This is a genomic window from Psychrobacter glaciei, assembly GCF_014652895.1.
Lineage (GTDB): Bacteria > Pseudomonadota > Gammaproteobacteria > Pseudomonadales > Moraxellaceae > Psychrobacter > Psychrobacter glaciei.
This window is the reverse complement of sequence record NZ_BMZR01000005.1, coordinates 115343-159732: the sequence shown is the minus strand read 5'-3', so window position 1 is coordinate 159732 and position 44390 is coordinate 115343. Positions and strand designations below refer to the sequence as shown.

36 protein-coding genes (1 of these 36 cut by a window edge) are annotated in these 44390 nt (G+C 44.0%); 18 read left to right on the top strand and 18 right to left on the bottom strand.

The features are described from left to right. Positions 1 to 272: 272 nt before the first annotated feature. Positions 273 to 938: a DNA glycosylase gene (locus IE130_RS11695; protein ID WP_189586175.1), complete on the bottom strand. Its 666-nt coding sequence runs from the start codon at positions 936 to 938 to the stop codon at positions 273 to 275. Between the two features lie 303 nt (positions 939 to 1241). On the opposite strand from IE130_RS11695, the gene upp reads away from it, so the two are divergent. Both upp and IE130_RS11685 read left to right on the top strand, forming a co-directional pair. Next, positions 1242 to 1901: a uracil phosphoribosyltransferase gene (upp, locus tag IE130_RS11690; protein ID WP_189586156.1), complete on the top strand. Its 660-nt coding sequence runs from the start codon at positions 1242 to 1244 to the stop codon at positions 1899 to 1901. Positions 1902 to 2070: 169 nt separating this feature from the next. Then, positions 2071 to 2823, top strand: a complete 753-nt coding sequence (locus IE130_RS11685) for an SDR family NAD(P)-dependent oxidoreductase (protein WP_189586153.1) — start codon at positions 2071 to 2073, stop codon at positions 2821 to 2823. A gap of 24 nt (positions 2824 to 2847) precedes the next feature. Here the strand turns inward: IE130_RS11685 and IE130_RS11680 are convergent, their stop codons facing one another. Continuing rightward, positions 2848 to 3516: a hypothetical protein gene (locus tag IE130_RS11680; RefSeq protein WP_189586150.1), complete on the bottom strand. Its 669-nt coding sequence runs from the start codon at positions 3514 to 3516 to the stop codon at positions 2848 to 2850. Positions 3517 to 3752: 236 nt separating this feature from the next. On the opposite strand from IE130_RS11680, the gene IE130_RS11675 reads away from it, so the two are divergent. Both IE130_RS11675 and IE130_RS11670 read left to right on the top strand, forming a co-directional pair. Then, positions 3753 to 4736, top strand: coding sequence for an alpha/beta fold hydrolase (locus tag IE130_RS11675; RefSeq protein ID WP_189586148.1), 984 nt, complete (start codon positions 3753 to 3755; stop codon positions 4734 to 4736). 176 nt (positions 4737 to 4912) lie between these two features. After that, positions 4913 to 5749, top strand: coding sequence for an alpha/beta fold hydrolase (locus IE130_RS11670; protein ID WP_189586145.1), 837 nt, complete (start codon positions 4913 to 4915; stop codon positions 5747 to 5749). Between the two features lie 81 nt (positions 5750 to 5830). Here IE130_RS11670 and IE130_RS11665 read toward each other — a convergent pair whose 3' ends face one another. From IE130_RS11665 to tyrS, 3 genes are read right to left on the bottom strand one after another with little or no spacing between them, the layout of a single operon-like run. After that, entirely contained in the window at positions 5831 to 6070 is a 240-nt protein-coding gene (locus IE130_RS11665; protein ID WP_189586142.1) for a DUF1653 domain-containing protein, read from the bottom strand. Positions 6071 to 6101: 31 nt separating this feature from the next. Next, positions 6102 to 6680, bottom strand: a complete 579-nt coding sequence (locus IE130_RS11660) for a GNAT family N-acetyltransferase (protein ID WP_189586139.1) — start codon at positions 6678 to 6680, stop codon at positions 6102 to 6104. A gap of 56 nt (positions 6681 to 6736) precedes the next feature. After that, on the bottom strand, positions 6737 to 7948 hold the full coding sequence (tyrS, locus tag IE130_RS11655; protein ID WP_189586136.1) for a tyrosine--tRNA ligase: 1212 nt from the start codon (positions 7946 to 7948) through the stop codon (positions 6737 to 6739). A 117-nt stretch (positions 7949 to 8065) separates the two neighbouring features. Between tyrS and IE130_RS11650 the strand changes: the two genes are divergently transcribed. From IE130_RS11650 to IE130_RS11640, 3 genes are all read left to right on the top strand, one after another. Next, a complete protein-coding gene (locus IE130_RS11650; protein WP_189586133.1) occupies positions 8066 to 9454 on the top strand; it encodes an anhydro-N-acetylmuramic acid kinase in 1389 nt (462 codons plus the stop codon). A 94-nt stretch (positions 9455 to 9548) separates the two neighbouring features. Further along, positions 9549 to 10925, top strand: coding sequence for a beta-ketoacyl-ACP synthase II (gene fabF, locus IE130_RS11645; protein ID WP_201574538.1), 1377 nt, complete (start codon positions 9549 to 9551; stop codon positions 10923 to 10925). Positions 10926 to 11041: 116 nt separating this feature from the next. After that, complete coding sequence (locus IE130_RS11640) at positions 11042 to 11902, top strand: cell envelope integrity TolA family protein (RefSeq protein ID WP_189586130.1); 861 nt, start codon at positions 11042 to 11044, stop codon at positions 11900 to 11902. An 88-nt stretch (positions 11903 to 11990) separates the two neighbouring features. Here the strand turns inward: IE130_RS11640 and IE130_RS11635 are convergent, their stop codons facing one another. From IE130_RS11635 to IE130_RS11615, 5 genes are all read right to left on the bottom strand, one after another. Then, positions 11991 to 13808 carry an aminopeptidase P family protein gene (locus IE130_RS11635; RefSeq protein WP_189586127.1) on the bottom strand — a complete coding sequence of 606 codons (1818 nt, stop codon included), beginning with the start codon at positions 13806 to 13808 and terminating at the stop codon, positions 11991 to 11993. Between the two features lie 241 nt (positions 13809 to 14049). Continuing rightward, on the bottom strand, positions 14050 to 15618 hold the full coding sequence (locus IE130_RS11630) for a peptide MFS transporter (RefSeq protein WP_189586124.1): 1569 nt from the start codon (positions 15616 to 15618) through the stop codon (positions 14050 to 14052). Positions 15619 to 15915: 297 nt separating this feature from the next. Next, positions 15916 to 16353 (bottom strand): hypothetical protein, encoded by a 438-nt coding sequence (locus IE130_RS11625; RefSeq protein ID WP_189586121.1) that lies wholly within the window; start codon positions 16351 to 16353, stop codon positions 15916 to 15918. 138 nt (positions 16354 to 16491) lie between these two features. Next, positions 16492 to 18066 carry an apolipoprotein N-acyltransferase gene (gene lnt, locus IE130_RS11620; protein ID WP_189586118.1) on the bottom strand — a complete coding sequence of 525 codons (1575 nt, stop codon included), beginning with the start codon at positions 18064 to 18066 and terminating at the stop codon, positions 16492 to 16494. Between the two features lie 514 nt (positions 18067 to 18580). Further along, positions 18581 to 19480: a CBS domain-containing protein gene (locus IE130_RS11615; protein WP_189586115.1), complete on the bottom strand. Its 900-nt coding sequence runs from the start codon at positions 19478 to 19480 to the stop codon at positions 18581 to 18583. A gap of 254 nt (positions 19481 to 19734) precedes the next feature. Between IE130_RS11615 and IE130_RS11610 the strand changes: the two genes are divergently transcribed. After that, entirely contained in the window at positions 19735 to 21069 is a 1335-nt protein-coding gene (locus IE130_RS11610; RefSeq protein ID WP_189586112.1) for an Lnb N-terminal periplasmic domain-containing protein, read from the top strand. A 7-nt stretch (positions 21070 to 21076) separates the two neighbouring features. Here the strand turns inward: IE130_RS11610 and IE130_RS11605 are convergent, their stop codons facing one another. Continuing rightward, on the bottom strand, positions 21077 to 21673 hold the full coding sequence (locus IE130_RS11605) for a YcgN family cysteine cluster protein (RefSeq protein ID WP_189586109.1): 597 nt from the start codon (positions 21671 to 21673) through the stop codon (positions 21077 to 21079). 161 nt (positions 21674 to 21834) lie between these two features. Between IE130_RS11605 and IE130_RS11600 the strand changes: the two genes are divergently transcribed. The 5 genes from IE130_RS11600 (at position 21835) to mutY (ending at position 29907) form a co-directional block, all read left to right on the top strand. Next, the gene (locus tag IE130_RS11600; protein ID WP_189586106.1) at positions 21835 to 22572 is read left to right on the top strand and encodes a dienelactone hydrolase family protein; all 738 of its coding nucleotides are present in this window, start codon (positions 21835 to 21837) and stop codon (positions 22570 to 22572) included. A gap of 172 nt (positions 22573 to 22744) precedes the next feature. Continuing rightward, positions 22745 to 25900 (top strand): DUF2339 domain-containing protein, encoded by a 3156-nt coding sequence (locus IE130_RS11595; protein WP_189586102.1) that lies wholly within the window; start codon positions 22745 to 22747, stop codon positions 25898 to 25900. A gap of 131 nt (positions 25901 to 26031) precedes the next feature. Next, entirely contained in the window at positions 26032 to 26988 is a 957-nt protein-coding gene (ylqF, locus tag IE130_RS11590; RefSeq protein ID WP_189586099.1) for a ribosome biogenesis GTPase YlqF, read from the top strand. Positions 26989 to 27117: 129 nt separating this feature from the next. After that, positions 27118 to 28539, top strand: coding sequence for a KAP family P-loop NTPase fold protein (locus IE130_RS11585; RefSeq protein WP_189586095.1), 1422 nt, complete (start codon positions 27118 to 27120; stop codon positions 28537 to 28539). 105 nt (positions 28540 to 28644) lie between these two features. Further along, positions 28645 to 29907 carry an A/G-specific adenine glycosylase gene (mutY, locus tag IE130_RS11580; protein WP_189586091.1) on the top strand — a complete coding sequence of 421 codons (1263 nt, stop codon included), beginning with the start codon at positions 28645 to 28647 and terminating at the stop codon, positions 29905 to 29907. Between the two features lie 134 nt (positions 29908 to 30041). Here mutY and IE130_RS11575 read toward each other — a convergent pair whose 3' ends face one another. Together IE130_RS11575 and rapA are read right to left on the bottom strand one after the other, a co-directional pair. After that, the gene (locus IE130_RS11575; RefSeq protein WP_010197837.1) at positions 30042 to 30944 is read right to left on the bottom strand and encodes an acyl-CoA thioesterase; all 903 of its coding nucleotides are present in this window, start codon (positions 30942 to 30944) and stop codon (positions 30042 to 30044) included. Positions 30945 to 31609: 665 nt separating this feature from the next. After that, positions 31610 to 34498, bottom strand: a complete 2889-nt coding sequence (gene rapA, locus IE130_RS11570; protein ID WP_189586088.1) for an RNA polymerase-associated protein RapA — start codon at positions 34496 to 34498, stop codon at positions 31610 to 31612. A 360-nt stretch (positions 34499 to 34858) separates the two neighbouring features. Between rapA and IE130_RS11565 the strand changes: the two genes are divergently transcribed. Continuing rightward, positions 34859 to 35815: a D-2-hydroxyacid dehydrogenase gene (locus IE130_RS11565; RefSeq protein ID WP_189586085.1), complete on the top strand. Its 957-nt coding sequence runs from the start codon at positions 34859 to 34861 to the stop codon at positions 35813 to 35815. Here IE130_RS11565 and IE130_RS11560 read toward each other — a convergent pair. Then, the gene (locus IE130_RS11560; RefSeq protein ID WP_189586082.1) at positions 35805 to 37388 is read right to left on the bottom strand and encodes a flavin-containing monooxygenase; all 1584 of its coding nucleotides are present in this window, start codon (positions 37386 to 37388) and stop codon (positions 35805 to 35807) included. The two genes, IE130_RS11565 and IE130_RS11560, sit on opposite strands and share 11 nt — an antisense overlap. A 93-nt stretch (positions 37389 to 37481) precedes the next feature. Next, positions 37482 to 38195, bottom strand: a complete 714-nt coding sequence (locus IE130_RS11555) for an RluA family pseudouridine synthase (RefSeq protein WP_189586079.1) — start codon at positions 38193 to 38195, stop codon at positions 37482 to 37484. 409 nt (positions 38196 to 38604) lie between these two features. Between IE130_RS11555 and trxA the strand changes: the two genes are divergently transcribed. From trxA to IE130_RS11540, 3 genes are all read left to right on the top strand, one after another. Next, positions 38605 to 38931 carry a thioredoxin gene (gene trxA, locus IE130_RS11550; protein WP_010197853.1) on the top strand — a complete coding sequence of 109 codons (327 nt, stop codon included), beginning with the start codon at positions 38605 to 38607 and terminating at the stop codon, positions 38929 to 38931. A 535-nt stretch (positions 38932 to 39466) separates the two neighbouring features. Then, positions 39467 to 40735, top strand: coding sequence for a transcription termination factor Rho (gene rho / locus IE130_RS11545; RefSeq protein WP_010197854.1), 1269 nt, complete (start codon positions 39467 to 39469; stop codon positions 40733 to 40735). A gap of 482 nt (positions 40736 to 41217) precedes the next feature. Then, on the top strand, positions 41218 to 41457 hold the full coding sequence (locus tag IE130_RS11540; RefSeq protein WP_010197855.1) for a YMGG-like glycine zipper-containing protein: 240 nt from the start codon (positions 41218 to 41220) through the stop codon (positions 41455 to 41457). A 136-nt stretch (positions 41458 to 41593) separates the two neighbouring features. Here the strand turns inward: IE130_RS11540 and ypfJ are convergent, their stop codons facing one another. After that, positions 41594 to 42481: a KPN_02809 family neutral zinc metallopeptidase gene (gene ypfJ, locus IE130_RS11535; protein WP_189586076.1), complete on the bottom strand. Its 888-nt coding sequence runs from the start codon at positions 42479 to 42481 to the stop codon at positions 41594 to 41596. 511 nt (positions 42482 to 42992) lie between these two features. On the opposite strand from ypfJ, the gene IE130_RS11530 reads away from it, so the two are divergent. Beyond that, positions 42993 to 43349 (top strand): hypothetical protein, encoded by a 357-nt coding sequence (locus tag IE130_RS11530; protein WP_189586073.1) that lies wholly within the window; start codon positions 42993 to 42995, stop codon positions 43347 to 43349. A gap of 223 nt (positions 43350 to 43572) precedes the next feature. Here IE130_RS11530 and IE130_RS11525 read toward each other — a convergent pair whose 3' ends face one another. Beyond that, complete coding sequence (locus IE130_RS11525; RefSeq protein WP_010197859.1) at positions 43573 to 43872, bottom strand: integration host factor subunit alpha; 300 nt, start codon at positions 43870 to 43872, stop codon at positions 43573 to 43575. 245 nt (positions 43873 to 44117) lie between these two features. Then, positions 44118 to 44390: the 3' end of a phenylalanine--tRNA ligase subunit beta gene (gene pheT, locus IE130_RS11520; RefSeq protein WP_189586070.1), read on the bottom strand. It continues 2142 nt past the right edge of the window; 273 of the gene's 2415 nt are visible here — the last part of the coding sequence; its start codon lies beyond the right edge, outside the window; it ends in the stop codon at positions 44118 to 44120.

Sequence of the window (44390 nt, the reverse complement as noted above, 5' to 3'; positions counted from 1 at the left end):
CTCGTGTCAAGAGGTAATTTCTATTTAGTTTGAAGTAAATGTCTCATCACTCATTCTAAACGCCTTCCCTTTCAACTAGGGCGCATTATACGGGGTTTTAAGACTGGGTCAAGCGGTTTGTCTGCTATTTCGAGGACTATTTAATTTTATAATTAATACCATCTATTTATCAGTTGGTTAGGGCTAAGAATAACTTTTCCTTTATCAAGACTAACTCTTTTCCTTAAATTTAGTCGGAGCATCATATATAGATCTCTTCTATATAGAAGCTTTTATAGCTTACCTATCTTTTTAAAAAAGTCTTTATAGGCCACTACTTTTTTATCTAAGGCTAAAGGATAGGCACGTGAGGTTGAAGGCAACCTATATAAGGTAAGATTAGTTACATCCACTTTTTGATTGTTATCGTTTTGCCATTGATAAGGATAATCCATATTTTGATTGGTCTTAGGATATTTGGACTTAGCTGGTGGTTCGGCCAATAAGTTGAGCAATACCTCAGTCGCCTTACCGCCTGTGGTAAATAACGTATGAACCTTTGGAACTTGCGGCAAGATACTATCCAAGTCAACTGGGGTGACGACCGTTAAATTTTTATCTGAGGCATTACCGGTTTCACGAATCGCTTGTTTTACTGTGGGGCAAGAAGCTATGCCACGCTCAAACATAAAGTCGTGGATACGCTCAGGATCAAAGCGCTTCTCATCCCCTACTCTAAAATAATCTGCATCATCAAAAAATACGCGACCATAGATACGCCACATATCATTATAAAAATTCGGATAGTGAAAGCTCATTGCCCATTTATCGGCAGTCGGAGGAAAGGTGCCCATCATCATCACGGTGGCATCTGGCGGTAACACAGGAGCGAACGGATGGGTTTCTACTTCTACAGCCTTCGTTTTGGATAAGGCGCTAGCACTATTGGCGTTATTCATTACATCTTCAGTGTTCGCTGGTTGATTGTTCATAAGATTCTTCATCAGAAAAGCAGTTTTTTTGGTATCATAGCAGGCCTAAACACTACTTCGTATTTAACCATGGCATATAGTCGGCTTAGATAGGCAAATGATAATTTAATTGGCTTAAATCATCTTTGCTTTGATTGCGATTATGGAAACGCTAAGCTTATGATTACTGTGTTACCTATAGGGTTGAAGTGTAGTAAGTGTTTGTATCTTTTATACTAATAGCAAACGCAGTGACTGCGCAAGCATCAGACCAAAACCAAGAGAGTATTTATGAGCGACTTAAATAGCGGTTTAGAAATTACGGTAATCGATCATCCATTAGTCCGTCATAAACTCAGTTTAATGCGCGAAAAAGACTGTAGTACTTATAAGTTTCGTACATTGACCAAAGAGCTTGCACGCTTGATGGCGTATGAAGCGAGCCGCGATTTTGAAATTGAAACGTTCCCAATGGAAGGCTGGTGTGGTGAAATCACTGGTGAGCAAATTATCGGTAAAACAGCAACGATTGTACCGATTTTACGTGCGGGTATTGGCATGTTGGACGGTGTGCTCGATTTGATTCCTACTGCTAAGATTTCTGTCGTCGGTTTACAGCGTGATGAAGAAACCTTACAGCCAGTACCTTTCTTTGAAAAATTCGTCAGCCACATGGACAAACGCCCTGCCCTGATCATTGATCCAATGCTAGCCACTGGTGGCTCAATGGTTGCGACCATCGAGATGCTAAAGAAAAATGGCTGTACCAATATCAAAGCGTTGGTATTGGTTGCCGCACCTGAAGGCGTGCGTGTGGTCAATGAAGCACATCCTGATGTAACCATTTATACCGCTGCATTAGACAGTCATTTGGATGAGCACGGTTATATTATTCCAGGTCTTGGCGATGCGGGTGATAAGATATTTGGTAAACAGTTAGCTAATAAGTAACTATCTAAATAGTAACTGCCTAAATAGTAATTACCTAACAAGTAAGTAACTATCTAACCGTAGTTGCGACAATTGTGGTTAATGTAAACAAATCAAAACATATACGCTAAGACAAAAAGTCGTCTTAAAAATCAGGATACAAACACAGCATCAACGATAAGGATAGATAATGAACGTATTGATTACAGGAGCAAGCGCCGGTTTTGGTAAAGCGCTGGCAGAGCGTCTGATCGCTAATGGTCATCGTGTGATTGGTTGTGCTAGACGCCTTGATAAGCTGAACGCTCTAGCAGAGACATTGGGCGAATCATTCTTACCTGTGGTGATGGATGTGAGCGATACAGCTTCTATTCCACAAATCATTGCTGACTTGCCGGATGGTTTTAAGCAAATCGATGTGCTCGTAAATAATGCGGGATTGGCACTCGGTACTGAGCCTGCACAAAGTAGTAGCCTTGATGACTGGATGCGTATGACTGATACCAATATAAAAGGTCTCATGGCGCTGACTCACGCGGTCTTGCCAGCGATGGTCGCGCGCGATAGCGGTTATATTATCAATGTCGGCTCGATTGCTGGCAGTTGGCCGTACTTTGGTGGGAATGTCTATGGCGCGACCAAAGCATTCGTCAAGCAATTCAGTCTAAATCTGCGCGCGGATTTAATCGGTACCCAGGTGCGCGTGACCAATCTTGAACCCGGTAATGTCGCAGGCACTGAGTTTTCAAACGTCCGCTATCATGGCAATGATGATAAAGCCGCCAAGGTTTATGATGGCTTTAAAACCATGACCGGCGATGATATCGGAGATATTTTATTATGGCTAATCGAATCACCGGCTCATATTAATGTCAATCGCTTGGAAGTGATGCCAGTTGCGCAAACTTATAACGGGCTGACGATTGCTAAGAAAGATTCTTAAACGTTTAGCCGAGCCTTTGGCTCATTAACGTAATTCGTAATATCGAAGCAACATAGTCTCATCTATGTTGCTTTTTTTTATGTCTTCAATAGTTAGCTCATTGACCAAGCGCAACTCCTGAAAATCTAAAATCAATACTTCATTGCGCGTGCGCTCACTAGTACGCCTATTATGACGTATGGGAAATCCCATCACTTGCCTGCCGACGACGGTTATCTGATTAATAACTGCTACTGAACGATTCATAGCAGATTTTTTATGTGCTTGCTGTGCGTTAAGGACTGCTGTGGCAGGATTCACAGTCGTGGTTAATAGCTTATCGAAACGAGCGATTTTGGGCATATCTCCTGCCAAAAACAACGTTTGCGTAAGCGGTAAATACTGAGCATGACGTATGAACTCTCGGCGAAACAACGCTGGCATATCTGTATTAAAGCTGTCTTCTGTCTGCCGATAAAAAGCCATAAATTGACGCTGCAAATAACCGCCAAATACCGTAAAGTTAATCCACTGTTGATAAGTATCATTGGCCAGTAATTGCCTAGTGAAAGCATCGGAAAAAGCCTTGGCATCTGTCTTAATGTTACCCGTTAACATCGCTATCAATAAGCTGTGCGCATCAGTAAATGTCTGCTGCTCCCAAACTTGCGGGTAGAGGCTACGATCCAGTGACGCTAGTGTCGGTGTGCTCATAAGCATCGCCCCTTTATTCTTTTATTTCAAGTTTAGGATAATGGCTGTTAATCACAAGCGTCACTTACTGTCTATACATTTTATGCTATGGTCAGCTTAGCTGTGTTTGATTAATACAAGTTTTATTAGCACAGATTTTACTATAACAAGCTCTCATCGATAAGATAAAAATATTTTATGATGAATGTTCAACATGCCCTAATTAATTACAATGTCTATCACGGAAATACGACGCTATGATGACCAATTTAATGACGTTGCCCAGTCGCTACCAGTCGCGTTATCAGTTGCAAACGCTGACGGTTACTGCTGCTGACGGTACGTCGCTGCCAGTTTCAGTCATTGGTCAAGGTCCGCCAGTGCTAATGCTGCATGCTTATGGGATGGATGCACGCGAGTTCTTGCCTTTTATTTTGGCATTGACAGGTAAATATACGTTTTATTTGCCGCATCTGCGTGGTTTTGGCGCTGCAAAAGCTCTCACGATGGAACAGTTTGATTTTGTCCGTCAATATGCGGATGATACCAACGCTGTGATTGAGAAAATTTGTGAATGGCGTCAAGTAGAGGCTTTGCCAGTGGCGGCTATCTCGATGGGCGCGCAAGTCATGTGGTCTTATTTTGAGCGTTTTGGCGCATCAAGGGTCAGTCGCTATCTTAATATTGATCAAAATCCAGCTATTCATAATCAAGGCGACTGGCAAGGGGGGCTATTTGGCACGCGGCAGCAAGAAGTGTTCGATATATTTCAAGAAGTAATCGATCTGACCTTACCTTATGCGAATTCTAATGCTAATGCTAATAGCTTTGCCCATCTGCCCTTTGCGCTCAAGCGCCGTGCAACCGATGTCGAAAGGCTGTTTTCTTTGTTATCCGTCAATCGCACGCGTTCAAAAGCTTTTATACAAGCGATGACTCATAAAAACGACCACACACTCGCGCTTTACGACCACGGCATTTGGCATCAAAAAATGCGCTGCTTGCAAGCCTATTTGGTCTTACCTTACGATTTTCGGGGTGCCATAGATAAAGTGACTATTCCTGTGGTTAATCTTATCGGTGGTCGCTCTAAACTTTATGACGCCAAATGGCAGCAGAAAGTGACCCAAATGCTGCCTAACGCCACTGAAGTTATTTTGCTACGTGCAGGTCATGCGATACCTTTGGACGAGCCGATTGGATTTTATAAAGTGTTAAAAGAGTTTTTGCAGGGTCGCTAGCTCAGTGCAACTTACTGTGATGTCACAGAACCACTCTATAATCGACACTGTTACTGTACAACCCATCATAGTAATCACTCTATCCACCTTTTATACTAAAACCTGACGTTAGCTGCGTAAGCGCATTAACGTTAAAATAAAATACTTTTTAATAATAATTCTAAAAGGAAAAACTTATGCCTTACGTTAACGTTGCACAGCAAGATGAACAATCTGTCGACCTATATTACGAAGTCCAAGGTACTGGCAAACCTGTGGTATTAATCCATGGCTGGCCGCTGAGTGGACGCGCTTGGGAGGCACAACTTCCTGCACTGGTCGAAGCAGGCTATCAAGTGATTACCTATGATAGACGTGGCTTTGGTCAATCTTCTAAACCATGGAGTGGCTATGATTATGATACCTTGGCACAAGATCTAAAAGGCTTGATGGATGAGCTGGATTTAACAGATGCTACTATCGTTGGCTTCTCTATGGGTGGCGGAGAAGTCGCTCGCTATCTGGGCAACTTTGGTTCAGAGCGTATTAGCAAAGCGGTACTCGCCTCTGCCGTTCCGCCTTATTTGTTCAAAGCTGATGACAATCCTGATGGTGCGTTAGCAGAAGCAGATATCCAAGAATTCTTAGACGGCGTAAGCGGAGATCGTATCGCCTTCTTGAACGACTTTACCAAGAATTTCTTTACGCCAGCAGATGGCAAGCTGTTGGTCAGCAAACCAATGCGTTTATACAATCGCGATATCGCCTCGTTTGCTTCAGCGAAAGCGACTTATGATTGCGTTAAATCCTTTGCTTATACCGACTTCCGTGATGACCTAAAAAAATTCGATGTGCCAACCTTAGTCATTCATGGCAATGCTGATCAAATCGTCCCGATTGAGGCCAGTGGTCAGCGCTCGCACGATATGATTGCCGACAGTCAGTTGCATATTGTCGAAGGTGGTCCACACGGTATCAATGTGACCCATGCTAAAGAATTTAATGACACATTGATTGCGTTTTTGAATAGCTAGTTATTATTTAACAGACATAAAAAAGGCGACCTTAACGGGTCGCCTTTTATTTGGGCAATGGATTTTAACGAAGTTGATTCATTAATCCGCTAATGATTTAATAAGCTCAAAGCGTAGTATTACTTTGCCATCGACTTCAACGGTCTCTGTAAACATTGCTAAAGGTCTTACCCATACGCCATATTCACCGTATAAACAGCGATAAACGACTAACGATTCTTCGGTTTCTGAATGTTGTGCGGTGTGCAAAACTTGGTAAAGGCTGCCTTTATAATGGCGGTAAATGCCTTGGGTGACAATGGATTGATTTTGTTGAGACATAAACAGCTCATTCATATTGATAATTAAAGGACTAATAAACGCTTTGTGATTTTTCTACTAGCTTGGACTTTATCTGTGGCCATTCAGAACTGACAACGCTATACATGACTGTATCTGAAATGATGCCATCACGGCGTACACGATTGCCTCGAATCACCCCATCTTTTTTAGCACCTAAGCGCTCAATGGCTTGCTGTGAGCGATAATTGTCAATATCTGTACGCCAGCCTACGGTTTGATACTTCAAGGTTTCAAATATATAGCTTAGCAGCATAAGCTTACAAGTCGTATTAACATGCGTTCGCCAATACGATTTAGCATACCAAGTATAGCCAATTTCTAAGCGTTTGCTGGTTGGTAAAATATCATGAAAACTCGTTGTACCAATCGCTTTACCATTTGATTCATCAATAACGACAAATGCTTGTCTATCAGGCATTGAATCTGCGGTATTGATATAGTCGATGACCTTGTCTGGCTCAGGTACCGACGTCTCGTTTATTTTCCATAGCTCACCATCTTGGCAAGCCTCCATTAAGTCAGTTGCATGACTGAGCATCAATGGCTTAAGGGTAATACCGTTACTTGATAATGTCGGTAAATCTAGCATTTATTTTTCCTTAAGCCACTATGAGTTTAGGTGGCAGTCTCTTAAGCAACAGTCTCTTAGGCAACCGTCACTTTCGCATAAGCCTTTTTGCCTGCTTGGATAACGACTGTCTGACCAGACGTTAAGCTAAAGCCACCGTCTACTACTTCGCCATCTACTTTTACCGCGCCACGTTTTACCATGTCTTTGGCAGATGAGCTATTTTTCGCAAGCCCAGATTGGTTCAGTACTTGAGTGATAAATAGTGCATCCTGACCTTCTAGATCTAACGTTACTTCAGGCAAATCGATTGGCAATTCGCCATCAGCCAACACATTACCTGCTGATTTGTGCGCATTGGCAGCGGCATCAGCATCATGGAAACGCTCGATTAACTCTTCGGCTAGAATACGTTTGATTTCTTGTGGATTGCGACCGTTTTCCATTTCTGCCAATAAACCTTCGACTTCATCCATCGGTTTAAAGCTTAAAAATTCAAAATAGCGGCGGATTAACGTATCTGGCATAGATAAGATTTTTTGGTACATCGTGCCCGGTGCATCATAAATGGCCACGTAGTTGTTTAAAGACTTAGACATTTTATTAACGCCATCTAACCCTTCCAAAATTGGTACGGTGATACATACTTGCTGCTCTTGACCATAGCGGCCTTGCAACGTACGACCCATTAATAGGTTAAAGGTTTGATCGGTACCGCCAAGCTCAACATCAGCTTTTAGCGCGATAGAATCATAGCCTTGCACGAGCGGGTATAAAAACTCATGGATAGAGATTGGGGTTTGCGAGGCATAGCGCTTAGAGAAGTCATCACGCTCAAGCATACGTGAAACCGTTTGCTGACTGGCAAGCTGAATCATATCAGCGGCGCTCATGTCATTGAACCATTCTGAGTTAAAGACCACACGGGTTTTTTCTTTGTCCAAAATTTTAAATACTTGTTCTGCATAGGTCGTGGCATTGGCTTTGATTTGCTCATCAGTCAATGGTGGACGCGTGCTATTTTTACCAGAAGGATCGCCAATCTTGGCCGTATAATCACCGATTAAGAAATAAATCTCATGACCCAAATCTTGAAAATGCTTAAGCTTATTAATCAGCACAGTATGACCTAAATGCAGGTCAGGTGCGGTAGGATCAAAGCCCGCCTTGATTCGCAATGGACGGTTTAGCTTAAGCTTCGCCACTAAATCCTCTTCAGATAGGATTTCTTGCGTACCGCGTTGGATAAGGGCAAGTTGTTCTTCTAGGGTGTAAGTTTGCGTGGTCATGATGATCTCTTTATTGTCTTTATTAAGGGTTAAACGTTTGAGCGATTTAGAATCTCGTCGCTGTCAAAAGATGTTAGAATTTGACGGATATACTAGCGTTTTTTAAGGTAAATTGCCATGACCAACCCCGCATCGATTGCTGATACTCATCACAATACTCATCCAGATTTAGAGATGGACAGTGATTTAGATAATAGCTTGGAAAATACTGACGATTTAAATTATGCCACACTTACTGAGGCACTTGAGCAGACTGTTTTTGAAAACTTCGATGATGGCTTATATATCGGCATGATGTCGGGCACCAGTTTGGACGGTATGGATGCCGTTCTTTGTCAATTCGGTACAGATACTGGCAGTGAAGAAGAAACGCAGCAGCCCATGCGTTTGTTAGCTTCTTATAGCCAAGACTTCCCACCGCGACTGCGTGAAGTGCTTTTGGCATTATGTCAGCCTAATGGTGTCCAAGTATTGACACCCACGGCTGACGAACCAAACAGCGAGCTGGACTGGTTCGGCTGGGCGAGCCGCGAGTATGGTGAGTTTGCAAGTGAGGTGATCAATACGTTATTAACACAAGCCGATACCGATGTAGAGTTGGTGCTGGCCATTGGCTGTCATGGACAGACGGTGCGCCATCGTCCGCAGATGGGGTTTAGCTTGCAGTTGCTCGATGCCAATATCATCGCTGAGCATACAGGTATCAGTGTCGTTAGCGATTTTCGACGCCGTGATATGGCAGTCGGTGGTCAAGGTGCACCGCTGGTTCCAGCCTTTCATCAAGCGTTGTTTGCCACGCCTGATAGCACGCGCGTGTTATTAAACTTGGGCGGTATTGCTAATGTCACCGTCTTGCCAGCGACTGCTAATAACTCATCAAATCAACCAGACAATACCATAGGTAACGTTGTAGATAATGGCGTTGTGGGTTACGACACTGGCCCTGCCAATTTATTATTGGACGCGTGGACCGCATTGCATACAGATAAAGGCTATGATGCTGGTGGTGCATGGGCACAGTCTGGTCAAGTCATTGAGCCGCTGCTCAACCAACTGTTAGAACATCCGTTTTTTGCAAAATCTTATCCCAAAAGTACGGGCCGTGAAGACTTTAACTTAGCATGGCTACAAGACGAGCTACAAAAATTCGATCAGGCCTCTGCGGTCATTCGTTATTCGTCAGCAGATGTACAGGCCACACTCACCGAGCTAACCGCCATCAGTGCGAGCGCGCAAATCAATCAATTTATCGACGCTAATAAAAACACTTCGGTGTACGTCTGCGGTGGCGGTGCATTGAATAGCTATTTAATGACGCGTTTGCAGGCAAACCTTCCTCATTGCACAGTAGAAACGACTGCGAGCTTAGGGCTGGATCCAACATGGGTAGAAGCCGTTGCTTTTGCATGGCTAGCGAGACAGACATTGATGGGTGAAACAGGTAACTTACCAGCAGTGACAGGTGCAAGTAAAAACGTGGTGCTGGGTCAAGTGTGCTTTGCCTAGTCCATTAATTTTAGTTTACATACGTGCACCTATGTGTTTTATAATGACTTCCGAAATAACATCCTCTTAGGACCGTAAGTACAGGATATATCGCATGAGCCAACACAGCAATTCAACCACCTCACAAGCCGATCAGGTTAGCGCAACCTCGGCGCACAAACCGCGCCATAAACCACCTCACTACGAGCGCTCTGATGAGTTGCGCGTGGTGATCACTGGCATGGGTGCCATTACACCACTGGGTCTAGACGTTGATAGCTCGTGGAAGAAACTGCTCAATGGCGAGAGTGGTATCGCACCGATTACCCATTTTGATGCTACCGAATATCGTGCGAAAATCGCGGGTGTGGTCAAAGACTTTGATGCCAAGCAATATATGAATGCCAAAGACGCACGTCGCTATGATGAATTTATTCATTATGGTATCGCCGCCTCTAGCATGGCACTACAGAACGCGGGCTTTATCGACCAAATAAGCGCGGCTGATGCGCCTGTACAAGGTGTTGACCAAGAGCGTTTTGGTATTATTTTAGGCTCAGGGATTGGCGGTATTCAAACCATTGAAAACAGCCGCGATACCCTGCGTGAAAAAGGCGCGCTGAAAGTCTCACCCTTTATTATTCCAGGCTCTATTATAAATATGGCGGCTGGATTGGTGGCGATTAAGCACACCTTAAAAGGCCCCAACCTCGCAACATCGACTGCCTGTACAACAGCCACTCACGCGATCGGACTTGCAGCACGCCTGATTGCTTATGGTGATGCCGATGTAATGCTGGCCGGTGGTAGTGAAAAAGGCTCAAGCCCACTGGGTATATCAGGGTTTGGTGCCATGCATGCACTCTCGACCCGCAATGATGAACCAACCAAAGCCTCGCGTCCATTTGATAAAGCCCGCGATGGTTTTGTACTCGGTGATGGCTCTGGTATGGTCGTGCTCGAAAGCTTGGCTCATGCCAAAGCACGCGGCGCGACCATACTGGCTGAATTGGTCGGTTTCGGTATGAGTGATGATGCAGGTCACATTACTGCACCACCAGAAGATGGCAATGGTGCTGCACGCGCAATGAGAAATGCCTTGCACGATGCTGGTATTGAGCCATCGAGTGTTGGTTATGTTAATGCTCATGGTACCAGCACGCCTGCTGGTGATGTCGCTGAATCAATCGCCATTGAAACCGTATTTGCTCCAGTGAAAGACAGTATTCTAGTCAGCTCGACCAAGTCAATGACTGGTCACTTGCTAGGTGCAGCAGGCGGTGTTGAAGCCATATTTACAGTGCTTTCCCTACAGCATCAACATGTACCACCAACCATCAACTTGGATAATGTGGAAGACAACTGTAACCTCGACTATGTCGCCAATCAATCTCGCAAAGTCGAAAATCTACAGTACGCTGTCTCAAATAGCTTTGGCTTTGGTGGCACCAATGGCTCGTTAGTCTTTGCACGTTGGCCTAGCAATGACTAGAGCATAAAAGCATACAACACGCGTTGTTGTAACCTTGGTGTCAGATTTGCTACGTTTGTCCACTTGCAGCCCCTTATCGTACTTGCGTATGATAAGGGGTAATTTTTGGAACATTTATGGAAGATACCATGTCAAGCTACTCATTTTCCCATCAGTTTTATCAACGCTGGACGTGTGCGCCTGAGCCTATACGCGCAGCAATCACCCAAGAACTAAAAGATATCACCACTTTACTGCAAAGCGATACACCCTTTGAGAGCTTTGAATTTCAAACCCATGATTTAGATGCTCATATCGATGAGCTCTATGAAAACCACGAAGCTGAGCAAGCCATTGCCAAAGCGATCACGGAAAAACAAGAACAAGCACGCGCCACTGCTGAAAAAGAACGTCTCGAAGAAGAACAAAAAATAAAAGCAGCAGCGGATGCCAAACTCCAAGAAGAAGCTAAATTAAAAGAAGAGGCTAAACTGCGCGAAGAAGCAGAAGCCGCGCAAAAAGAACAAGAAAAGAATGCAATACTAGCTGCTGATAAGCGCAATGATGACAAGTCAGTAGCAGCGATCGAGACAAATATTGCGGACAAAGCAAACGTTAATAGTAGTGCCACTGATAACTCTGAAAAAAATAATACCCAAAGTGTGGCTACTGAAAATCCTACGGCGAACCATAAAACCATCAACGAGCATGCAAACACTGCTGAAGATAATACAGTCAATAATAATAGCAGCGTTAAAAATGATAACGCTATTAAAGCCATTAATGATACAGCCAGTACTGCCATCAAGCTGGCATTAAAAGATGCAAAATTGAGTGCAACGCATCAAGAGTTAATCCGCGAGTTGGAAATGCAGATTGATGACTACCTAAGCGATCAGATGATGCTCATGTCTGAAAACCTAAAATCTTGGCTACGTGCAGAGGTCACTCAGCATTTAAGTGAGCAGGATAAATTAGAGATTAGTAAAAAGTCATAAGAAAACTAAATGCTGCTGTTTAGAAAAAAATCCCCGTAAAATTTACTGGGATTTTTTTATTTTAAATGCGCAGATATAGGCTTTTACTTTAGATAGCCTGAGTACGCTCAGTTAGCCACTCAAGTGCTGCGCCGTCGACACGGTCTTTTAGCTCCGCATAAACTTGGCTGTGATAGTCGTTCAACCAATCAATCTCTACTTGATTCAACAATGAAGACTCAATCAAACGGGTATCAATCGGGCAGTAAGTAACAGTCTCAAAGTTTAAGAATTTACCAAACTCTGTCTCGGTAGGGCTTGCCACACGTGTATTAACCATTAGGTTTTCTATGCGAATGCCCCATTTACCTTCACGGTATAGACCTGGCTCATTACTTGAGATCATACCTTCTTTCATCGCACGCTCTTTTGGCGTACTCGCACTATAGGCAATGACTTGTGGGCCTTCATGGACGTTTAAGAAGTAACCAACCCCATGACCGGTACCATGACCATAGTCCATCTGTGCTTGCCATAATGGCGCACGGCAAATGGCATCAATTAATGGTGAGGCAATACCGTCAGGAAAATGCGCTTTTGCCAATGCAATATGGGCTTTGAGCACGGTGGTAAAGTCACTTTTATGCTCAGAGCTTACTTGTCCGATACCGACCACACGAGTGATATCAGTCGTGCCATTCTGATATTGCGCGCCTGAGTCAATCAGTAGTAGCCCACCCTCGCCCTCGGCCACATCAAGGTAGCTGAACTTCTCAGGAGTTGCACGGTAATGTGGCAACGCACCGTTTTCATTAAAACCTGCAATCGTTGGAAAGCTTGGTGATACATAGTGTGGCTGCTGACTACGTACATCGATTAGCATGCTATCAACATCTAACTCACTTAAACGCTCACCGTTTGCTAGGCGCTGCTCAAATGTCGCAAAAAACTCAGCTAAGGCAGCACCATCTTGACGCATGGCTTCACGCACATGATCGATATCAGCATCAGCTTTAACAGATTTGAGTAATGTACTTGGCGCCATTTGCTCAATAAAGCCAACATCGTCTGCCATCTTCGATAGCGTGCCGACTGCAACCTTACTTGGATCTAATAACAATAAATCTTCTGGCGTAAGCGTACTCAATGCCTCTTGTACCGCATCATAATCAGCAATTGTAATGCTGCTGTCCTTTAGAGCTGTTGCGATATCAGCGCTGACTTTATTGTTATCGACAAACAATGTCGCGTCGTTTTCACTAATAAGCATATGTGACAAAAACACAGGGTTATAGTCAACATCCGCACCACGTAAGTTGGTCAACCAAGCGATGTCATCTAAACTTGAGAGCAAATGATGCGTCGCTCCTGCCTCTGTCATACCTGCACGCACGGCAGCAAGTTTTGAGGTGGCAGACTGAGCAAGAAACTGTTCATCGTGAGCATATAGCTTGGCAGCGGGTAGCGCTGGACGATCTGACCAGATTTCTGTCAACACGTCACGCTCAGTGATCAAAGTAATGTCATTGACATCAAATGCATTTAGCAGTCGATCTTGCTCCGCGATAGACAGCACATTGCCATCGACGGCGACACTATCGCCTTCTTGTAAATGATCTGCTAGCCAATCGATATGATTTGGCTGACCTGGAGCAAGCTTTTCTAAAGTAATACCCGTGCCTTCTAACTGATCGGCGGCGTGTACCCAATAGCGACTATCCGTCCATAATCCGGCGAAATCAGCAGTCACAACGAGCGTACCGACCGAACCGGTAAATCCTGATAGCCATAAACGTGATTGCCAGTATTCTGGTAAATATTCAGATAAATGCGGGTCAGCAGAGGGGACGATAATCGCAGTGAGATCCTGCGTCGCTAGGCTTTTACGTAAGCTGTCAATACGGTCATGAATGGTTTGTTTATTCATTGGATGTGTCCTTATTAGAGGTAGAGCAATTGATTTTGGAGAAATTAGAGTTAAAAAAAACACTACTGTGAGGCGACTATGGATAGCCGTCTTATTGGGTGGTTAAAATAGTTTCATATGTCAGTTAAATATAGAAACAACTGGTTTAATAGAATAATAAAAACGTGCTACCGATAATGGTAACACGTCTTGTCATACGTCACTTGTGCTGTTGTTATTCACAAATGTACATCAGCTTATTTTATGATTTGGCCAGTTGTTTTTCACGCTCGCTATCTTTAAGCATTTTATTGATAGGTTTTGCTAATACCAATAATAATACAGCGGTAGCCACCAAAAAGATGGTCATGGTGGTAAACAAACCCGGTAACCCTTCAATTTTATCAGCAGATACATGACCACCAAAGAAAGCGGCAACCAAGTTACCCATGGCGATAGAGGCAAAGAAAAGTCCCATCATTTGGCCTTGCATGCCCTCTGGCGCCAGTTTGGTCATTGCAGACAAACCAACTGGGCTTAGTGCCAACTCACCCAATGTTAATAGTAATAAACTACCCACCAGCCATAGTGGCGACGCTAAGCCAGCACCAGGCGCTAAAATGCTCTTAGAGGCAAAAATCATCAATGAAAAACCTGCTGCCGCAAGTAACATACCAAGTGCAAACTTAGCCATACTGCTCGGCTCAAGACCTCGGTTAGCCAGCTTAACCCAGATAATACTGACGATTGGCGCTAAGATAAGAATAAACAAAGGGTTCAATGACTGGAACCAAATACTTGGCACCTCAAATCCTAAGACATTAAGGTCAGTATAGCGATCAGCAAATAAGTTAAAAGACGTTGGCTGCTGCTCAAAACTTGACCAAAATAACGTTGAACCAATAATCAAGATAAAGCAGATCAATAAACGTAACTTATCCGTCTTATCTAAACGCGGTGAGATAAACATAATAGCAAAGTACAGTATCACCACGGCTGCAATGATATAAGTCATGTACTGCGCGACCATCTCAGGATTGAACGGCATAATACCCGTAGACACCAAAACAATAACCGCAACCAACAATGCTAAAAACCCTGCAACCCAGCGACCGATATTTTTATAACGACCGTTGGCATTTTCCCATTCAGCACTGATGCCTTTAGCCTTTGCGTAGCGTGTTAGATTTTTTTGCGCCGCAAAGCGGTAGATGAGTAACGACACCAGCATCCCAAGACCACCGACACCAAAGCCCACATGCCACATGCCTTTTTCTTTAAAGATTCCGACAATCAGTGCCGCTAGTAGCGCACCAATATTGATGCCCATATAGAACAAGGTAAAGCCACCATCACGGCGTACATCACCCTTGGTATATAGAGCGCCAACCATCACTGAAATACAGGTCTTAAATAACCCTGAACCCAACACAATGCACATCAGACCGACAAAAAACAGCGTCATGCCAAATAACGCAGAGAGCGCAATGCATAAATGACCAAGCGCAATAATAATACTGCCCCACCAAAGAGCGCGCTCTTGCCCCAACCAGTTATCTGCTAGCCAACCGCCCGGCACTGCCGCTAAGTACAATGAACCAGCAAAAATACCATAGATAGCAGATGCAGTGACCTCATCAAAACCAAAGCCACCACTGCCTACCGTAGCTACCATGAACAGGACTAATAAAGGACGGATACTATAATAAGAAAAACGTTCCCACATTTCCGTAAAAAATAGCGAGCGTAATGGCTTGGGATGCCCCATAAAGCCGTTATCTAGCGCTTCCAATTCAGCCGCGCTAGCCCCTGATTGTGTTTCTATGCCCATAACTTTATTCCTTTAAAGATAATATTAGTAATGACCAAACCCCCAATTACTTAGATGAACGGTCATTATAGGCGGAATATTGTTTCACTTGGTTATGGCCAAGTAAAGAAAAAGTTGGCTATAAATTACACAAATACCCATAAAAAAACTCGTTCTCATCAGATGAGAACGAGTTTTTCTTTTGAGTCTAGACAGCAGTACTATCCTATTGATATCACTGCTGATAAAGACGCCATAATGCCACTCATTTTAGCGCAGAGTGTCACTATTTGGCTATTTAAACGACCATATTACAGACTACTGTACTGCTGTCGTATTATCAGCGGCATTGCCCGCATCTAGATCACCATCTGCTTGTTCAGCTGTCAAATCAGCATCAGCAACTGCCGCTTGACTTACTGTGCCAGAGGCGGTCGCTGTACCTGCTTCCGCAGTGACGACCGCACTATCCGCATCTGTCGCTGGTGTTACGGTTGTATCTGCAGCAGCAGGTGCGGTCGCTTCTTCTGCGGTTGCGGCGTCTGCCTTAGCTGGCGCGGCATCTTCAGCAGCCACAGTTTCTGCTTCATTAGCAGCGGCTGAGCTTTCTGTCGTGTCAGCCGTAATATGCTCTCCTGCTGGACGCAAGAATGCTGAGACACCAATGAGTAATACAATCGCTAAAAATAAGCCAACGCCGCCTAAAGCATACAACAGCTCTTTTTTTGGATTGTTGTTGACGATATCTTCTGACATACCTTATCCACCTTGCACAGAATATTTGAAATATTTGGCTATTATATCGCAATTTATGCCCATTTGTTAAAACCCTTAACTATTTAAAGGGTTTATTATCGAAAAATTGCGAAACTTAGCATGTATCATTCTAATTAATTAGCTGACCGAACGGCCTCGAGGAGTCTCACGCTTGCCAAGATAGCTCAATAATAACAAGAGCGCAATAATGAGCAAAATCGGATAATTACCAAAGCGCATAAAGGGTGTGTTACCTACCCGTGCCTGAACATCACCGCGTAATACGGTACGTTCAAACTGCGGTGCACGCTCGACGATACGACCTTTATGATCGATAATAGCCGTCACGCCAGTGTTGGTCGCCCGCATAAACCAGCGACCGTTTTCAAGCGCGCGCATTTGTACCATTTGTAGATGTTGCAGTGGACCTGCCGACGTGCCAAACCATGCATCGTTTGAGATAGTCAATAAAAAGTCAGTCCCAATCGCGTTTTTACGGGTGGTATCAGGATAGGCAACTTCATAGCAGATGGCTGCACCCAAATTATGCCCACGTACACGTAATGGTGACTGCTGATCACTACCACGGCTATAGCTCATGATGTCTTGGCTACCAGCTAAGTTAGGCAGGATATCGAGCAGGCCTTCAAATGGAATATATTCACCGAATGGCACGAGACGTTGCTTTTTATACAATCCTTCTGCCTGTGCACCCAATGCAACCACGCTATTATAAAAGGGTGGATATTTATCTGTACTGGCATCAAACGCCGCTTCATCCTTATAAGGGATTCCTGTGACCCATGTGGTATCAGTCTCTTTGGCCATTTTGACCATTTCGTTGATAAAGCCAACGGCTTCGGTCTGAAACATTGGAATCGAGGACTCAGGCCATAAAACAATGTCACGCCCCCACTCGGTACGCGTCAAGGTTGCATAGATTTTTAAGGTTTCTACTTGATATTCGGTCAGCCATTTTAGGTCTTGCGGAATATTGCCTTGGATCAGCGATACCGATAAATCAGGCGTGCCCTTTGGTTTCGTCCATTGCGGATTAATCAGCCACAATGAGACGCTCACCACAAGTAATGCGGCAGTCACAACCATATAACCACCACGGCGACGCAAGAGTTCAACGGTACTTGCAGCCAACAGGATGGCGACGAAAGAGACAGCAAATACGCCAGCGACAGGTGCTAATGACGACAGCCAATCCTGCTCGGTAAAGGCATAGCCGACGAACAGCCATGGAAAACCGGTAAATAACCACGTTTTCATCCACTCTTGCAACACCCAAAGTGCCGCAAAAGCCAAGGGCTGCTTACCGACCATGCGATTAAAAACCAACGCCAAAAGTCCGTGGAACAAGCCCATGCCCAGACCCATCAACGCAATCATAATCAGCGCCAGCCATGCGGGCGTCGCACCATAGACATGGATAGAGGTATACAGCCAAAACGCACCCACACACCACAATCCCGTACCGTACGCTTGACCAATAATAAAGGCGCGGCGACCTGTCATCTCAGGCATCAATAGCGCGTATAAAATAGCGGGCGATACCAGTGCTACTGGCCAAATACCATAAGGCGCAAGCGCAAAGATAAAGATTGCCCCTGCCAACCAAGCAATCAATATAGCCAGCCCCATAGGCAAACCCTTCGGTTTTTCGGGGTTCAGACGTTTTTGCAAATCAACAGTAGACAGACGCATAGCAGTTATCCAAAACCATATTATCTAAAATGTTACATGTTTAGTATTCAGTCGATATTTAACCTAAAGCTGGCTCAATTGTTATAAACGCCCTATCTTTTCAATAGTATTGTCTTATAAATACCATCGTCTTATAAATATAGTCAAAATACCCCAAAAACGCGACGATACTGCTGATATCAATTTTTTGTAGCCTCTGCCTGCACAGGCACAGTAAGCAAGAAAAATTGATATCAGCAGTGCGTGATGTATCGATATTACTTTTCACTGACTATATAAGATTGGTATAAATACAGCGTCTAAAAATCAAACCCGCCCATGATACCAGTCTGCGTCAATCAATGGGTAAATTTGCGTAGTAAAAAAAGTGACTGCTAAAAGTGGCTATTGAAAGTGGCTATTGAAAGTGAATGACAGACAGCAAAAAACACGATCGCAATCGTGTTTTTATAGAAATTATCAGTGCGTTATCAAACTTATGAATGGCATGTATGACAATAACGTCAAAAATACATTAATGACTGCCTATCAATAGGTGCTGCTCAGGATTCGTTTTGGTCAGTTCTAGGTTTTGAATAAAACGTCCTTCGACATCAGTAATGGTGATTTGCCAGTCGTCTATCATTACGCTCTCACCTTCTAGGTCGCCTACATAACCCAGCGCCTGCATGACCAGACCGCCCATGGTATCGACATCGGTATCATCAAAACGACTGCCAAGCTCATCATTACAGTCTTCAATGACCGTCGATGCTTGCACACGCCAAGTATTTGGTTTGTCGGGATCAGCGATGATATTATTTATATCACTGTCTTCATCGAAGTCATCATGCTCATCGACGATATCACCGACGATTTCCTCGAGCAAATCTTCCATGGTGACCACACCGCCGAAGTTGCCAAATTCATCGACCACAATCGCCATATGTACTTGGGTACGCTGTAGTGAGCGCAACAAGGTATCAGAACGTGCAGTCTCACTAATATAAAGCGGCTGACGTACCAAATCTTTTAGACGTTTGCTATCGATTTTATCTTCTTGGTCACGCACCATATGGACGAGAATAGGAATCAAATCCTTGGCCAATAAGATACCAATGACCGCATCATCATCTTGACTGTCAAAGACGGGATAGCGCGAATGGGTGGTTTCAAGGATGATATCCATCACTTCAGCAAGGCTGGTGCTCTCGTGGATACCAATCACTTGCGGGCGCGGCGTCATGATCTCGCGCACTTGTGTCGCAGGCAGATCGAGCACGCCCTCTAGCATGTCCACAGTATCAGGCTCTAAGAACTGGCGCGAATCCTGTACCAAACGAATCAGTTCATCACGGGTTTCGGGGGCGGTCGATAGCCAGCGTTTTAAGCCGCGCATCGACCAACTACTCGGGCTGGGAGTGTCGTCAGACATGGTGGTGTGATTTAACCTCTTTAGTTAATGGTAATTAATATCGTAAAAACATTAATATCGTAAAAATGTAGATGGGGATTAAAGTACTAAATAAAACCAGTCGTTTATGACTAATAAATACATAGACCAGTTTAAATTAGCTTCACTTTATCGCAAGGCTCAAAGACATTCAACGACAAATTCACTCAAATTGTACTGTCAGTGTGTTATAAACTTTGCTATGGTCAAAGCCTTTACTCATCAAAAAAAATCCTATGTCGCTACGTTCCTTTTTTTCTCGCTTACTCTCGATTGGTTCGCATAGCTCTGCGGCAAACAGTCGTCTTGCAAATCATGACTTAGAGAAGGCATCATCAGACAGTAAGCAGCCAAAACATAAGTGGCGACATCGTCTTGTGCGGTTTTTTATCGCCGTCACACTGTTGCTATCAGCAGTCTGGCTACTACTAGCGATTTGGTATCAGTTTGGCGCGCACTCAGCTATAACGTGGCTGGCAACTATCATCATTATTGGCGTGCTTAGCGCTTTGTTTTTTATGCGTCATTGGACAATTGATGCTAAGCAAGCACCTCAGAATATAACGGCGGACAGACAAGCTAGCGGCAAAAAAACCACGACTCAGCAAACAAAGGTCAAATGGCTAATCGGACTATACGCGGCGATTTGGTGCTTAGGTGTTGGTTGGTTTATATCGATCGAACCCCAGCAACAACGCGAGTGGATGCCAGAAGTCAGCCAAAAAATCACTTATGAGCGTGATCCAAACAATCCCGATTTGATTACGCTCACCAATGTCCGCAACTTTGATTGGCATACCGAAGACGACGCGACGGCACGCTGGGAGACACGGACGATTGATATGTCAAAATTGTCTGGCGTCGATGTGGCGAACTCTTATTGGATGGGGCCACTGATTGCCCATACTTTGGTGAGCTTTCGTTTTGAAGATGATAGACCGCTCGCTTTCTCGTTTGAGATTCGCAAAGAACAAGGCGAGTCTTTTTCGGCGCTCGCAGGATTTTTTAGACGTTATGAGCTGAGCCTGATTGCCGCAGAAGAGCGCGATATTATCTATACGCGGACGAATAAACGCGGTGAGCAAGTTTATCTATTGCCGGTTAGCCATTTGCAGCAACGCGAGGTCAAGTCATTATTTGAGTCTTATCTAACCGCTGCCGATGAGCTAAATGCTAAGCCTGCGTGGTATAACACCTTGACCAGTAACTGTACCAATATTATCTTTTATATGGCGCGTCTGGTCAGCGGCGACCGTCTGCCGTGGGATTACCGAATTTGGGTCTCAGGCTGGCTACCAAACTATCTCTATGACGTCGGCATGCTCGATACCAACTCCCAATTAAATGAACAACAGCATGGCGAGCAAAACTGGTCGATGGACACTTGGTACGAGCGCACCCATATTAATCCAAAAGTTCGTGGGTTTGACAATCAATCTAATCTAGAATCAGGTATTAACAGTCGCGAATTTTCTACGCAAATTCGTCAAGGCATTCCCATTCCGCCCTTGGCTGATTCGCAAGCAAGCGCTGAGGCACAAGCCCAATCTGCGGCTCAAGCATCTAACTAATCATAGATTAAGGCTTGACCCAATTCACCACCCGCGTCTCCATCTCTTCATCAGACATACCAATTTCAGAGACGCAGCGACCTGCCACGCCCACATTGACAGCGCGCATTTTCTGCTGGGTCTCTACCGCATTTTGGGTCAGTAACAGATGCCAACTCGGTAGGTTTTGTCCTTTATACAAGCGCTTGTAAGCGCAGTGCGATGGTAGCCACATCATCTGCGGTAAGTTGTCCATGGTCAATTGAATACAATCTGGCACGTGCTCTTGACGTGTTGCATAGTGACCACAGTATCCCGTCGCACAGTCCATCAGCTGACAAGTGACATCGGTATATTCGACTAGCTCCTCGTCCACATCGCCATTCTCATCTTCATCGATATACTTAATCAAACAGCAACTGCCGCAGCCATCGCACAACGCTTCCCATTCGCTATGGTTTAATTTATCTAAGCTAAAGCGTTCCCAAAACTGTGGGCGCAATGTCTCAGACGTTTCATTTGATTCGCTGTCAGGAAACAAGCTCACGATTGGGTCTGATTTCAGCGGCTGAACAGCATCAGCGTTCAAATTGGCAGCAGATTGATTTAACAAGTTAATAGTCATAGCATTGTAGTCGATTTTTTATAAAGAGACATTTTGATAAAGAGCGTTACAGTATTATAGCTGTTTTTACTGGATATGGGCGTTAAGGTAGTACAAGTCAGAAAAACGAACCCTCACAATGACGAATAAATAAAACTTACAACATAAAAAAGGACAATAATATGTCAATTAAGACTTTCGAATTAATCAGTACAACCGAAAATGGTATTGAGCTTATCAGCTATGTGGCGCTACCAGAAAATGCATCAGACGATACGGCAGTGCCAGGTATTTTAGTGGCACCAGAATGGTGGGGCGTGGTCGAACATCCAAAATCAGTGGTCGAACGCTTGGCAGCAGCAGGTTATGCAGCAGTCGCTATGGATATCTATGGCGAAGGCAAACTAACCACAGATGCAGCCCAAGCTAACATGTGGATGGAACAAGTATTAGAAGATCAAGATATGCTAATGGCGCGCTGCCGCTTGATCCTCAATGATTTCAGTGATCAACTGGCAGTCGATGGCGATAATTTAGCGGCAATCGGTTACTGCTTCGGTGGTAAAGTTGTTCTCGATATGGCGCGTGACGGTATGCCATTAAAAGCAGTTGCGACTTTCCATGGCAACCCATCAGCAAAACAGCCAGCAGACAAAAACTTCAAAGCCAAAGTATTAGTCGCTCATGGTCGTGATGACTCGATGGTATCCATGGAGGCAATCGAAGGTCTAAAATCAGAGCTAGATGCAGCAGACGTTGACTACACTATCGACGTTTATGACAATGCTAAGCACGGATTTACCAACCCACATGCCGATGAGCGTGCCGCTAAAAATGAGGTAGATCTTGGCTATAATGAAGCCGCTGCCAAGCAAAGCTGGGAAAACATGCTTGAGTTTATGAAAGCCAATTTAGCATAAAGAATATTTTGGTATAAAGATCATCAAAAAGGGCAGCTTAACTATTAAGCTGCCCTTTTATTTTGAGTCTCGTTTTCTCCACTGTCTCTTAGATGAGTAATCAGACCAGTCTTGTACTTCTGAGCAAATCAGGTCATTATCACTTTACTATAAGCTGGATTGAGTGACGAGGATGTTATATCTATTAGTGACCCAATTGGGGTGGCTGGCTTTTACCATTTTATTGATTGTGGTTGTCGCGTTATATACTAGAATAACTCGAAAAATCGAGCATTTGCGCCGTGATGTGATAAAGCTGCAAGCGGAGCTTGAGCAGCAAAAAGACCATAGTATGGCATCTTCACTGACTCGTTCGGCTGATGAAAGCGTTTATGCGCACGAGACTTCTACTGAAGACAGCATGTCTAAGGATACAAGTTTTGCTTCACAAAATTTGTCTACCGATAGTGCGTCACCTCTGTCATCTCCATCGCCGCCCCCACTTCCCATGGCTACTGCAAGTCTCATCACACAGGCAACCTCAAACGTCTCTGATGATAAACCTATAAATAATCACGCCTCAATCACCACAAAAAACAACACACTGGCAGCGAAACCAAGCGCACCGATAGAGCCTGATGAACGCTCATTACCTATCGTTACTTCATTGATTCATTCAATCAAAAACTGGTTCTTCGGTGGTAATTTAGTCGTGCGCGTTGGCGTATTAGTATTACTAGTAGGTGTGGTGCTACTGCTACGCTTGCTGAGCGAGTATATAGAGATTTCGATTACTGCAAAGCTCATGACTATCGGCATCGCAGGACTTGGATTGGCAGCGCTTGGATTAAAACTAACGGCAAAACGTTTCTCGTATGGGATTACTTTACAAGGTGCAGGCTTAGCCATTGCTTATCTGAGTACCTTTTTTGCTTATAGTGTCTATCAAATTATCCCAAGTTTACCGAGCTTTATTGGACTCGGATTGCTATCCGCCATTACTATTGCCCTCGCCGTACGCCAAAATGCTTTTCCTTTAGCGTTGTTGGCCTTATCGGGCGGTTTTTTTGCGCCTATTTTGACTGGTAACGATACCGGCAGCTTAGTGACATTGTTCAGCTATTATTTACTTTTGAACGTGGCGATTGCGATTATCGCGCATTACCGCCCTTGGAAGATACTCAACCTATTCGGTGTGGTCGTGACATTTGGGCTGGCTTACTATTGGGGCATGAGTGGGGATTTGAGCGCTGTCGTTGAAACGCAGCGTTGGTCATTGATGGTATTGGTTACCTTACATTTACTGCTTTACTTGTTTGTCGTCATTCGCTACGCACAGCAAATCATCACCTATAACATTCTCAATGAAAAAAATTCTTCTCATATAGATAACGCAAACAATGCAGATAACGTGGGCAAAATCCATTTAGAAAATAACAGCTATGTATTTCCCATTGATACGGGCTTACTGTGTTCAGTACCTATACTGGCATTTGGCTTATTTGCTGCCTTATTAGATGACATCCCTAACGCTTTAACCATTACTAGTGCAGTTTTAGCAGTCATTTATTTGGGACTTGGCTGGGTGTTTGTCCAGCGCAGTCAGCGTTATGCTTTAATTACCGAGGGCATGTTGGCATTAGGGTTTGGCTTTTTGGCATTGGTGATTCCGCTGGCATTAGATGCCGAATGGATTGCTTTTGGCTGGTCAGTACAAGGATTGGCACTGGTGTGGTTCGGACGGCGCTCGCTACGCGCTTGGTCAGTGCTATTTGGTTTACTATTGCAGCTAATCAGTATAGGCATGTTGATGATAAAGGTGGTCTTCGCCGTTCAAGACTATCAAACATTGGCCTTAACCATTTCGGCTATGGCTTATCTAACCACTGTATTTATTTTACGCGCTAGCAACTCGCCGGCTATCCTAAATAATAGTTTGAACGACGACTTAAACGGTGGCTTAGATAATTCCTCAACACATTCTCAAGAGCAAACCACCACCTCAGATTCAATAGTAACCTACGCCAACGCACTGGGTATTAGCACCCAAGCCGCGCAGCAATGGCTGACCTCAATCAATAGCCAAAGCAAAGTCTTCAACCTCGTGTGGCGCAGTCCTCTATTAATACGATTTTTAACTTTTACTGCTATGGCTTGGCTACTACAAGTATTGCTGCTCGATTTTAATCAATGGTTTACCAGTTGGACATTAGCAACGACGACAATGATTGCCTTCGCGGCACTGATCAGCTTGAGTACTTACTGGGTCATCAATCGTTATCGCTTGTGGGCAGAGATCAGACAGTTTAGTCACGGCTTATTAGTGGTGTTTTATCTAATGCTTGTCCTACAGCTACCGCAAAAATTCGAATTTCATTCAGCATGGCAGACAGCAGATTGGTTGTTATTTACTATCCTAATCATTGGCGGGTTGGTCATCGGACAGTTGTGGTTAAAGACGTGGTACGAGCATTCAGAGTTGTCACGCTACGATGGCGCGAGCTGGTTGGGCGCTGGCATTTTAGTCATCGCTGCCGCAGCTCACTATGGACTCGCAGATTCAGCTGGGGTGATGGCTATCTTGATTCCAGCCATTTTGATATTGGCTGGGTTATGGTTCAGCTATCGTGATTCCGGTTATCGTCAGCAAAATACGCGAACGCGTGAGGTGTTAAATCAAGGTTTTCTGTACTGGTTTGATTGGCAACAAGCGCTATTCCAATGCGCTGCTATATTCGCATCTATCGCCTTATTTTGGGTCGTCATTACCAACTGGTCTTATGATGGCGTGATCTGGGAACTGCCCTACTTCCCACTGCTAAATTTATACGACATTACCTCATGGCTCGCGCTATTCGTTGGTTGCAGTCTATATTACATGAGCCAACATCGCCGCGACGAGGGGCGCATTGCATCAAATACCGACGTCAAATCCAAGCGTATATTCACCACTAATACTTTACTAACTGTGTTGGGGCTTATCAGTTTTTGGTTGATATCTAGCATGTTGGTCAGGACGCTACACGCCTTTATCGCTACACCGCTATGGAACAGTGCTCAGGGCGGCGCGTGGCAAAGTGAGCAAGTACAGACGGGGCTAACCATTTTATGGACGCTCTTGGCATTAGTCGCCACCATCATCGCCAGTCGCTACTGGCAGCGCGCGCTTTGGTTTATGGGCATCGGGCTGTTGGGTATCGTTGTGCTTAAATTGGTATTAGTCGATTTGTCACAAACTGAGGCGATTTGGCGAGTGATATCCTTCCTTGGTGCAGGCAGCTTGATACTGTTAATTGGTTATCTTGCCCCATTACCACCCGCGCACGAGGAAACAGAAAACCAAAATTAGGCGTAATGACAAATCTGGTTAAGTGAAATTGTGCCGTGAGCAATGTGGTTCTGTAGTAAACTGGACACCATTAGAAAGTAAACGTTGATTGTTTTACTTTTAGCATTTTTTATAAAAGGTTATGAAAGCAGATGGATAAGAGAGTAAGTATTCAGTGGTTCCCTGGGCATATGAACAAAGCCCGTAACGAAATCAAAGAAATCATGCCGCAGATGGATTTGGTCATTGAGGTCATTGATGCGCGTATCCCTTATAGTAGTGAAAACCCAATGGTTGCGGCATTGCGCGGCGAAAAACCTGTCATCAAAATCCTGAACAAAGCCGATCTTGCTGATCCAGAATTGACCCAAGCGTGGATGGAATATCTTGAGCAGCAAAGCGGTGTCAAAGCCATTGCTTGCGATACCGAGAAAGCCAATGATGTAAAACGCATCATCGCCATCTGTAAACAACTCGTGCCCAATAAAGTCGGCACGGGTCGTCAGATTAAAGCCATGATTATGGGCATTCCAAACGTTGGCAAATCAACGCTAATTAATACGCTAGCAGGACGCGCGGTGGCAAAGACAGGCGATGAGCCAGCCGTGACCAAGTCGCAGCAGCTGATTAAGCTTGACGATGACATCATGCTCTATGATACCCCCGGAATGCTATGGCCAAAAGTCGAAAACGAACACTCTGGCTATCGTTTGGCAGCGACTGGTGGTATTCGTGATACGGCTTTTGACTTCGCTGATGTGGCCAGTTACACCGCTGAGTACTTGATGCATGCCTATCCTGAACTGCTAAAAACTCGCTATAAAATTGAAGAATTACCTAAGACAGATTGGGAGTTTTTTGAAGTGGCGGGACGTAATCGCGGCTGTGTACGTTCGGGCAATCAAGTCGATACGTACCGCATGTCTGAGATTCTCGTGAATGAGTTACGTAGCGCTAAAATTGGGCGCATTACGCTAGAAACGCCAGCAATGACCGAGGCTGAAGAACTCGTGGTCGCTGAACAAAGACTCGCTACAGAAGCGAAAAGAATTGCTAAAGAAGAAGAGAAGCGTTTGCGTCGTTTGAAAACACGGAAGAATCGGAAGTAGGTTTGGTTCAAGGCTCATTACTCAAAAAACTATTGCCTATATAAAAGCCCTTATGGGCTTTTTTTATGTCTGTATTATCTGTATAACATAAGTATCGTATATCAAAATTATAAATATAGAGAGTGCTTAATGACAGATTACAGCGTAATGAAAGAGTTAACTTTTTCTAGTAGAGATGAGTTCACACGTAAGCCTATCGCTGAAAAAATCATTAAGTTATTAGATTCAGATATTGATGTCTCACCACTTATCATCGACGGTAAATGGGGTACAGGTAAAACTGAATTTTGCTTCAAACTCAAAAACCTCATTGAAGCAGATAATCCCAATAACTATAAAGTTGGCTACGTGAACGCCTTTCAAGCTGATCATGCTAATGAGCCGCTTTTAACACTTATAGCTGAGGTGGCTAGTTTCTACGATGAAAAAGATGACAAGCGCAAGAATTTTATAAAAAATGCAGTTCCTTACCTAAGGCTTATTTCTGGTATAGGTCTCAAAGCAGGATTAGGATTTGCATTCGGTAGATATGCGGTAGATATTCCTGACGCACTAGCAGATGGAATGGAAGAAATAAAGGATGGGTCAAAATCTCTTATCGACCAATCACTTGAGTCTATGATTAAAGACCAAGTAGAAGCGGAAAAGAATTTATCGACATTGCGTGATGCTCTATCTGATATTGCTTCCACAAACCCTATCATTTTACTTATTGATGAGCTCGATCGTTGTCGTCCAGACTTTGCAGTAATGATGTTAGAAACCATCAAGCATGTGTTCGATGTAGATAATGTGCAAATTATCTTGATTACCAATGCGGAGCAATTAAAAGCAACCATTAAGCACAGCTATGGTAGCGAAACCAATTCTCATGATTACCTATATAAATTCTTTAAGTATCAGATCAACTTGCCCACTTCTACAAAAGACATTGAAGGTAGATCAGTCGAAAATAATGTCACTTACTTTAAAGCCACAGTACAAGCTAGCAAAGTCATTCCACAAGACTTTAAAGAAAACCAATTTATATACGAGATTCCAACTTTCCTTAATGTCGGGAAATTATCACTTCGCAACATTGAGCAGATTGTGCGTTGTATCGAAACGCTAATAATTTTTGAAGATAAAGAACAAAGTAAGTCACGGATTGTTGAGCAAATTTTAATGGTCTTCCTATCGTTTGTTTATATGATAGATAAAGGAATATTTCAGGAGATAATAAGCAAAGAAATCAATGAAGATAGGTTTATGAAATTTATCAACTCTCCAGAAATGTACTTTCAAGATAGGACTCCTCGAGCTCAAGAGTTTCAAACTAAAAGCATCATATTAATAATTTTTAGTAAGTACTTACCTGAAAATTGTTTTTACTTACCTGATGATTATTTAAAGTTTGAAAGAGCTGTAAAAATAATAAGTGATTTTTTATTAAAATATCAATTTCACAACGAAACAAATAATTTAGTTAATGGAAAAAACAATAACTCCTATATCTATAAATACATCGAACATACAATCAACAACCTTCAACTTTTCGAAATCGTTAAGTAGTTATTTTTATTATATTATTTAACTGTATTATGCCAAGGTTGGGTCGTAGCAAATACGTATATCAGGTATAATTGTTTACCTTCAAAAAACCAAATATAAGAGCCTATGACCCAGCTAACTGCCAACTCTATACCTTCTGAAACCAACTTTAATCACTCTACAACATCTCTAAACTCCTTTGCCCCGCGCCTACTCGATTGGTTTGCCGAAAATGGTCGCCATGACTTACCTTGGCAACAACACCAGACTGACACGCCCAACCCTTATATTGTTTGGCTATCTGAAGTCATGCTGCAACAGACGCAAGTAACGACAGTGCTACCCTACTTTGCCCGTTTCATGGACAGCTTTCCAACAGTGCAAGATTTAGCAGCAGCGGACTGGGATGCCGTGGCGGAGCATTGGGCGGGGCTAGGCTACTATGCACGCGCGCGTAATTTGCATAAAGGCGCGAAGCAATTAGTTGAAGTCATTGATGAGACGGGCGACTTTCCGCAGACGCTAGCAGGATGGGAAGCTGTTTCTGGAGTTGGCCCATCGACTGCTGGCGCGATTATGGCAATGGGATTACATCATTATGGCGTCATCTGCGATGGCAACGTTAAACGAGTAATCACACGTTGGGCAGCGATTGACGGCGATATTACCAAGTCAGCCACGACCAAAGATCTATGGGCATTAGCGGAACGTTTAACGCCTGTCGATGACTCAGGATTATTTGCGCAAGCGATGATGGATATGGGTGCGACATTATGTACCCGTAGCAAGCCTGCTTGTCTTTTGTGTCCATTAGAGGAAGACTGCCTAGCCCATGCGCAAGGTCGCGAGACGGATTATCCAGTCAAAGCAAAAAAACAGCCTAAACCTAGCAAGTTTAGCAATGCACTGTTAATTAAAAATTCTGGTGGCAATATATTGTGGCTACAACGCCCTGATAATGGCATTTGGGGTGGACTGTGGAGTTTGCCTTTGCAGTTTGTTGAAAAAATTGACGGTAAAGCTGGTAGTAAGGCGACTGCTAAAAAATCAGAAGCCAGCGAGGATAAATCATTAAAAGTTGCTAGCAATGAAAAAATTTATGAAACAGAATTTACCACTGCTGAGCAAATTATTAACGAGTGGTTAGATAAGCATAAATTGGCAGCAAAAGCAGTCAGTAAAACTTTATTAGACGACGCTCCTATTAAGCATTCGCTGACCCATTTCCATTGGTATTTGACACCACAATCCGTTACTTTAAACGCTAAGCAAACTGCCGAAATAACCGAAGCCTTACAAGCAGCAGAGATTAATATTCATTGGTTAAATGCTAATGATGCGCAGGCAACGCTTGGATTGCCACGCGCGATGGTTAAGATTTTAGAATAATCATATAATCCATGCCTCCACACCAATTATGCTCAAACCAACTGATTAAACAACCATCTCGTATGCCATAAAAAAAGCGACTCATCATAAATAGTGAGTCGCTTTTTATTTAATGCTCATAAATACAGAATAAGCTAAGACTTTGGCACTCGCAAGCGCATCAACCCTTCCTGCTGCACAGTGGCCACCAGCTTACCATCTTGCCAGAACTGCCCATGGTTTAAGCCCTTTGCATTAGACGTGGTATCACTCCACATGTCGTACAATAGCCAGTTATTCAAATCAAAATTGCGATGAAAATGCATCGAATGATCGATACTGGCCGCTTGTAAGCCACTAGTCATAAAGCTGACACCATGCGACATCAGGCCGGTTCCCACTAGATAAAAATCAGAAGAGAACGCCAATAGTGCTTGCTGAATAGCAATGGGCTGCTTACCCAGTTCACGAATGCGCAACCAGTTCGCCTGTTTAGGTTTCATCGGCTCCGGATGAATCGGATCGCGCGGTTTGACTGGCTTAATCTCGACATGGCGACGACGCATAAAACGGGCTTTGAGCGCGTCTGGCACTTTACCGACATATTCTTCTTTTAAATCCTGCTCAGCGAGCAAATCTTCAGGCGGCGGATAAACTGGCATATCTTCTTGATACTCCAAGCCCTCTTCCATCGGTGAAAATGAAGCAATCATTGAAAATATCACTTGCTCAACTGGTGGCTTGCCACGCACTTCTTTATATTGAATCGCGGTCACTTCACGCGCAGACAGACTACGACCGTCACGTAGGCGGCGCACTTGATAAATAACGGGCTGAGTGATGTCCCCACCGCGCAAAAAATACCCATGCAGTGAGTGACAGGGTTTGTCTTTATCTAGTGTATGCGCCGCTGCCATGATGGCTTGGGCAAGCACTTGTCCACCAAAAATACGACTGCCGACATAATCGTGGCTTTTACCCTCAAAGACATCAGGAGTAACCTCGATAAGCGCCACCGTAGTCAGCAGCTCATCAATCAGTTGCGAATAATCGGACATGACGATATGTTTCCTTATTTTTATCAAAAACGCTAAGCATCTAAAAATGGGCATCTAAAAACATGCATCCAACGATATCAATATGATATCGAGCAAGATCCTTTGCGGTTGAATGTAAAATAATATGAAATCACTTGCTGAAAATACACAAGAGAGATTTTAGAACAAAAAATACCGATGAAGTATCGCGATGATTAAACATTCATTATTCGGCAAGAAGGCCAACATCTTACCCAAAATTGCGAGCTTTGACTAGATAATGGCGGTGTATCCACCAGTATCCGTCGAATGCACTAACTTAGCGACTAAAGCACATAGGGTCTGTTGAACATTCAAATGTGGTACTGGCAGTGGCTATTTTTTAGACAATACGCAGTGAAATTTTTGACGCCTAGTCGTTCTAGGGTAGACAATTTCGCCATGCATTGGCAAAAAATAGCCCTGCCCCTGCTTGTATACTTGGGGCTGATGCTAAAATCATCCCAAACGTTGTTGTAAACCTAGCTAAGGTCTCGACATTATCGTCGGTTTACGCCTAGTTTGATGCGATTTTAGCGATCAGCAGTCCTAATATTTGAATGTTCAACAGACCCTAATATCAATTATGATAAATGAACAAAAAAACGAGACGGTTAGACACCTCGTTTTTATATCAGACTTTTAACTTATGGTTTTACTGCCACTAGCACGCGGATAGAGTCTGGCACTAGCGATAAATTACTCAAGGCTTGCTCGCCTTGGGCTTTTAGCTGCTCAAGACGCTCAATCTCTGCAGGACGAACGTTAGGATTGATGGTTTGTAGGTGCTTTAGGCGTTTGATTTCACGTGACCACTGTTGGCTAAAGCGGGCGCTCGCCTGCTCACCAATCTCAGCAAGCTGCTGACGGGCAATGTCTTCGGCTTCATAATAACGCTGCTCAATCACATCTCCACGTACTTTAATCACTTGGCGGGCACGGTTTTTATCCAGACGCTCAATATGCGGCATGATCATATCGGCACTGATACGGGCGGATAAATCACTGCCTTGCTCACTGATAAATACACGGATATTTTGTGTCGTCAACGTCGCTGGCAAATTGAGCAATCTCGGCGCAATCGCTTCGACACGGAAATTCACTTCGAGCAGTACCATACCTTGTGGCACAGCAGAACTTTTTAGCATCGCAACCGTGGTATTACCAAAGGTGCTGGTACTCGCCAGCTCATAGATAGCGCGCATCAATGGATGCTCATGAGTGATGAATTCGATATCTTCGCGCTGGAGTGCTTGCTCACGCTCAAAGGTCAAGGTCATACCGTCTTCATCACCAAGTGGCAGGCCATCGATATAATCACTAATCTCGGTGCTATCAATCGGAGCAATCACCCACGAACCATCGCGCTGGATATTGTGATCAATATTGGCTGAGGCAAAAAAGCGCTCGATAAACTGCGGCAATAGATTATGACCATCAAAATCACGCATGGCGTCCGCGATACGACCAGCAACACGGGGACGGCACGAGTTATATTCTAATAGGCGATCACGACCCGCTTGTAGCTGCGCCTCTAGCCCCAATCGCGTCTGTTGTGCTTCTTCAATAATACCTTGCAGAATCGTACGATTAGCATCGGTATCCGCGCCTTCAAGCATCGGCTTAAGCTCTTGGATATACTGCTCTTGTACACTCTGCGCGGTCGGTGAAATCTGATTAAACATATTCAGCGCATCATGATACCAATGATACAATCGCTCTTGCGCTGTGCCCTGTACATAAGGCACGTGCAGCATAATTTGTTGTGTTTGTCCGATACGATCTAAGCGACCGATACGCTGCTCCAAGGTATCTGGATTGGCAGGTAAATCCCATAGTATCAACTGGCTGGCAAACTGGAAGTTACGACCTTCTGAGCCAATCTCCGAGCACAATAATATCTGTGCGCCTTCACTGTCGGCAAAGAATGCCGCTGCTTGGTCACGCTCAAGTAGCGTCATCTGCTCAGTAAAGATAGCCGTCTTAATGCCTGCATGCAGACGTAATACCGCCTCCAAACTCTCAACGGTCGCGCCACTACGGGCAATCAGTAATACTTTTTTGTGCTTAAGCTCACCGCGCAAAATCTCAATCAACCATGGCACACGTGGATCGTCTTCTAGCCAGCCACCATCAGGTTGATTTTCTTCGCCCCATAGCTGCTCGCGCAATTTGCCAGTGGTTTGATAGCTGTCTATCCATGCGGCAGGCAATGGCAGCGGATAAGGCTGACTGCTACGACCATAAAACCCTTTAACACTCTCACGAGTATTACGGAATAAAATACGGCCCGTACCATGACGATCTAATAGCTCATTGAGCGCATGTGTACGCAGTTTTTCATCATCATTAATCGTTGCCAACTCATCCATGCTGATGTCTAGCAAACTGCTTAACGCGGCAATTTGACTGTCGCTCAAAGGCTTATCTTCGATTAACACACCAGCGACAGCAGCCGTTTCAGCAAAAGCTTCTTGACCATCGATAAACTCATCCAAATCATCAAAGCGATCTGGATCGAGCAAACGCAATCGAGCAAAGTGACTTTGTGCCCCAAGCTGTTCAGGCGTCGCTGTCAGTAGCATAACCCCTGGCGTCTCTTCGGCAAAGTCAGCAATCAAGTCATATTTATCGTTGCCGCCTTGCGCCTCGTCCCAATGCAGATGATGCGCCTCATCGACCACTAATAAATCAAACCCTGCATCCATCGCTTGATCATACAAGTCAGGATGGTCGAGCAACAAATCCATACCAGCAATGATACATTGCTCAGTCGCAAAGACATTTTGTTCAGGATCGTGTTCTTTAATGGCTGCCGCACGTACCAAATCAAATAAAGCAAAATTTAAGTTAAAGCGACGACGCAGCTCAATCATCCACTGATATTGTAGACTGTCTGGCACTAGGATAAGCACACGCTCAGCTTTGCCCGTTAACAACTGCTGATGAATAATCAAACCCGCTTCGATGGTTTTACCCAGACCCACTTCGTCAGCGAGCAACACACGCGGTGCGATACGCTTGCCAACTTCATGGGCGATATAGAGCTGATGCTCAATGATATCGACACGTGCGCCCATCATGCCTTTGAGTGGATGACCAGCAAGCGCCGATTGCATACGCAAGATATCTTGACGCAGCTCATACCAATCACCGCGCTCAATACGACCAGCTAGCAGACGCTCAAGCGGCTTAGCCAAGGTGATGTTGGCAGCGAGACGGGTTTCCATGATGCCGCGCTCGTGTTCATCAACACCGTATTTGAGCACGCCCATCACTTCATCAACCGCATTGACTAGATAGCACTTGCCGTCTTGGTCATAAATGCTATCGCCAACTTTGAACACCACGCGTGATAATGGCGCGGAGTTTTTCGCATAGACGCGCGTCTCTTCACTTTGCGGAAATAAAATATGTACACATCGGTCGTCTACATCGATGACCACACCTAAGCCCAACTCGGACTCCGTATCAGATAAATAACGTTGACCAACGGCGAATTCGGTGCTGTGCAATGAAGCGATAGAGATAGTCATAAGGCGATGTCTTTTTGTACTCAGATGATAAGAAAATAGGTAGTTAGCAATGGTGGCTAGTAATGCTGGCAAAGGTTACTTACTCACGCCGCTACCCGTCAAAAAACGTCAGTGCAAAGCAGCCACATAAATCAAGCCAACGTTTTGGCCGAACCATTATATAACGTTAGCGGCTAGATGAGTGCGTTAAGTTGACTTTTCAAGAGCAGATTGATGCAAGATTATTTCAATGCCAAGCATAAGTTGGTCATATAAAATAATAAGATAACGACTCATCATTAAAAACCATTCAACAACATGCTACATTAAGCCGATAATCATGCAAACCCATTTAAAATAACAATGAGATAAGGAATAGCCATGCAAGCGGTTTTTTTAGATAAAGGTACGTTTTCTGATGGCGTCGACTTGCCAGCACCGACAGGCATCAGTGATTATGTGATTTATGATGACACGCCAAAAGACAATGAGGTCATTTTGGCGCGCTGCAAAGACGCTGATATTATCATCACCAATAAAGTCCAAATTGACGCTGACGTAATAAGCAAACTCCCCAACCTGAAGCTTATCCAGCTGACAGCGACCGGTATGAATAACGTCGACCAAGAGGCTTGTGTTGAGCATAATGTCGCGCTATATAACGTCGCAGGTTACGCGGTTAAAAGCGTGCCTGAGCATACCTTTATGCTCATGCTGACAGCTATGCGTGCCGGTATTTATTATCATCAAAAAGTCGCTGACGGCACATGGCAGGCAAACGGTAATTTTTGCCTGCTGGATATTCCGTTGATAGATTTGGAAGATAAAACGCTAGGGATTATTGGGGTCGGCACTATTGGTAAACGCGTCACCGAGATTGCTCGTGCTTTTGGCATGACGGTATTGTGGGCGGAACATCAAGCACAGACACCACGTAATGACGACTATACCGCGTTTGATGAAGTGCTTGCCCGCGCTGATGTGTTGAGCTTGCATTGTCCATTAAACGAGCAAACCCAACATCTCATTAATAAAGCCACCTTGGCAAAAATGACCAAGCAACCGCTTATCGTCAATGTGGCTCGCGGCGGCGTTGTCGATAGCCAAGCACTGACCGATGCCATCAACAATAAGCAAGTCATCGGCTATGCCAGCGATGTATTTGAGCAAGAGCCGATTGTCAAAGACGACCCTTTATTGACCCTTGCTAACCATCCACGTGTCATATTTAGTCCGCACAATGCGTGGGGCAGCAAGAGTGCGCAAGAAACCCTATGGCAAATGCTAAGCAACCAAGTCGCTGACTTTATTGATAGCCACCAAAATGCTAACGGCTAAAACGTAACCAGTCATCTTTTATTTTACGGTGTTTGAGCATAATGCGGTCGCTGACATAATTATTCGTCACATGCCAAGGGTAGCGATCGCCTTGCTTGGGCAACTCGTCCTGAGCTCGCTTAATATAACCCGCCGATAGCGCACCCATCACCGTATCTGACTGAACTTGTACCTTTTCACGCTTGGTCTCAGCTTGTGGCACAGCGACCTGATAACGATGGGTCTGCATATAATCAAGTAGCCGTACGATATACTGAGAAGCTAAGTCTACCTTTAAAGTCCACGAAGCATTGATATAACCAAACATCACGGCCATATTGGGCACATCCTCAACTAGGACTGCTTTGTAGGTCATACGTGCACCCACTTTGACTGGCTGACCATCAATATACAATGACGCGCCGCCGAGCATTTGCAGCTTCAATCCCGTTGCGGTGACAATAATATCAGCATCGAGATGTTTACCCGACTCAAGCATGATGCCCGTTTTAGTAAAGTGGCTGATTTGGTCAGTGACCACCCCTGCTCTTTTGCTGTGCAAGGTATTGAATAAGTCACCATCTGGCACCGCACAGAGTCGCTCATCCCATGGATTGTAAGCAGGAACAAAATGATCAACAGCGACACCACTACCTTTTAACTCTCTTTTCACGCCATAGGTTAATAGCGCTTTTAACACTTTCGGTGCATGGGCAGCAAACTGATAAACGCCTTGCTGTCTTAAGACGTTACGCGCCCGCAATAGCGTATAAGCTTGCTGTTTTGATAAAGGCGAAAATTTAGCAGATAGCCACTCAAGCGCATAATCATCGCCAGGTACGCTTGCCACATAAGTCGGCGAACGTTGCAACATCGTAACGTGCTGCACGCATTGACCATCGTCTTCATTGACCATCGCAGGCAACAACGTCATCGCTGTGGCACCGCTACCAATAATGACCACTTTTTTATCATGATAATCAACGTTGTTCCAATGCTGCGGATGGACGATTTGACCTTGGAAATCTTCTTCCTTTTCAAAATGCGGTTGATAACCCTGCTCATAGTCATAATAGCCGGTTGCCCCGACGACGAAGTTTGCGGTCAACGTAGACACCTCACCGCTCACATGATTTTTGATCGTGGCTGACCACTGTTGATCATGGCTTGACCACGACAACTGCTGCACTTCATGCTGATAGCGAATATGTTCAGTAATGCCAAATTCACGCGCCGTATCAGCGATATAACTCTTAATGTCTTCACCTGCTGCCAGCATTCGATGATCTAACCACGGTCTAAAACTATAGCCAAAGGTCAAGGCATCAGAGTCAGAGCGAATACCAGGATACGTAAATAAATCCCAAGTACCACCTAGATCCGAGCGCTTTTCTAATACGATAAATGGTGGCGTTTTTGCCTGCTTACTCACTTTCTTTTTTGGCTTGCGTTGTTGCAATTGACAGGCCATCCCGATACCGGCAAGCCCTGCACCGACGATAAGCACATCACAATCTACTGGCGGCGCTGCTGGTGATTTTTTGCGTTTAAAGCGCTTCTTGATGGCTTGTCTGGTCGCAGTGATATTAAGCATAATTTTATCCCTATAGTTAGCTTACTTACTTTTTATCCCATAACACAATATTGGTAATAATGTTTAAACAACCTATAACGCAAAGCCGACACCTTAAAAAGGGCTGGGACTCTCCCAGTCCATCCACGCACCTAGTACCGGATGTTTGAGACGCAGTTGCTGGGCATGCAGATTGAGCCGTGGCGCAATTGTCAATGCATTCCCTTCAGCATAAATGGGGTCGCCTATCATGACGTGACCGACGTGCACCATATGGACGCGCAACTGATGACTGCGCCCAGTGACTGGCTTTAGCATCACGCGCGTGACCGTTTGACCGTTGCAGTCTTCATGCGCAAGCACTTCATACAAGGTTAGCGCGTGCTTTGACCAGTCGTGGTCAACGATGTGGCGCGGTTTGGTGCTTGGCTCATAGCGTACTGGCACTGAGATTTTGCCTTTTGCACCCACGCTCTCCCATGCGCCAAAAACCCGTGCTTGATACTTTTTTTGCGGCAGACGTTCAATGAACTGTTTACTGATATTGGTTTGCGCAGCGGCATTTTTTGCAAAAATCAATAAACCAGAGGTATCCATATCCAGTCGGTGAATCAATTTAACCGCAGGATTGGCACGCTCTAGTCGCGCCAGCAAACTCACCTTTAGCGTTTTGCCATCGACACTCAGCAGTCCTGCTGGCTTGTCGACCACCCAGATATCGTCATCCTCGTAAACGGTAACGTCTTTCGCGAACGCTTTGAAGAACTCAAGCGGATAGGCACTTTCTTGGGCGTTAAGGGTTAGAATTTTTTCATCAGTAAAAGGCATAAAAGAAGCTACTTATATTGTTGAGCTTGAGAATAAATACTGTCGTGCATTAAAAATGCTAAGCCGAAGATCGCATCTAAAATGACCTATCGACATAAAGTTTATTGCTAAAAGTTGAAACTGAACCAGACCATGAGAACCATGTTCGAGCACAGAGCTAAAACGACAATAGATGGCAAAGGTGACAGGTAAAACAGTACTTGTATCGTTATGTGTTGATTTATTGTGCTAATAGTAATTGTTGAGCAATTTAACCAGCCTGTATCTGTCAAATCTGGGCAAACATGTTAATATAATGGCACATTTTCACCACTTCTTAACGCTTCTTTAGCTACTGACCAATCTATTATTAAACCAATATGCATGTCGATGAGTAGCGATAGAAATAATAAAACAAGAGAGAAAAACTATGTCAGACCTTATTGTTAACACCACCGATGCAAATTTTGACCAAGACGTCCTACAATCAGATGTACCAGTATTGGTAGATTTTTGGGCAACGTGGTGTGGTCCTTGTAAAGCAATTGCCCCTATTCTAGAAGACCTAGCATCTGAGTATCAAGGCAAAATCAAAATCGTCAAAGTTGATGTTGATAACAACCCACAAGCAGCCAGCCGTTTTGGTATTCGTAACATCCCAACGCTATTTGTATTCAAAGATGGCGAAAAAGTTGACTCAGTAATGGGTTTACAACCAAAAGCTGAATTGGCTAAAGTAATAGATAAACATCTATAAGTGATACTGCTGGTTTTAACTCATTTAAGTACTAGCAAATGCACAGAAAGCCAGATTAATCGAAAAAGCCATTATCTTGTATAGGTAATGGCTTTTTTGCTTGTTTTTTATGCAAAAACCGCAATTATATGACTTTTTTAGCAAAAATTATTGACAATGCCATTATGAAAACCGTATAGTCTGCTGACAAGAGAAAACTAACGGTTTTCCTAAGTATCTTGTCGCTATTCTCCTCGTGTTTATCAACAAAAACACAATCGTCATTATAAACACCATTACTGAACGAAATGACTAAACACAATTACTGATACTGAGTTTTTGACGCAGACTCTTATGTGGCCTTCTTTATCTTCATTTCTTATGACCTTGCAGCAAAACTCGCAACGCGTACGTAAGCTGACACATAAAATTTTTACTACATAAATCCAGCTCTGTGCCCACACCCTCTATCGCCCTACAATCGTTGTTTTAATCAATATCGTGATTCGTGCTGCTAATGGCATCTCTCATCTGACCAATTGCTAATGACCTATCTATGAATCTAACTGAATTAAAGAAAAACTCAATCGCCGAGCTATTGGCCATCGCCAAAGAAATGGGTCTTGATAATATGGCGCGTAGCCGTAAACAAGATATCATCTTTGCTATCCTAAAAACCCATGCTCGTAACGGTGAAGCCATCTACGGTGATGGTGTACTTGAGGTTCTCCCTGATGGTTTTGGTTTTTTACGCTCCTCAGAAGGCTCTTATTTAGCAGGCCCTGATGATATCTATGTCAGCCCCAGCCAAATTCGTCGCTTTAGCCTAAAGACTGGCGATAGTATCGCTGGCACCATTCGCCCGCCAAAAGATTCTGAGCGTTATTTTGCGCTATTGAAAGTTGGTGAAATCAACTTTGATACCCCAGATCGCTCACGTCATAAGCTTATCTTCGAGAACTTGACTCCCCTATTCCCAACCGAGCAATTAAAGCTCGAGCTAGGTAACGGTACTACTGAAGATTTGACGGGTCGTATCATCGACCTGATTGCTCCGATTGGTAAAGGTCAGCGCTCTATTATTGTCGCACCGCCAAAAGCCGGTAAAACAATGTTGCTACAGACCATTGCCCAATCCATCACTCGTAACAATCCTGAGTGCTATCTAATCGTGCTACTGATCGATGAGCGTCCAGAAGAAGTCACCGAGATGGTACGTACGGTACGCGGTGAAGTGGTTGCTTCGACCTTTGATGAGCCACCTCAGCGCCATGTACAGGTTGCCGAAATGGTCATCGAAAAAGCCAAGCGTTTGGTTGAGCACAAGCAAGACGTGGTTATCCTATTGGATTCTATTACTCGTCTCGCCCGTGCCTACAACACCGTTATTCCTTCATCGGGTAAAGTATTGACCGGTGGTCTGGATGCCAATGCATTGGAACGTCCAAAACGTTTCTTCGGTGCCGCGCGTAATGTTGAAGAAGGTGGTAGCTTGACGATTATTGCCAGCGCCCTTATCGATACTGGTAGTAAGATGGACAGCGTTATCTTTGAAGAATTTAAAGGTACCGGTAACCAAGAGATTACGCTTGAGCGTGATTTGGCTGAAAAACGCGTCTTCCCTGCGATTAATATCAAAAAATCTGGCACTCGCCGCGAAGAGCGCCTGCTTGATGAAGATAAATTGCGCAAAGTTTGGATTCTACGCAAATTGCTACAGCCGATGGATGGCGTGCAAGCCACTGAATTCTTATTGGATCGATTAAAAGAAGCGAAGACCAATGATGAGTTCTTTGAGCAAATGAAACGTAAATCGCAAAACTAATTTCCGATTATCTTGTCAGATGTATTTAGCTTTGATTCAATATTAAGACCACCAATAGGTGGTCTTTTTTATTTACAATACTAGGGCGTGTCCTCAATTCAATCGATGAATATCTAAATGGGCTAAAAATGGCTAAACTTCGTCAAACAGCTGGGTAATATCAAGATATTAACTGCGCTATTTTCCTTGTTTGACTGCAATTTATCTCATTTCTATCACCATTTTTAAAATGAGGACACGCCCTGAAATATCCATTATCTAATGATTAGAAATTTGCTATTCAATATAAGCTGTAGGTACTGCCTATGACACAGTGTGGCAACATCGCTTACATCGTGTTTGCAAAGATTAGCGTTTTTACTACGACTATATGATTAGCAACCGACTATCATGATAGATAGTAGGAATATATTTGAAAATAATCTGGACGCCTTCTTTTAAGGATCTGGTATTTTAAACTTGATGAATCTATAGGTAATCATATGAAATTTGCTAAAACAATCGTAATGACGGCAATCACTAGTTCTGCTCTTATCATGAGTGGTTGTGCTAACACTGGATATACCAGTGGCTTAAGCAACACGACTAAAGGTGCTGCTGCTGGCGCTGCTGCTGGTGCACTTATTAAAAGTGGCGGCGATAGCAAAGACATCGCTCGTGGCGCACTTGGTGGTGCTGCAATAGGCGGTGCTGGTGCTTATATTCTAAATAACAGCAGATAATCTCTAATTAGGTTAACTGCTTTTATTCTGTATACGCATAACTCTGCCTAGAATGTTTTAAGACAAAAAAAGCCTGCAATCAATTGCAGGCTTTTTTGTGTTTAGCATTTGGTTTATTGGTCAAAAGCCAGTGCGTCTATAACGCCCCACTAAAAGTATCACAGGTCTGCACATTGCCGCTCTCCAAACCACGAGTGAACCATTGGACACGCTGCTGACTGGTACCATGGGTAAAGTTGTCAGGGACTACCGCGCCTCCACTCGCACGCGCCAAACGATCGTCACCAATTTGGCTGGCTGCATTGATGGCTTCATCTATATCGCCCGCTTCTAAAAACTGGACACGTTCTTGATTACGCTGCGCCCATACACCCGCGAAGCAATCAGCTTGTAGCTCTTGTAATACGGAGAGCTTATTGGCTTCTGCACGCGTCACTTGCTGACGAGCTTCATTAACCTGTTGGCTAATACCCAATAGCGTCTGCACATGATGACCAACTTCATGCGAGATCACATAAGCTTGCGCAAAATCTCCCGCTTTTCCTTGGTTTTCGCCATTACCTGATCCTTGTTGATCACCTGTAATACCAAGGTTTTGCCGCATTTCTACAAAGAAAGAAGTATCTAGATAGACCGTCTGGTCTCCTGGACAATAGAATGGACCCGTTGCAGAGCTGGCACTACCGCAAGCCGAGCTGACTTGTCCATTAAAGAGTATCAATGACGGCTCTTGATAAGTACTACCACCTTCATTAAATATTTGATGCCACACTTCTTCTGTGTCGGCTAGCACTACTTTTACAAACTGCGTATCACGATCGTCACTGGTCGCCGGCTCGGTTGAAGTATTGCTACCGCCACCTGCTACTACTTGGCCCGTTTGTAAAGCGGTCATGGGGTTAACGCCAAATACTAACCACAAAATACCCGCGATAATAATACCGCCGATACCACCGCCAATCATTTTGCCACCACCGCTACTCGTGCGTACGTTAGAGCTACCTCGTCTGCCTTGCCATTTCATATTCTTACTCCCGAAACATACGATACACCCTGCCATGCGCATGGGTAGTTATTTATATTGTTTAATTGTTGACTCGATTTGCTATTAATCATGCTTAATAGATGCCTCACCTACCCGCTGTTTTTCTAGTCTTTGATTATCCTTCCATTCTAATAAGCAATTAACCTGTTACCTGCTTTATTTAGTAAAACTTGTCTAATAGAATCTAGTTAAATGGAAACGCCACACCATAATGTTCGCCAATTGGTTACGAAAATGGCTCGATTTGCATTAATTATACGTCGATTAATTGAGGTTGTTGTATTAAAAATTATATTAGATAAGCTATGTAAAATACTTTTTACAATTTTATTGTTACTCAATTGTACAGGGTCTTTTCATTTGAAAAGAAAACATATAGAATGCGTGGAAGCTGAGTAGCTGTGACTAAGACTAGTTGAATTCTGAGACATCTCGGACATTCAACCTTTGCTGCTGCTACTGCTCATTTCATTTTCCCGGAGAAAACCTTATGAAACTTAAATTACTTGCTCTAGCTGGTATCATGACTGCAACTATGGGCCTAACTGCCTGTGACAGCAACAAAGAAAACGCTGCTGAAGATTTATCTGACGCGCAAGAAGAAGTGCAAGACGCTTCAGAAGAGCTAAACGAAGCTGCTGCTGAAGGCGAAATGACTGCTGATGCTGACGCTGCTGTTGCCGGCGCTGAAGCTGATATCGCTGATGCACAAGCTGCAACTGCTACTGACGAAATGGACGCTGAAGTTCCTGTAGACGGTACTACTACTAGCGTAGATATGGCTAGCGAAACTGATACTGCTGTTGCAGCATCTGACGAAGTTGTTGTTGAAGAACCAGCTCAGTAATTTTATCGTATCCAACGATAGATATACTGTAGTAAAAAAAAGAGAGCCTATGCTCTCTTTTTTTATGCCTATTATTTAATATATTTGATAACGGGCTAGAAGATTTAATGCTTGTTGTCACACTTTGCATTGACAGCTATAGACAACGCACACTGATCCTGAAAAATCATCGCGACATTATAAGATCTTTCACTGGTCAGAATTTTATAGAGATGAGTGACAGCTATTCATCAAATAGACGCTCATCAACCTGTTGACGAAATTTTTGCCCCGTTTTAAAGGTGACCACACGGCGTGCTGATACAGCCACGGGCTCTCCTGTCTTAGGGTTGCGTCCTGGACGGCTGCTTTTATCTTTAAGCTCGAAGTTGCCAAAGCCTGAAAGCTTGACCTCGTTGCCATCAATCAAACTCTCTGACAACTCATCAAAAAAATTCTCTACCAAACAGCGGCCTTCTTGGCGTGTCAGGTTAAGATGACTCATCAAATGCTCAATCATGTCAGATTTGGTTAAGGTGCTCACAGTACGACTCCTATGCTATGTCGTGATGTCGAATATCATGGTTTAGCGGTATGAGGGTTAAGCTTAGTTAGTATAAAGGTTTTTTGTTATTCTTTTAATAAAGTCTGAATTAAAATCCTTTGATAATAACCACTTAACTTTTTTTATAAAATTTTATCTAAGATAACAATCTTTATAAATAGCAATGCTCTATAGCCTCATAACAAGAAAGGCTACAGAGCATAGGCTATTATGAATGTTGTGTGTTAGCTGTCACGCAGTTTTGCAGCATGTTGCTCAGTTAGTGCTTGTACCACCTTGTCAGTCGCTGTTTTCACAGCTTCATCAGACAAGGTCTGCGATCTATCCTGCCATATTAACGCAAATGCCAGTGAACGCTGACCTGCCGGTACTTTATCACCTTGGTAAACATCGAATAACCATAGATCAGTCAATAGCTCACCTGCGGCAGCACGAATCGTCGACTCTAATGCCTGTAAACTGATCTCGCTATCTATTAAGATGGCAATATCGCGGCG

Bases quoted from the DNA above. Each gene is read 5' to 3' on its own strand.
- IE130_RS11635 (WP_189586127.1), bottom strand. From the start codon at position 13,808: ATGAATAAACAAACCATTCATGACCGTATTGACAGCTTACGTAAAAGC.
- IE130_RS11680 (WP_189586150.1), bottom strand. From the start codon at position 3,516: ATGAGCACACCGACACTAGCGTCACTGGATCGTAGCCTCTACCCGCAA.
- IE130_RS11650 (WP_189586133.1), top strand. From the start codon at position 8,066: ATGACCAACCCCGCATCGATTGCTGATACTCATCACAATACTCATCCA.
- IE130_RS11625 (WP_189586121.1), bottom strand. From the start codon at position 16,353: ATGTCAGAAGATATCGTCAACAACAATCCAAAAAAAGAGCTGTTGTAT.
- ypfJ (WP_189586076.1), bottom strand. From the start codon at position 42,481: ATGAAATGGCAAGGCAGACGAGGTAGCTCTAACGTACGCACGAGTAGC.
- IE130_RS11600 (WP_189586106.1), top strand. From the start codon at position 21,835: ATGTCAATTAAGACTTTCGAATTAATCAGTACAACCGAAAATGGTATT.
- upp (WP_189586156.1), top strand. From the start codon at position 1,242: ATGAGCGACTTAAATAGCGGTTTAGAAATTACGGTAATCGATCATCCA.
- fabF (WP_201574538.1), top strand. From the start codon at position 9,549: ATGAGCCAACACAGCAATTCAACCACCTCACAAGCCGATCAGGTTAGC.
- IE130_RS11615 (WP_189586115.1), bottom strand. From the start codon at position 19,480: ATGTCTGACGACACTCCCAGCCCGAGTAGTTGGTCGATGCGCGGCTTA.
- IE130_RS11640 (WP_189586130.1), top strand. From the start codon at position 11,042: ATGGAAGATACCATGTCAAGCTACTCATTTTCCCATCAGTTTTATCAA.
- IE130_RS11685 (WP_189586153.1), top strand. From the start codon at position 2,071: ATGAACGTATTGATTACAGGAGCAAGCGCCGGTTTTGGTAAAGCGCTG.
- IE130_RS11560 (WP_189586082.1), bottom strand. From the start codon at position 37,388: ATGCTTAATATCACTGCGACCAGACAAGCCATCAAGAAGCGCTTTAAA.
- tyrS (WP_189586136.1), bottom strand. From the start codon at position 7,948: ATGACCACGCAAACTTACACCCTAGAAGAACAACTTGCCCTTATCCAA.
- IE130_RS11675 (WP_189586148.1), top strand. From the start codon at position 3,753: ATGATGACCAATTTAATGACGTTGCCCAGTCGCTACCAGTCGCGTTAT.
- rapA (WP_189586088.1), bottom strand. From the start codon at position 34,498: ATGACTATCTCTATCGCTTCATTGCACAGCACCGAATTCGCCGTTGGT.
- IE130_RS11555 (WP_189586079.1), bottom strand. From the start codon at position 38,195: ATGCCTTTTACTGATGAAAAAATTCTAACCCTTAACGCCCAAGAAAGT.
- IE130_RS11605 (WP_189586109.1), bottom strand. From the start codon at position 21,673: ATGACTATTAACTTGTTAAATCAATCTGCTGCCAATTTGAACGCTGAT.
- ylqF (WP_189586099.1), top strand. From the start codon at position 26,032: ATGGATAAGAGAGTAAGTATTCAGTGGTTCCCTGGGCATATGAACAAA.
- IE130_RS11565 (WP_189586085.1), top strand. From the start codon at position 34,859: ATGCAAGCGGTTTTTTTAGATAAAGGTACGTTTTCTGATGGCGTCGAC.
- IE130_RS11610 (WP_189586112.1), top strand. From the start codon at position 19,735: ATGTCGCTACGTTCCTTTTTTTCTCGCTTACTCTCGATTGGTTCGCAT.
- IE130_RS11530 (WP_189586073.1), top strand. From the start codon at position 42,993: ATGAAACTTAAATTACTTGCTCTAGCTGGTATCATGACTGCAACTATG.
- IE130_RS11670 (WP_189586145.1), top strand. From the start codon at position 4,913: ATGCCTTACGTTAACGTTGCACAGCAAGATGAACAATCTGTCGACCTA.
- trxA (WP_010197853.1), top strand. From the start codon at position 38,605: ATGTCAGACCTTATTGTTAACACCACCGATGCAAATTTTGACCAAGAC.
- mutY (WP_189586091.1), top strand. From the start codon at position 28,645: ATGACCCAGCTAACTGCCAACTCTATACCTTCTGAAACCAACTTTAAT.
- IE130_RS11575 (WP_010197837.1), bottom strand. From the start codon at position 30,944: ATGTCCGATTATTCGCAACTGATTGATGAGCTGCTGACTACGGTGGCG.
- IE130_RS11585 (WP_189586095.1), top strand. From the start codon at position 27,118: ATGACAGATTACAGCGTAATGAAAGAGTTAACTTTTTCTAGTAGAGAT.
- IE130_RS11595 (WP_189586102.1), top strand. From the start codon at position 22,745: ATGTTATATCTATTAGTGACCCAATTGGGGTGGCTGGCTTTTACCATT.
- rho (WP_010197854.1), top strand. From the start codon at position 39,467: ATGAATCTAACTGAATTAAAGAAAAACTCAATCGCCGAGCTATTGGCC.
- lnt (WP_189586118.1), bottom strand. From the start codon at position 18,066: ATGCGTCTGTCTACTGTTGATTTGCAAAAACGTCTGAACCCCGAAAAA.
- IE130_RS11630 (WP_189586124.1), bottom strand. From the start codon at position 15,618: ATGGGCATAGAAACACAATCAGGGGCTAGCGCGGCTGAATTGGAAGCG.
- IE130_RS11660 (WP_189586139.1), bottom strand. From the start codon at position 6,680: ATGCTAGATTTACCGACATTATCAAGTAACGGTATTACCCTTAAGCCA.
- IE130_RS11540 (WP_010197855.1), top strand. From the start codon at position 41,218: ATGAAATTTGCTAAAACAATCGTAATGACGGCAATCACTAGTTCTGCT.
- IE130_RS11665 (WP_189586142.1), bottom strand. From the start codon at position 6,070: ATGTCTCAACAAAATCAATCCATTGTCACCCAAGGCATTTACCGCCAT.
- IE130_RS11695 (WP_189586175.1), bottom strand. From the start codon at position 938: ATGAATAACGCCAATAGTGCTAGCGCCTTATCCAAAACGAAGGCTGTA.